General features: G+C 68.7%; 51 protein-coding genes (2 of these 51 only partly in view). 31 read left to right on the top strand and 20 right to left on the bottom strand.

The features are described from left to right. Nucleotides 1-255: the start of an ABC transporter ATP-binding protein gene (locus E0H50_RS11440; protein ID WP_131286820.1), read on the bottom strand. Its footprint begins 459 nt before the window's first position; 255 of the gene's 714 nt are visible here — the first part of the coding sequence; it begins with the start codon at nucleotides 253-255; its stop codon lies off the left edge, out of view. A gap of 62 nt (nucleotides 256-317) precedes the next feature. Then, nucleotides 318-536, bottom strand: coding sequence for a hypothetical protein (locus E0H50_RS11435; protein WP_131286818.1), 219 nt, complete (start codon nucleotides 534-536; stop codon nucleotides 318-320). Between the two features lie 103 nt (nucleotides 537-639). Between E0H50_RS11435 and E0H50_RS42855 the strand changes: the two genes are divergently transcribed. After that, a complete protein-coding gene (locus E0H50_RS42855; protein WP_165547066.1) occupies nucleotides 640-813 on the top strand; it encodes a hypothetical protein in 174 nt (57 codons plus the stop codon). 10 nt (nucleotides 814-823) lie between these two features. Here E0H50_RS42855 and E0H50_RS11430 read toward each other — a convergent pair whose 3' ends face one another. Further along, nucleotides 824-1,483: a class I SAM-dependent methyltransferase gene (locus E0H50_RS11430; protein ID WP_131286816.1), complete on the bottom strand. Its 660-nt coding sequence runs from the start codon at nucleotides 1,481-1,483 to the stop codon at nucleotides 824-826. A gap of 110 nt (nucleotides 1,484-1,593) precedes the next feature. Between E0H50_RS11430 and E0H50_RS11425 the strand changes: the two genes are divergently transcribed. Genes E0H50_RS11425 through E0H50_RS11415 form a run of 3 tightly spaced genes read left to right on the top strand, consistent with a single transcriptional unit; the run spans nucleotide 1,594 to nucleotide 3,868 of the window. Further along, nucleotides 1,594-1,695: a 30S ribosomal protein bS22 gene (locus tag E0H50_RS11425; RefSeq protein ID WP_008356322.1), complete on the top strand. Its 102-nt coding sequence runs from the start codon at nucleotides 1,594-1,596 to the stop codon at nucleotides 1,693-1,695. A 60-nt stretch (nucleotides 1,696-1,755) separates the two neighbouring features. Beyond that, complete coding sequence (locus E0H50_RS11420) at nucleotides 1,756-2,748, top strand: NAD-dependent epimerase/dehydratase family protein (RefSeq protein WP_131287056.1); 993 nt, start codon at nucleotides 1,756-1,758, stop codon at nucleotides 2,746-2,748. Further along, a complete protein-coding gene (locus tag E0H50_RS11415) occupies nucleotides 2,741-3,868 on the top strand; it encodes a lysophospholipid acyltransferase family protein (protein WP_131286814.1) in 1,128 nt (375 codons plus the stop codon). Before E0H50_RS11420 ends, E0H50_RS11415 begins: the two co-directional genes overlap by 8 nt. 71 nt (nucleotides 3,869-3,939) lie before the next feature. On the opposite strand, the gene E0H50_RS11410 is transcribed toward E0H50_RS11415, so the two are convergent. Further along, nucleotides 3,940-4,824, bottom strand: coding sequence for a DUF5667 domain-containing protein (locus E0H50_RS11410; RefSeq protein ID WP_238150897.1), 885 nt, complete (start codon nucleotides 4,822-4,824; stop codon nucleotides 3,940-3,942). 448 nt (nucleotides 4,825-5,272) lie between these two features. Next, on the bottom strand, nucleotides 5,273-5,815 hold the full coding sequence (locus E0H50_RS11405) for a sigma-70 family RNA polymerase sigma factor (protein WP_130384882.1): 543 nt from the start codon (nucleotides 5,813-5,815) through the stop codon (nucleotides 5,273-5,275). Between the two features lie 393 nt (nucleotides 5,816-6,208). On the opposite strand from E0H50_RS11405, the gene E0H50_RS11400 reads away from it, so the two are divergent. From E0H50_RS11400 to hemB, 7 genes are all read left to right on the top strand, one after another. Beyond that, nucleotides 6,209-7,648 (top strand): class I adenylate-forming enzyme family protein, encoded by a 1,440-nt coding sequence (locus tag E0H50_RS11400; RefSeq protein WP_131286810.1) that lies wholly within the window; start codon nucleotides 6,209-6,211, stop codon nucleotides 7,646-7,648. Further along, complete coding sequence (locus E0H50_RS11395) at nucleotides 7,645-7,881, top strand: glutaredoxin family protein (protein ID WP_131286808.1); 237 nt, start codon at nucleotides 7,645-7,647, stop codon at nucleotides 7,879-7,881. Before E0H50_RS11400 ends, E0H50_RS11395 begins: the two co-directional genes overlap by 4 nt. Nucleotides 7,882-7,981: 100 nt before the next feature. Then, a complete protein-coding gene (locus E0H50_RS11390) occupies nucleotides 7,982-8,737 on the top strand; it encodes a redox-sensing transcriptional repressor Rex (RefSeq protein WP_131286806.1) in 756 nt (251 codons plus the stop codon). Then, on the top strand, nucleotides 8,734-10,056 hold the full coding sequence (locus E0H50_RS11385) for a glutamyl-tRNA reductase (RefSeq protein ID WP_131286804.1): 1,323 nt from the start codon (nucleotides 8,734-8,736) through the stop codon (nucleotides 10,054-10,056). Before E0H50_RS11390 ends, E0H50_RS11385 begins: the two co-directional genes overlap by 4 nt. Further along, nucleotides 10,053-10,934, top strand: coding sequence for a hydroxymethylbilane synthase (hemC, locus tag E0H50_RS11380; RefSeq protein WP_131286802.1), 882 nt, complete (start codon nucleotides 10,053-10,055; stop codon nucleotides 10,932-10,934). The genes E0H50_RS11385 and hemC overlap by 4 nt, the downstream gene beginning before the upstream one ends. Then, nucleotides 10,931-12,670: a bifunctional uroporphyrinogen-III C-methyltransferase/uroporphyrinogen-III synthase gene (locus E0H50_RS11375; RefSeq protein ID WP_131286800.1), complete on the top strand. Its 1,740-nt coding sequence runs from the start codon at nucleotides 10,931-10,933 to the stop codon at nucleotides 12,668-12,670. Before hemC ends, E0H50_RS11375 begins: the two co-directional genes overlap by 4 nt. 11 nt (nucleotides 12,671-12,681) lie before the next feature. After that, complete coding sequence (gene hemB, locus E0H50_RS11370) at nucleotides 12,682-13,665, top strand: porphobilinogen synthase (RefSeq protein WP_131286798.1); 984 nt, start codon at nucleotides 12,682-12,684, stop codon at nucleotides 13,663-13,665. A gap of 1,129 nt (nucleotides 13,666-14,794) precedes the next feature. On the opposite strand, the gene E0H50_RS11365 is transcribed toward hemB, so the two are convergent. From E0H50_RS11365 to E0H50_RS11355, 3 genes are read right to left on the bottom strand one after another with little or no spacing between them, the layout of a single operon-like run. Further along, nucleotides 14,795-15,328, bottom strand: a complete 534-nt coding sequence (locus E0H50_RS11365; RefSeq protein WP_238150896.1) for a dihydrofolate reductase family protein — start codon at nucleotides 15,326-15,328, stop codon at nucleotides 14,795-14,797. A gap of 13 nt (nucleotides 15,329-15,341) precedes the next feature. Further along, nucleotides 15,342-16,376, bottom strand: coding sequence for a LacI family DNA-binding transcriptional regulator (locus E0H50_RS11360; protein WP_131286794.1), 1,035 nt, complete (start codon nucleotides 16,374-16,376; stop codon nucleotides 15,342-15,344). Continuing rightward, nucleotides 16,373-17,926, bottom strand: a complete 1,554-nt coding sequence (locus E0H50_RS11355; protein WP_165547065.1) for an FAD-dependent oxidoreductase — start codon at nucleotides 17,924-17,926, stop codon at nucleotides 16,373-16,375. The genes E0H50_RS11360 and E0H50_RS11355 overlap by 4 nt, the downstream gene beginning before the upstream one ends. A gap of 165 nt (nucleotides 17,927-18,091) precedes the next feature. On the opposite strand from E0H50_RS11355, the gene E0H50_RS11350 reads away from it, so the two are divergent. The 7 genes from E0H50_RS11350 (at nucleotide 18,092) to E0H50_RS11315 (ending at nucleotide 27,752) form a co-directional block, all read left to right on the top strand. Continuing rightward, nucleotides 18,092-19,741, top strand: coding sequence for an FAD-dependent oxidoreductase (locus E0H50_RS11350; protein WP_202868092.1), 1,650 nt, complete (start codon nucleotides 18,092-18,094; stop codon nucleotides 19,739-19,741). A gap of 1 nt (nucleotide 19,742) precedes the next feature. Beyond that, a complete protein-coding gene (locus E0H50_RS11345; RefSeq protein WP_131286791.1) occupies nucleotides 19,743-21,269 on the top strand; it encodes an FAD-dependent oxidoreductase in 1,527 nt (508 codons plus the stop codon). Nucleotides 21,270-21,278: 9 nt separating this feature from the next. Then, complete coding sequence (locus E0H50_RS11340; RefSeq protein ID WP_165547064.1) at nucleotides 21,279-22,874, top strand: extracellular solute-binding protein; 1,596 nt, start codon at nucleotides 21,279-21,281, stop codon at nucleotides 22,872-22,874. A gap of 56 nt (nucleotides 22,875-22,930) precedes the next feature. Next, nucleotides 22,931-23,842, top strand: coding sequence for an ABC transporter permease (locus E0H50_RS11335; protein WP_238150895.1), 912 nt, complete (start codon nucleotides 22,931-22,933; stop codon nucleotides 23,840-23,842). Further along, complete coding sequence (locus E0H50_RS11330) at nucleotides 23,836-24,717, top strand: carbohydrate ABC transporter permease (RefSeq protein ID WP_131286787.1); 882 nt, start codon at nucleotides 23,836-23,838, stop codon at nucleotides 24,715-24,717. Before E0H50_RS11335 ends, E0H50_RS11330 begins: the two co-directional genes overlap by 7 nt. A gap of 31 nt (nucleotides 24,718-24,748) precedes the next feature. Continuing rightward, nucleotides 24,749-26,818, top strand: coding sequence for a hypothetical protein (locus E0H50_RS11325; protein ID WP_131286785.1), 2,070 nt, complete (start codon nucleotides 24,749-24,751; stop codon nucleotides 26,816-26,818). A 409-nt stretch (nucleotides 26,819-27,227) separates the two neighbouring features. After that, nucleotides 27,228-27,752, top strand: coding sequence for a hypothetical protein (locus tag E0H50_RS11315; RefSeq protein WP_238150894.1), 525 nt, complete (start codon nucleotides 27,228-27,230; stop codon nucleotides 27,750-27,752). 8 nt (nucleotides 27,753-27,760) lie between these two features. Here E0H50_RS11315 and E0H50_RS11310 read toward each other — a convergent pair whose 3' ends face one another. After that, nucleotides 27,761-29,506 (bottom strand): hypothetical protein, encoded by a 1,746-nt coding sequence (locus E0H50_RS11310; protein WP_202868091.1) that lies wholly within the window; start codon nucleotides 29,504-29,506, stop codon nucleotides 27,761-27,763. Between the two features lie 216 nt (nucleotides 29,507-29,722). Between E0H50_RS11310 and E0H50_RS11305 the strand changes: the two genes are divergently transcribed. Genes E0H50_RS11305 through E0H50_RS11285 form a run of 5 tightly spaced genes read left to right on the top strand, consistent with a single transcriptional unit; the run spans nucleotide 29,723 to nucleotide 34,891 of the window. After that, complete coding sequence (locus E0H50_RS11305; RefSeq protein WP_131286783.1) at nucleotides 29,723-30,646, top strand: carbohydrate ABC transporter permease; 924 nt, start codon at nucleotides 29,723-29,725, stop codon at nucleotides 30,644-30,646. After that, nucleotides 30,636-31,520 (top strand): carbohydrate ABC transporter permease, encoded by an 885-nt coding sequence (locus E0H50_RS11300; protein ID WP_131286781.1) that lies wholly within the window; start codon nucleotides 30,636-30,638, stop codon nucleotides 31,518-31,520. Before E0H50_RS11305 ends, E0H50_RS11300 begins: the two co-directional genes overlap by 11 nt. Before the next feature lie 20 nt (nucleotides 31,521-31,540). Continuing rightward, nucleotides 31,541-32,842 (top strand): ABC transporter substrate-binding protein, encoded by a 1,302-nt coding sequence (locus E0H50_RS11295; protein WP_131286779.1) that lies wholly within the window; start codon nucleotides 31,541-31,543, stop codon nucleotides 32,840-32,842. A 25-nt stretch (nucleotides 32,843-32,867) separates the two neighbouring features. Next, on the top strand, nucleotides 32,868-33,989 hold the full coding sequence (locus E0H50_RS11290) for a Gfo/Idh/MocA family protein (RefSeq protein ID WP_131286777.1): 1,122 nt from the start codon (nucleotides 32,868-32,870) through the stop codon (nucleotides 33,987-33,989). After that, a complete protein-coding gene (locus E0H50_RS11285; protein ID WP_131286775.1) occupies nucleotides 33,986-34,891 on the top strand; it encodes a DUF6807 domain-containing protein in 906 nt (301 codons plus the stop codon). Before E0H50_RS11290 ends, E0H50_RS11285 begins: the two co-directional genes overlap by 4 nt. Before the next feature lie 168 nt (nucleotides 34,892-35,059). Here E0H50_RS11285 and E0H50_RS11280 read toward each other — a convergent pair whose 3' ends face one another. Both E0H50_RS11280 and E0H50_RS11275 read right to left on the bottom strand, forming a co-directional pair. Further along, nucleotides 35,060-36,457, bottom strand: a complete 1,398-nt coding sequence (locus E0H50_RS11280; protein ID WP_131286773.1) for a sensor histidine kinase — start codon at nucleotides 36,455-36,457, stop codon at nucleotides 35,060-35,062. A 64-nt stretch (nucleotides 36,458-36,521) separates the two neighbouring features. Further along, nucleotides 36,522-37,442 (bottom strand): phosphotransferase enzyme family protein, encoded by a 921-nt coding sequence (locus E0H50_RS11275; RefSeq protein WP_131286771.1) that lies wholly within the window; start codon nucleotides 37,440-37,442, stop codon nucleotides 36,522-36,524. A 216-nt stretch (nucleotides 37,443-37,658) separates the two neighbouring features. Between E0H50_RS11275 and E0H50_RS11270 the strand changes: the two genes are divergently transcribed. After that, complete coding sequence (locus E0H50_RS11270) at nucleotides 37,659-39,053, top strand: hypothetical protein (RefSeq protein WP_131286769.1); 1,395 nt, start codon at nucleotides 37,659-37,661, stop codon at nucleotides 39,051-39,053. 21 nt (nucleotides 39,054-39,074) lie between these two features. Here E0H50_RS11270 and E0H50_RS11265 read toward each other — a convergent pair whose 3' ends face one another. Together E0H50_RS11265 and E0H50_RS11260 are read right to left on the bottom strand one after the other, a co-directional pair. Beyond that, entirely contained in the window at nucleotides 39,075-40,277 is a 1,203-nt protein-coding gene (locus E0H50_RS11265; protein ID WP_131286767.1) for a cytochrome P450, read from the bottom strand. A gap of 55 nt (nucleotides 40,278-40,332) precedes the next feature. After that, nucleotides 40,333-40,908, bottom strand: a complete 576-nt coding sequence (locus E0H50_RS11260) for a TetR/AcrR family transcriptional regulator (RefSeq protein ID WP_131286765.1) — start codon at nucleotides 40,906-40,908, stop codon at nucleotides 40,333-40,335. A gap of 105 nt (nucleotides 40,909-41,013) precedes the next feature. Between E0H50_RS11260 and E0H50_RS11255 the strand changes: the two genes are divergently transcribed. Continuing rightward, nucleotides 41,014-41,796 (top strand): SDR family NAD(P)-dependent oxidoreductase, encoded by a 783-nt coding sequence (locus E0H50_RS11255; protein ID WP_131286763.1) that lies wholly within the window; start codon nucleotides 41,014-41,016, stop codon nucleotides 41,794-41,796. Here E0H50_RS11255 and E0H50_RS11250 read toward each other — a convergent pair. The 5 genes from E0H50_RS11250 to E0H50_RS11230 all read right to left on the bottom strand — a co-directional run bounded on the left by E0H50_RS11250 (nucleotide 41,793) and on the right by E0H50_RS11230 (nucleotide 47,172). Beyond that, the gene (locus E0H50_RS11250) at nucleotides 41,793-42,500 is read right to left on the bottom strand and encodes a hypothetical protein (RefSeq protein ID WP_131286761.1); all 708 of its coding nucleotides are present in this window, start codon (nucleotides 42,498-42,500) and stop codon (nucleotides 41,793-41,795) included. The two genes, E0H50_RS11255 and E0H50_RS11250, sit on opposite strands and share 4 nt — an antisense overlap. Continuing rightward, nucleotides 42,497-43,297: a CPBP family glutamic-type intramembrane protease gene (locus tag E0H50_RS11245; RefSeq protein WP_165547063.1), complete on the bottom strand. Its 801-nt coding sequence runs from the start codon at nucleotides 43,295-43,297 to the stop codon at nucleotides 42,497-42,499. Before E0H50_RS11245 ends, E0H50_RS11250 begins: the two co-directional genes overlap by 4 nt. Before the next feature lie 198 nt (nucleotides 43,298-43,495). Beyond that, entirely contained in the window at nucleotides 43,496-44,140 is a 645-nt protein-coding gene (locus tag E0H50_RS11240) for a response regulator transcription factor (RefSeq protein WP_131286757.1), read from the bottom strand. Then, complete coding sequence (locus tag E0H50_RS11235) at nucleotides 44,131-45,870, bottom strand: sensor histidine kinase (protein WP_131286755.1); 1,740 nt, start codon at nucleotides 45,868-45,870, stop codon at nucleotides 44,131-44,133. Before E0H50_RS11235 ends, E0H50_RS11240 begins: the two co-directional genes overlap by 10 nt. A gap of 78 nt (nucleotides 45,871-45,948) precedes the next feature. Then, nucleotides 45,949-47,172 (bottom strand): aldose epimerase family protein, encoded by a 1,224-nt coding sequence (locus E0H50_RS11230; RefSeq protein WP_131286753.1) that lies wholly within the window; start codon nucleotides 47,170-47,172, stop codon nucleotides 45,949-45,951. A gap of 178 nt (nucleotides 47,173-47,350) precedes the next feature. Here E0H50_RS11230 and E0H50_RS11225 point away from each other — a divergent pair, with 178 nt between their 5' ends. The 3 genes from E0H50_RS11225 (at nucleotide 47,351) to E0H50_RS11215 (ending at nucleotide 49,597) form a co-directional block, all read left to right on the top strand. Beyond that, nucleotides 47,351-47,950, top strand: coding sequence for an isochorismatase family protein (locus E0H50_RS11225; protein ID WP_202868090.1), 600 nt, complete (start codon nucleotides 47,351-47,353; stop codon nucleotides 47,948-47,950). Nucleotides 47,951-47,954: 4 nt separating this feature from the next. Next, nucleotides 47,955-48,872, top strand: coding sequence for a GlxA family transcriptional regulator (locus E0H50_RS11220; protein WP_131286751.1), 918 nt, complete (start codon nucleotides 47,955-47,957; stop codon nucleotides 48,870-48,872). A gap of 65 nt (nucleotides 48,873-48,937) precedes the next feature. Then, entirely contained in the window at nucleotides 48,938-49,597 is a 660-nt protein-coding gene (locus tag E0H50_RS11215; RefSeq protein WP_131286749.1) for a hypothetical protein, read from the top strand. 102 nt (nucleotides 49,598-49,699) lie between these two features. Here E0H50_RS11215 and E0H50_RS11210 read toward each other — a convergent pair whose 3' ends face one another. Next, nucleotides 49,700-52,819 (bottom strand): glycoside hydrolase family 3 N-terminal domain-containing protein, encoded by a 3,120-nt coding sequence (locus E0H50_RS11210; protein ID WP_238150893.1) that lies wholly within the window; start codon nucleotides 52,817-52,819, stop codon nucleotides 49,700-49,702. Between the two features lie 138 nt (nucleotides 52,820-52,957). Further along, nucleotides 52,958-53,665, bottom strand: coding sequence for a hypothetical protein (locus tag E0H50_RS11205; RefSeq protein WP_131286745.1), 708 nt, complete (start codon nucleotides 53,663-53,665; stop codon nucleotides 52,958-52,960). Nucleotides 53,666-53,747: 82 nt separating this feature from the next. Between E0H50_RS11205 and E0H50_RS11200 the strand changes: the two genes are divergently transcribed. The 3 genes from E0H50_RS11200 to E0H50_RS11190 all read left to right on the top strand — a co-directional run. Continuing rightward, entirely contained in the window at nucleotides 53,748-55,562 is a 1,815-nt protein-coding gene (locus tag E0H50_RS11200; RefSeq protein ID WP_131286743.1) for a S8/S53 family peptidase, read from the top strand. Between the two features lie 87 nt (nucleotides 55,563-55,649). Next, nucleotides 55,650-56,612 (top strand): LLM class F420-dependent oxidoreductase, encoded by a 963-nt coding sequence (locus E0H50_RS11195; protein WP_131286741.1) that lies wholly within the window; start codon nucleotides 55,650-55,652, stop codon nucleotides 56,610-56,612. 188 nt (nucleotides 56,613-56,800) lie between these two features. Then, nucleotides 56,801-57,048, top strand: the 5' portion of a protein-coding gene (locus tag E0H50_RS11190) for a S8 family serine peptidase (RefSeq protein WP_238150892.1). It continues 3,382 nt past the right edge of the window; only the first 248 of its 3,630 coding nucleotides appear in the window; its start codon is at nucleotides 56,801-56,803; its stop codon lies beyond the right edge, outside the window.

The following is a 57,048-nucleotide window of genomic DNA, read 5'->3' as shown; positions in this document are numbered from 1 at the left end:
GTGCGCGCCGGAGCCGTCGAGGAGCGCGCCCACCTTCGTCAGTGGATCCTTCAGGCGCGCGAACGGTACGCCGTCGATCAGCGCCGTACCCGAGGTGGCCGAATCCAGGCCGAGCAAGATGCGCAACGTCGAGGTCTTGCCGGCGCCGTTGGGGCCGAGGAACGCTGTCACCCGTCCCGGCCGGGCCTCGAAGCTGAGGCCGGACAGTATCTCCCGCGACCCGCGTCGCTTGGTGAGCTCATGAATCGAAAGCATGTCCCCAGCCAACGCGACTCCGGCCGGGACCACATCGGCCCCAGGTCCGTCGGACCCAGGGCCTACTGGAGCTCGTCGGGGGAGCCGTTCTCCGACTTCCGATCAGCCTGCCGGCGCAGCTCGTAGTGCGACTGGTGCGCCGTCGTCCGGTACGCCTCGTCGTACGCCGCGAGAGCGCCCGCCACCCCCGACCCGCGCCCGCGACGCTTCGCCCACGAGGCGAACCAGGTCAGCCCCGCGAGCACCACGGCGAGTCCCCCGAGAAACACCACGTAGGCCATTTCCCTACGCTACCTCGCGCTCCCAGCCGGCTCCCAGGAAGCTGGCAGGACCGTTGCAGGCCGGGCGATCAGGATGGGATCACCAACCTGAAGGAGGCTTCCGATGCCGATCCGAATCGTCAAGACCGTTGCCGTAGGCACCATTGCGACCCTGGGGCTCGCGGCCGTCGCCTTCACGCCCGCCGCCTACGCGAGCACCAGTACGAAAACCGCCGCCCCGCACCTGGCAGTCCTGACCAAGCCGGTCGTCCCGGTCGCCGTCCGCAAGGCCGCGTGACGCGCGGTGGCTAGGGCTTGCGGGCGCGGAAGGCGAGTGCGTGCGGGATGTCGTGTCCCGCGGGTTCGTCGAAGTGCTCGGTGACCAGGCCGCTGCCGATGATGACGTTCAGGTACTCGGCCAGGGTGACGTGATTCATGCCGATCCGCCGGCGGATCCCGTCCTCGGCCCACCACGGCTTGTCAGTGTGCCAGCCCGACTGGCGGTACGTCTGATAGTCGGTCCGGCGACCGTCGTCCTCGTAGACGACGTGCGGTCCGTTGAAGCACGGATGGACGCCGTACGCGACGAACACCCCGCCGGGCCGGAGCACCCGGGCCGCCTCGCGCAGGACCGCGCCGAAGTCGTCCACATCGGTCGAGATCCACATCGAGATCGCGGTGCCGAACGACTCGTCCGCGAACGGCAGCGCCGCGGCGTCGCCGTGCAGCAGCGGGCCGTCGGTGCGGGACCGGGCGCGGCCGAGCTGGTCGATGGAGAAGTCCAGCCCGACCGGGGTACGCCCGCTGGCGCGGATGGTCGCGAAGTTCCGCCCGGTGCCGCAGCCGATGTCCAGACACGCCCCGGATCCGCGACCGAGCAGGTCCAGCAGACCTGGCTGGTGCGTCTCCGCGTCCTCCACGAACCGCTCGTCGTACCACTCCGCCAGACCGTCGTACCGAGCTCGCATCCAGCCTCCCCAGGTGAGCTCCCAGCCTACCCAAGGAGCCTGCTTTAGGTCGGGACAGTGACCTACGGGTAAGCTTTGCCGACGTTCTCTTTGAGTTTGGATGGTCCGACGTGGGTTCCGTAATCAAGAAGCGCCGTAAGCGTATGGCGAAGAAGAAGCACCGCAAGCTGCTGAAGAAGACGCGGGTGCAGCGCCGCAAGCTCGGCAAGTAGCCGGCAGATACTGTCTGCCGCGCCCGGTCCGGCTGGGGGTTGCTCGTGGCACAGGTAGTGATGGTGACCGGCGTCTCGAGGGACGCCGGTGCTCGCTGTGCCCGCAGACTGGCTGACGACCCGTCGATCGGCACCGTGCTCGGTGTCGATGTGGTTCCGCCGCGCGCGGAACTCGGGCGGGTCAGGTTCGTCCGGGCCGATATCCGCAACCCGGTGATCGCCAAGGTGATCGCCGCCGAGGACGTGGACACGGTCGTCCACACCGGCGTGGTCGCCACCCCCGGCAGCGCCGGCGGCCGGTCGTCGATGAAAGAGATCAACGTCATCGGCACCATGCAGCTGCTCGCCGCCTGCCAGAAGGCGCCCGGCGTGGCCAAGTTGGTGGTGAAGTCGTCCACCACGGTGTACGGCGCGGGCGCGCGCGATCCGGCGATGTTCACCGAGGAGATGGCGCCGCGGGCGATCCATCACCACGGGCTGAGCAAGGACGCCGTCGAGGTCGAGGGGTACGTGCGCGGGTTCGCCCGGCGCCGCCCCGACGTCTGCGTCAGCACGCTCCGGATGGCGAACTGGATCGGCCCCAAGACCGATTCCCCGATCACGCGCTACTTCGCGATGCCCGTCGTACCGACGGTGTTCGGGTTCGACGCCCGCCTGCAGTTCCTGCACGAGGACGACGGCGTCGAGGCGATCCACCACGCGACCGTGAACGACCTTGCCGGGACCTTCAACCTGGCCGGTGACGGCGTGCTCTCGCTGTCCCAGGCGATCCGCCGGCTCGGCCGGCCGACGCTGCGCGTGCCTTCGTTCACCGCGTCCAGTACTGCGGCCGCCGTACGACGAGCCCGGCTGGCGGACTTCTCACCGGACCAGATCTCGTTCCTGACCTACGGGCGGGGCGTGGACACGACGCGGATGCGGACCGAGTTCGGGTTCGAGCCGAAGTACTCGACCGCGGAGGCGTTCGACGACTTCCGGCGATCGCTCGGGACCGGCGCGATGACCCGGGTGTCCAGTCTGCTCACCGCGGGTCTGGGGGCGCTACGTGGCTGACGCGGACGTGATCCCGATCGGCTCCGGCGGCCGGCCGGGCCGGGGGAGCGGACGGCGTACGACGCCCTCGGCCGCTGCCCGCGCCCTCGTGGGACAGAACAAGAAGAAGAGCCGCAGCGCCGGCGACGAACCCGCCGACCCGTCAGCCGGGGGGCGGGCGGGTGCGCCGCGCGGCTCCGCGAGTGCGGGGGACGACGGGCTGGGGGTCGTGCCGGATGTTGAGGGGCCGGAGTTGCCGCCGTTCGACTTCGGGGGGCTCGAGCGGGCTGTGCGGCAGCTGTTCGGAGAGGACGGGGAGCGGCGGGTCGCGGAGTGGCTGGCGTTCCTGCGCCGGCGGCTGACCGGGGAGTACGAGCTCGACGAGTTCGGGTACGACTCCGACCTGACCGACCAGGTGCTGCTGCCGATGCTGCGGCCGATGGTGGAGAAGTGGTTCCGGGTCGAGGTCCGCGGGATCGAGAACATCCCGTCCGACGGCAGCGCCCTGATCGTCGCGAACCACTCCGGCACGATGCCGCTCGACGGGCTCGTCACGCAGGTGGTGGTCGCGGACCACACCGGCCGTCCGCTGCGCACGCTCGCCGCGGACCTGGTGTTCCAGACGCCGTTCGTCGGCGAACTGTCCCGCAAGGGCGGTGCGACGCTCGCGAACAACGACGACGCCGAGCGGCTGCTCCGCCAGGGAAACCTGGTCGGTGTCTGGCCGGAGGGTTTCAAGGGGCTCGGGAAGCCGTTCGCCGAGCGGTACAAGCTGCAGCGCTTCGGGCGCGGCGGGTTCGTCAGCGCCGCGATGCGGACCGGTGTACCGATCGTTCCGTGCTCGATCGTGGGCGCCGAGGAGATCTATCCGCTGGTCGGCAACATCGCGTCGCTGGCGCGGTTGCTGGGCGTCCCGTACATCCCGATCACGCCGTTCTTCCCGCTGCTGGGGCCGCTCGGCCTGATCCCACTGCCGTCCAAGTGGCTGATCGAGTTCGGCGAACCGATCCGCACCGACGACTTCGCCGACGGCGCCGCCGACGACCCGATGCTGGTCTTCAACGTCACCGACCAGGTCCGCGAAACCATCCAGCAGACCCTCTACACCCTCCTCATGCAACGCCGCAGCGTCTTCTTCTGACGCGCCTCCAGACACGACACAGCCCCCGGCACGTGGTGCTGTGCCGGGGGCTGCGGGTTGCTCGGGGTCTGCTACTTCCAGGGTGGGAAGAGCGTCTGGATGACTCCGGGCAGGTTGATCAGTGGTGTTGTCGGGAACGGCCACGGCCAGGCCGGCGTGGTCGGGTTCAGCGTTGACGGCAGCACGGTGGGCGTCGCAATCGGCGAGTCTGACGACGACGGCACAGGTGGTGTCTTCAGGCTGGTCGGTGGCGGAGCGGTGGACTCCTCCACGATGGTCGTGTTCGGCAGCTTGGTCGGCACCGTGCTCGGTTGCACGCTGGCCGAGTCGACCGGGGTCGGGATCGTCGACGACGCCTTGGGGCTCGACGACGCCTTCACCGGATTGCTCGACTCGGAGCCGGTGCCGGGGCTGGTGCGATTCGGCTGGTTGTTGTTGTTCGTACCGGTGCTCGGCGCGCCGGCCGGCTTCGGCGCAGCACACTTCGGGCACGCGGCCGTGGTGAGTTGCGTCAGCTGCTCGATCGTGGCCAGTGCCTCGACCCCGGACTTCAACGACTCCGGCGGGAGTTTCGGCGTCGCCCCCACCAAAGCCTGGCGGGCGCTGGTGATGAAGGACGTGATCGCGGTGATCGAACTCTCGTCGCCGTTCTGCTGGTACGACGCGAGCAGCCTGGACACGCCCTTGCGGGCCTGCGCCGAGAAGTCGTCCAGCGTCGCGTTGATCGTGCCCACCGAGCCGCCGTTACCGGCCAGCTCCTGGACTTCGGACAAACGGGTCATCGCGTGCTCGAGATCGCGCCGGCCGCGGGAGTCGTCGCCGACCCCGACGTTGGTCGCCACGTTCTCGATACTGCGCTTCATTCCGTACAAGGTGTCGCCGGGCATGGCCTGCTGAGCGGCGGCGGCGGAACCGATGCCACCTCCGAGCAGCACCAGCGCGGCGGTGCTGGCCACGAGCCGGATCCTCCGGCCCTGGCGACGACGGATATCTGTCACGGACGCGCCAACGTCCTCGCTACCCGGCGGGTCGTCCGAGTCGTCTGGTGCCGTGTGCACCGTCAACGGAGTCGCAGTGGTCGCCGCCCGCGCCGCCGCCTGCTCCAACAGGCGGTGCCGCAGCTCGGCACTGAACTCCGGTCGCGGTGCAACTGCGCCGGCGGTCCTCAGCCGTCTGACGAGCTCCACAGCTTCCAGTAACTCGGGGTCATCGCCCAGTCGCGTGGAGTGACGGGGCCCGTGATCGACGGCGTGCGCGAATGCCTCCGCGCGCGCTCGAGCCCTGTGTAGGTCACTCATGAGTTCTCGTTCTCCTCAATGGCCAGTCGGGGTCACCGACAGGTCCTCACCAGGCAAACGAGGTAACTCCCTGACGGGTTACGAAAGACGTTCGTTGTCATCCGCCTCATCTCAAGTCCTTGGGGATAACCTTCGCCAAGTGCCGTACGGCCCTCAGTTGCAGTTGCTTGACGGCGCCCTCGGATTTCTCCAGCGCCTTGGCCGTTTCGGCGATCGACAGACCCGCGAAGAACCGCATCGTCAGGCAGTCGCGCTGCTCGTCGGGCAGGCCGGCGACCGCGTCCCGGAGCACCTCCGCGGTGGCCGCGGCCAGCACGTCGATCTCCGGGCCCTCGGTCTGCCGGTCGTGGGTCTCGATCTCGTCGGTGACCACCTCGAGCCGGACCCGGCCCGACTTGTAGTGGTCGGTGATCAGGTTCCGGGCGATCGTCACCAGCCAGGCTCCGAAGTCCCGGCCCTGCCAGCGGAACGAGTCCAGCGCGCGGAGCGCCCGGACGAAGGTCTCGCTGGTCAGGTCCTCGGCGAGTGCCGACGACGACACCCGGGCGTAGATGTAGCGATAGACGGTGAGCGAGTACTCGTCGTACAGCTCACCGAAGGCACCGACGTCCCCGGCCTGGGCGCGATCGACGAGCTCCGCACGTCTCATCCCGTCCGGGCTTGGCTCCGGCGTGGTCAAGTGTTCTCCCCGTTCAACTGACACGTCGTTCGACACATCCGCGAATGGCCACAGCGACTGGGACAGCACTGAACGTTACTGCTCAGATACGTGCTGTCAACAGGCTGGGGCGTGCCGCCTTCCGTCCGGTCCGAAGGTCTGTGAATGCGCCAGCGGACTGCCTCCGCCGTACGGAGCAGCCTGCTGTCGGGGGTGGTGCATTGCGCATGAAGGTCCCCGCCGCGGGCGGGTTTCTGCAGTGTGAGGTTCAGCAGAAGCACGCTCGCGAAGTCACCTGTATATCGGTGGTTACGCTCCGCTGCAACCGTTCTGTGAAAAGACGGTTGGTCCCGGAGCGAATCCCGGCCGTGACAGACTCGCCTGGTGAACGTGAATTTCGCGGACATTCTTCGTGACACAGCGCAACGGCACGGCGAGCGTCCCGCGCTGGTCGACGGGGATCGGCGGCTGACCTGGAGCGAGCTCGACCAGGCTGTGGACCGGACCGCGCAGGGACTTGCCGCGGCCGGTCTCGTGCCGGGGTACCGGGTGCTGCTCCTGGTGGCCAACAGCATCGAGTTCGTCACGTCCTACCTGGGCGTTCTCCGGGCCGGGCTGGTCGCCGTACCGCTGAACACCGGGCTCACCAAGCCCGAGCTGGCGGCCGTCACGGCGCACTCCGGAGCCCGGCTGGCGATCGCCGGGCCGGGCCTCGCAGACCGGTTCGAGGGCATCCGCACGGTGGCGCCCGACGAGCTCCAGGGTGACGCTCCGTTACCTCCGTCGAAGGATCCCGAGACGCTCGCGGTGCTGCTCTACACGTCCGGAACCAGTGGAGATCCGCGCGCCGCGATGCTCACCCATCGGGCGCTCGCGGCGAATGTGCGGAACCTCAGCGAGCTCGGCGAGGACCGGATGGGGCCCGAGGACACGGTGCTCGGGGTGCTCCCGATGTTCCACGCGTTCGGCCTGAACGCGGTCCTCGGCTGGGCGGTCGCCACCGGCGCCGCGCTGGTCGTCGAGCAGCGTTTCGATCCCGAGGGGACCCTCGACCTGGTCCGCCGGTACGGCGTGACGCGGCTGCCGCTCGCTCCGCCCGCGCTGCACGCGCTCTTGACCCGCTCCGATCTGCGGGACGCGCTGAAGACCGTCAAGGTCGTGCTGACCGGCGCGTCCACGCTGGATCGCGCGCTCGCGGACCGCTTCGAGCAGGCCGCCGGGCTGCACGTCCACCAGGGGTACGGCCTGACCGAGGCGTCCCCGGGTGTCACGACGACCCTGGGCGAGGCTGAGCCGAAGCCGGGCTCGGTCGGCCGCCCGTTGCCGAACGTCGAGGTCCGGATCGCCGACGAGCAGGGCGAGGACGTCGAGGGCGACGACCCCGGCGAGATCCTGATCCGCGGCGGCAACCTCTTCTCCGGGTACTGGCCGGACGCCGTCGACGGTCCCGACGACGAGGGCTGGTACCGGACCGGCGACGTCGGGTTCCTGGACCCGGACGGCGACCTGTTCCTGGTCGACCGGCTGCGCGAGCTGATCATCGTGTCCGGTTTCAACGTCTTCCCGAGCGAGGTCGAGGACGTGCTGGTCGCCGCTCCCGGCGTACGGGAGGCCGCGGTCATCGGCGTACCGTCCGAGGAGACCGGCGAGGCGGTCAAGGCGTTCGTGGTGCCGTTGCCGGACGCATCGGTCGACCTCGCCGCGGTCCGCGAGTACGCCGAGGGCCGGCTGGCGCGGTTCAAGTGCCCGGTCGAGATCGAGGTGGTGGACCACCTGCCGCACTCGGTCACCGGCAAGGTCGCGAAGGGCCGGCTGCGGGGATGAGCCGGGTGACGATGTACGGCAAGCCCGGCTGTCACCTGTGCGACGACGCCCGGGAGGTCATCCGGGCGGTCTGCGCCGAGGTGGGCGCGGACTGGTCCGAGGTCGACATCACACAGGACGACCAGCTGTTCACGCAGTACGGCGAACAGATCCCGGTCACGTTCGTGGACGGGAAGCAACACGACTTCTGGCGGGTCGACCCCGCCAGACTGCGAAAGGCCCTGATGAGGTAGGGGTCACTTCCGCCGATTTTGTTCTCACGTTCACAAGCTCCTAGAGTAAGAGAGCCGCCGGCCGTCAGACCGCGGTGAACCAACCGCTCCCAGGAGAATTGTGACGCGTGCCAGCAGCCGTCGCCCCGGCCCGCCGACGAGAACCGAACGCGGCATCCCCGAGGCGACTGTCGCGCGCTTGCCGGTCTACCTGCGGGCCCTGACCGCGCTCTCGGACAGTGGCATCGCGACCGCGTCGAGCGAGGACCTGGCGACCGCGGCCGGCGTCAACTCCGCCAAGCTCCGCAAGGACCTCTCGTACCTGGGCTCCTACGGCACCCGCGGTGTCGGGTACGACGTGGAGTATCTGCGCTACCAGATCGCCCGCGAGATCGGCGTCACCCAGGACTGGGCCGTGGTCATCGTCGGGATCGGAAACCTGGGCCACGCGCTGGCGAACTACTCGGGCTTCGGCACCCGCGGCTTCCGGATCGTCGCCCTGCTGGACGCCGACCCGAACCTGGTCGGCGAGCGGATCGGCGACATGGAGGTCCGCGACTTCGCCCAGCTCGAGGAGATCGTCGAGGCAGACCGGGTCTCGATCGGGGTCATCACCACCCCCGCCGGACCTGCGCAGGACGTCTGCGACCGGCTGGTCGCCGCCGGCGTGACCAGCATCCTGAACTTCGCGCCCGTGGTGCTGTCCGTGCCCGACGGCGTCGACATCCGCAAGGTGGACCTCTCGATCGAGCTGCAGATCCTGGCGTACCACGAACAACGAAAGTCCGGAGAGGCGGCGCTCCCCCAGGTGCCCGAACTACCAGCGATGAACGGTCTGCCCGATCTCCCGAGTGTCGGGGGAGGTGTCGGCGCATGAGTTACCTGGTCGTCGGCATCAGTCACCGTTCCGCTGCCATCGACGTCCTCGAGCGGGTCGCGCTCGACGCGGACGCTGCGACCAAGCTGGCCCTGGCGGTGCGGAACTCCGCGGCCGTCGCGGAGTCCGCGGTGCTTGCCACCTGCAACCGGACCGAGGTCTACGGAGTAGTCGACCGGTTCCACGCCGGGATGGACGAGGTCACCGCGATCCTGTCCGACGTCACCGGCGTACCGCTGCTGGATCTGGCCGAGCACCTGTACGTGCACTTCGAGGAAGGCGCGGTCGCGCACCTGTTCCAGGTCGCGGTCGGGCTGGACTCGATGGTCGTCGGCGAGAGCCAGATCCTCGGCCAGGTGAAGGAGTCGCTGCGCGTCGGCCAGGACCTGGAGACCATCGGCACCGACCTGAACGCCCTGTTCCAGCACGCGTTGCGGGTCGGCAAGCGGGCCCGTACCGAAACCGGGATCGACTCGGCCGGCCGCTCTGTCGTCTCGGCCGGGCTGGACGCGGTCGGCGGGTTCGGGGGTCGCCGGGCGTTGATCGTCGGCGCCGGCTCAATGGCATCCCTGGCCGCGCAGACACTGGCCGCCGGCGGCGCCCGGAGCGTGACCGTTGCCAACCGCAACTACGACCGCGCGGTCGCCCTCGCGGAGCGGATCAGCGGTACGGCGATCCGCCTGGCCGACGTACCGGTTGCGCTGCAGGACGCCGATCTGGTCGTGTCCTGCACCGGCGCGCGCGGCGTCGTACTGACCGCCGAGATGATCCGCGACGCGACGGACGGGCGCCCGCTCGGCGTCCTCGACGTGGCGCTGCCGCGGGACGTCGCTCCCGAGGCGGCCCGGATCCCCGGCGTCACGCTGATCACGCTGGCCGACCTGATCGGTACGGCGGGCGGCAGCCAGGCCGACATCGACGAGGTACGCCGGATCGTCGGCGAGGAGACCGGTTCGTTCGAGGCGACGCGCCGGGCCGCTTCGGTGGCGCCGACCGTGGTCGCGCTGCGGGCGATGGCGAGTTCGCTGGTCGACTCTGAGCTGGCCCGCCTCGAGCGCCGGCTGCCCGAGCTCGGCGAGCACGAGCGGCACGAGGTCGAGCGGACCATCCGTCGCGTCGTCGACAAGGTGCTGCACAACCCGACGGTCCGGGTGAAGGAGCTCGGCGGCGATCCGGGCGGACCGACGTACGCCGACGCGCTGCGGGAACTGTTCGCGCTCGACCAGGCGACCGTGGACGCGGTGACCGCCGCCAAGGATCCGGAAGAGACGAGCCAGACGCCGGCCGACGCCGCGCGGCAGAGCGGAGGCCCGCGATGATCCGCCTCGGCACGCGACGCTCCAAGCTGGCGACCGCGCAGTCGACCATCGTGGCCGACCAGCTGCGCGCGCTCGGGCACGAGGTCGAGCTCGTCCTGATCACGACCACCGGCGACGTGAACCGCGCACCGGTCGAGCAGATCGGCGGTACCGGCATCTTCGTCAGCGCACTGCGCGACGCGCTGCTGGCCGGCGAGATCGACATCGCCGTGCACTCGTTGAAGGACCTGCCGACGATGCCGCTCGACGGCGTGACGATCGGCGCCGTTCCGGTCCGCGAGGACCCGCGCGACGTTCTCGTCGCCCGCGACGGCCTGACGCTCGGCGAACTGCCGCACGGCGCCCTGATCGGCACCGGCGCCGCACGGCGCGTCGCGCAACTCGACGCGCTCGGCCTGGGCGTCGAGTGCACTGGGATCCGCGGCAACGTGGACACCCGGATCGGCTTGGTCACCGACGGCAAGTTGGACGCCGTGGTGCTCGCGAGGGCAGGCTTGTCCCGGCTGGGACGGCTCGACGAGGTGACCGAGACGCTGGACCCGATCCAGATGCTGCCCGCGCCGGGACAAGGTGCCCTGGGCATCGAGTGCCGCGCGGACGACATCGACGTACTCGCCGCGCTGGCCCCGCTGGAGGACCCGGCGACCCGCGCGGCGGTGACGGCGGAACGGCAACTGATGGCCACGCTGGAGGCAGGGTGCACGGCTCCGGTCGGCGCGCTGGCCGAGGTGGTCGAGGGTGAGGACGGCCCCGAGCTCTGGCTGCGGGGCGCGCTCGGCCAGGACGACGGCGTACGGCGGCTCTCCGCGAACGGGCCGGTGGACGACCCGGTGTCTCTGGGCAAGACGCTGGCGAACGAGTTGCTGGAGCGAACATGACACCGGCACAGGGCACGAGCACCACGGCCCACAAGAAGGCCCAGAGCACGGCCCACAGGACGAGCAGGAAAACGACGAGGGCGAAGGCAGACGTGAGCGCGAAGACAGCCGCTACCGCGGTACCTCAGAAGGCCGCGACCAGTACCGCCAAGCAGACCAAACCGCTCGGCCACGTGACATTCGTCGGCGTCGGCCCCGGTGACCCGGCGCTGCTGACGCTGGCGGGCCGCGACGTACTCGCGAACGCCGACGCGGTCGTCGTCGAGGGCCCCGAGCACGACGCGTTCCTGACCTACTGCAGGCCGGGCGTCGAGGTCGTGGACGGCTCCGGCGCCGAGGGCAGCCGGGCGCTCCGCGTCGCGGCCCGGGCCCGCCTGGTGGTGAAGACGGCCAAGTCCGCGGCGAACGTGGTCCGGCTACTGACCGGCGACCCGTTCACCTTCTCCAGCGGCGCCGAGGAGGCGGCCGCGTGCAAGAAGGCGGGCATCGGGTTCAACGTGGTCCCGGGCGTCAGCGAGGTGAGCGCGGTACCGACGTACGCCGGGATCCCGCTGACCATGAAGGGCGACCGCGAGGTCACCGTCGTCGACCTCGCCGAGAACAAGCTCGACCTGACCCGCCTGCAGCCGAAGCAGACGCTCGTCCTGCTGAACGCTTCCGAGGTGCTGAAGGACACTGTCGCGGCGCTGGTTGAGGCCGGCTTCGACGCGTCCACCCCGGTCGCGGCGACGGTCTGCGGTACGACGACCTCGCAGACCAGTGTGGTGGGGACGCTCGAGACGATCGTCACCGACCTGCGGGCCGCGAAGGTGACCGGCGAGGCCGTGATCGTGGTCGGCGCGGTCGTCGAGCAGCGCGAGGCGCTGTCCTGGTTCGAGACCAAGCCGCTGTTCGGCTGGCGGATCCTGGTCCCGCGGACCAAGGACCAGGCCGGGCCGCTGATGGACCGGCTGCGTCGGTACGGCGCGATGCCCGAAGAGGTCCCGACGATCTCGGTCGAGCCGCCGCGCAACCCGCAGCAGATGGACAAGGCGATCCGCGGTCTGGTCGAGGGCCGCTACGAATGGGTCGCGTTCACCTCGGTCAACGCGGTGAAGGCGGTCAGGGAGAAGTTCGACGAGTACGGGCTGGACGCGCGGGCGTTCTCCGGGCTGAAGATCGCGGCGGTCGGCGACAAGACCGCCGAGGCGATCGGTGCCTGGGGCATCCGTCCGGACCTGGTCCCGTCCGGTGAGCAGTCCGCCGCCGGTCTGGTCGAGGACTGGCCGCCGTTCGACGAGGTACTGGACCCGATCAACCGGGTGTTCCTGCCGCGCGCGGACATCGCCACCGAGACACTCGTCGCGGGCCTGACCGATCTCGGCTGGGAGGTCGACGACGTCACGGCGTACCGGACCGTCCGGGCCGCTCCGCCGCCCGCGCCGACCCGCGAGGCGATCAAGTCCGGCAAGTTCGACGCGGTCGTGTTCACCTCGTCCTCGACGGTGCGGAACCTGGTGGGCATCGCCGGCAAGCCGCACGCGTCGACGGTGATCGGCGTGATCGGCCCGGCGACGCTGAAGACCGCCGAGGAGCACGGCCTGCGGGTCGACGCGATGGCCGAGACGCCGTCCGTCGAGGAACTGGCCGACGCCCTCGCCCGGTTCGGTGCGGATCGGCGTGACACCATGGTGGAGGCCGGCGAACCGGTCACCCGTCCGTCCGAACGTCGCTCGGGTTCTCGCCGGAAGAGCTAGGAAGAGCTGAGATGCCTGGATTCCCGGAAGTGAGGCCGCGGCGGCTGAGGTCGTCCGAGGCGGTGCGCAGGCTGGTCGCGGAGACCTCGCTGGAACCGCGGCAGCTGATCCTGCCGATGTTCGTCCGGGAAGGCGCGCGCGAGCCGATCGCGATCAAGTCGATGCCGGGCGTCGTCCAGCACACCCGGGACACGGCGCGGAAGGCGATCGCCGAGGCGGCGCAGCTCGGGCTCGGCGGCGTGATGTTGTTCGGCGTACCGACGTCGAAAGATCCTGAGGGTTCCGGCGCGCTGGACCCGAACGGGATCCTGAACGTCGCGATCCGGGACGCGGTGTCCGAGGCCGGCGACGCGCTCCTGGTGATGTCGGACCTGTGCCTGGACGAGTTCACGTCGCACGGGCACTGCGGCGTTCTGGATTCCGCGGGACGCGTGGACAACGACGCGACGCTTTCGCTGTACGCCGAGATGGGCGTCGCGCAGGCCACCGCCGGCGCGCACGTCGTCGGTCCGTCCGGGATGATGGACGGGCAGGTCGGCGTCATCCGCAAGGCGCTGGACGCGGCCGGCTTCATCGACACCGTGATCCTGGCGTACGCCGTCAAGTACGCGTCGGCGTTCTTCGGCCCGTTCCGGGAGGCCGTCGACTCGTCGCTGACCGGCGACCGCAAGACCTACCAGCAGGACAACGCGAACGCGCGCGACGCGATCCGCGAGGTCGACCTCGACATCGCCGAGGGCGCCGACATCGTGATGGTCAAGCCCGCCCTGCCGTACCTCGACATCGTCCGCCAGATCCGCGACCACGTGACGGTCCCGGTCGCGGCGTACAACATCTCCGGCGAATACGCGATGGTCGAGGCCGCCGCCGCCAACGGCTGGATCGACCGCGACAAGGCCATCCTCGAAACCCTCACCTCAATCCGCCGAGCCGGCGCCGACACCATCCTCACCTACTGGGCCACCGAGGTCGCCCAGAAGCTCCGCTACCGCTGACGTCGTTGCCGAACGGCGAAGGCGCGGGCAGCGGGTGCCTGGCACCTGAACTGGTGGGCTTGCACAGGGAATAGCAGGTCTCGCCCCACCACGTTCTGTCTCCACTCACCATTTCCTGTCTCCACCCACCACAACGGTCGGCTCAATCCCATGAGGCGCACCGAATCGAGCGATGGTGTGCAATGTCGACAGGTAGAGCACCTGTGAGACACCGTACGCACGATCACGTTCACGCTCAGGTGCACTACCCTGCCGACCGACAGGTCCTGTTCAAATGCACGCCGGCCGTTCACCGCGCCGTCCCGGACACATCAACCACTCATGCCTGCGTCACAAGAGGTGGTTATGCGGCTCCTGTCCGATGTGGGTGATGATCAGCCCGATCCGGGGTCGGGCGACAGGTAGTGGTGGGTCGGGACCTGGTATTGCCTGTCGCCAGTCCCCAGTGCGTGTGTCCGGTCCCCAGTCCGTGGGTCCGGTCCCCAGTCCGTGGGTCCGGTGCCCAGTGCGTGGGTCCGGTCCCCAGTGCGTGTTCCCGGTTGCCGGCATCGGTCGGGTGCGTCGAGTCGTGGGTTTCGGCGGCGCCCGCGACGGCGTGTGGTGTCGTTGGAGCGGGTGAGCTGTCCGGGCCGCGGGGCTCCCCAAACCGGTTTGGGAAGGATCACCTGCCGTTTTCGGGGTGTAGGGCTCCCCGAACTGGTTCGGGGACGATGATGTGCCGTTCCCGGGCCGCGGGGCTCCCCAAACTGGTTTGGGGAGGATTACCTGCCGTTTTCGGGGTGTAGGGCTCCCCGAACTGGTTTGGGGAGCCCTGCGGCGATGGGGTTTGTGCGGGGTGCCGGGGGCGGCTCGACAGGTAGAGCACCGGTGGGACGTCGTACGCGCGGGCGTGATCACGCTCAGGTGCGCTACCAAGCCGCTCGACACGTCGAGAACGCACACTCAACCGCGCGGGGCCGCGCCGACCACCCAGACATCAGTCACAAGGGCCGGTACTGCCTGTCCCGAGTCACCAGCGCCTGTCCCCACCCGCACTCGCCCTGCCAGTCAGTCCCCGACTCTGCCGTCGGCGCTTTGGGGCGATGAAGGCCTTGAGCGGGTCGGCTCGGCTGTCGAGAGGACCGCTGGTTCAGCGCACGACCGAGTAGTCGGATTGGGTGAAGCCGGCCTTCAGGGTGCGGGTGGCGTTGTGGGTGAGCGGGATGTCGGATGGGACGGGGCCGAAGAGGGGGATGCCGGTGCCTAGGAGGACGGGGGCTGTGGTGATGGTGAGTTCGTTCAGGAGGCCGGCCGCCAGGAAAGTTTGGATGGTGGCCGCGCCGTCGGTGTAGATGCGTTGGGCGCCGCGGTCGTTGAGGGTTTCGATGAGGGCGTCCAGGGTGCGGTGGACGAGGATGCGGTCGTCGGTTTCGGGGTCGAGGGTGGTGCTCAGGACCTCGACCTGCTTGCCTTCGTACGGCCAGGTGTCGAACGTGCAGGCCAGCTGGTACGTGTTGCGTCCGAGTACGACGGTGTCCACCGACGCGAGGAACTCGTCGTACCCGGTCTCCCCGGCGTGCTCCGCCCGGCTGGTGAGCCAGTCGATGGACCCGTCCGAGCGCGCGATGTACCCGTCGAGGCTGGTGGCGATGAAGGCAGCAGCATGAAAGCTCACACCCACCATTTTCCACCACCGCTCAACGCGGTGAAGGCCCGACTGTCCCTTCCAGGGTGTGCTCGCACGGAAGCAGGATCTGCCGCTCGTAGTCGCCGTCCGGCTCGGTGAGCATGCTGGTGAGCAGCCGGACCGCGCGGCGCCCCATCGCGTTCCGGGGTACCCGCAGCATTGCCCATGGCAAGGAGCCGATCTCGGTCTCGTCGTCGACCAGCAGCACGACGGAAAGGTCGCCGGGCACCGACACCCCGCGGAGGTTCAGCATCGCCGCGAGGACCCGCAGCAGATTCACGGACTCGACCAGGATCGCGGTCGTCCCGGCCGCCAGCGCCCGGTCCAGCCAGCCCGTCGTCAACCCCGACGGTGGTTCGAAGACCGGCGAAGGCACCGGCAGGTCGTACCGCTCCAGCGCCCCGGCGAAACCTGTCCACCGGTCCTCCTGCGGCTCGTCGCGCGACTGCTCGCCGAGGTACGCGAACGTCCGGTGGCCGAGCGCGACCAGATCGTCGACGATCTCGCCGGTCGCGGCCCGGTAGTCGCCGCCGACGTAGCTGATCGACGCCCCGGGCACCTCGCGATGACCGACGTACACGAACGGATAGCCCTCGTACGCCAGCCGGGCCAGGTCTTCGCGGTCCGCGTGGTGACCGAGCAGCAGGCTGCCGGCCGCCTGCCGGAGCCCGTTCGTGTCGTCCGCGAAGATCCGCCGTACGCCGGACTCGTCGGGGGCGGCCGTGAACAGCACCAGGTTGCACCCCTCTGCGGCGGCCTGTTCCTCGATGCCGCGCAGGAACTCGAAGTAGTAGTCCCGGGAACTCGTCGGGAAGATCGGCTCGAACGTGTGTACGCCGAGCAGATGCGGCGTGGTGCGCGCGACCGCCCGTCGTTGCCCGGCCGGCGCGTACTGCAGCCGCCGGGCCGCGTCCAGCACGCGGCGCTGCGTACCGGCCGAGATCCGCCCGAGGTCCGCCGTACCGTTCATCACCATCGAGACGGTCGACTGCGAGACCCCGGCCGCCTTCGCCACATCCGCCTGCCGCGAAGCAGTCCGTTTCATGCCGCCTCCCCTCTGGGCCACCCCACGATGCCACCCGACCCGGTCAGGTCCCGGCGCAGGACGTCGTACTCCACATCCTGTACGGCGATCCGCGCGGACGCCGCGAGCGACGCAGCACAACCGGCAGCTTCGCCGACCGTCATGAACACAGGCTCCATCCGCACCGACGCGAACGCCACGTGCGATGCCGACACCGCCGCCGCGACTAGCAGGTTCGCACACTCGGAAATCCGCGGAACGATTGACCGGAACGAAATTCCGAACGGGCGGGCCAGCGGAACCTGCACATTTCCTTCGTTCCGCGGGTTTCCGTCGACCAGCACGCGCCGCGCGTTGTGCGAGTCCATCACGTACGACGCCACCGCGATCGGGTCCGGTGCCACGATCCGACCGGTCGCCTCGTGTTCGGTCACGACATGTTCCGCGAGCATCCGCCGGCCCTCCCGGACGTACAGTTGGTGCGGCCAGTGCGACGTTTGCCGGAACTCGCCCGGCGCGAGCCCGAACGCCTGCGTCGCTGCACGTACCTCGGCCGGCAGGTCCGCGGAAGTCGACAGGTAGTACAGCAGCCCGGCCTGGTAGCGGACGTGGTCCTGGAAGATCTCCTCCCGGCGCGCGTAGCCGGCCTCCGGCCACTCGTCGCCCGCCCCGATGTGGTCGGAGGAGAACGCGCCGTGGTTGTTCATGTCGAACACCCTGCCATGCACCCGCGTGGTCCGGCCGTACAGCTCGTAAATCCCCGCCTCGAGGTACCGGCGCAGCAACTCGTACCGCGACGCGTCGTACCCCTCCGGCCGCGGGAACGGGATCCGATCAGATCCGTTGGTGACGTGCAGCCGGAAGTTGTACGCCTGCACGTGCCGGTCGCCGGATCCGACCGCGCCGTACGGCTCCGCGGAGATACCGGGGAGCAGACCGCTCGACGGCTGCCCGGGTACGACGTACGGGTCGACCGGCCGCTCGAACTGGTGGTTGATGCTGTGCTGCACACCGGCGATCGACTCGCCGTACGTCGCCGACGACTCGCGCCCGACCGTGTACGAGACGCCGGCCGCCGCCAGGAGATCGCCTTCGTACGACGCGTCGACATACACCTGCGCGCGGTAACTCGAACCGTCGTCGGTGCGTAGCTCGGTGATCCGGTTTCCGGTCTTCGTCACGTCGAGCAGGTGCCGTCGCCGACGGAGTACGACGCCCGCGTCGGCCAGCCAGCGCAGGAAGATCTCCTCGGCCACGTGCGCCTCGACCTTCCAGTGCGGATCCGGCGCGTGGTACGCCGCCGCAACCTCGGCGTAGAACGCTCGTGCCAGGCCACCGATCGTCCTTGCGTCGCCGACGTCGGTCTCGCCGAGACCCGAAGCGGTCATCCCGCCGACGCGGTCGTCGAACGCGAGCAGGACGACGCGCAGTCCCGAGCGGGCCGCCCGGACCGCCGCGGTGACGCCGCCGGACGTGGCGCCGTACACGACGACATCGGCGTCGATCGGTCCTTCGGGCTCAGCCGCCGGTGCGCGGCGGTGGTACTGCAGACCTTCGAGTGCGAGCGTCATGCGGACCGTTGTATCAGCTTGCGTGCTAATAATCAGCAAATAGTTCACGCACTCGAAATCGGCCTGCAATAAGCTATTGACAGCGGTAGACGGTGCGAGCGTACGGTGATGCGCAACTGGGGGCGAAGACATTTTGCTGATCTATTAGCAGATATGAGGATGGTCGTGACCGATCGAGAGCTGAGCGCCGGACTGCTGGTGGTGGGCGGTGGCCTGGGTGGTGTAGCGGCGGCCATGACCGCCGCCAAGCTCGGGTGCCAGGTGCTGCTGACCGAAGAGACCGACTGGCTCGGTGGACAGCTGACCGCGCAGGCGGTGCCGTCCGACGAGCACCCGTGGATCGAGAGCCCGCACATCTCGTCCGGGTACCGCGAGCTGCGGACCCGGATCCGGGACTACTACCGCCGCAACTACCCGCTGACCGCCGAGGCGTTCGCCGAGCCCGCGCTCAACCCGGGGCTCGGCAACGTCAGCCGGCTCTGTCACGAGCCGCGCGTCGCGGTCGCCGTGATCGACGAGTTACTGGCGCCCTACATCTCCGCCGGGCGCATCACGGTTCTCTACAACCACGTCCCGACCGCTGCGACGACGGACGGCGACCGCGTCACCTCCGTCACGTTGCGGGGACCCGATGGCCGGACCACGGTGACCGCGCCGCTGGTCGTCGACGCGACGGAGCTCGGCGATCTGCTCGAGCTCGCCGGCGTCGAGCACGTTCTCGGCGCCGAGGCGCAGAGCGAGACCGGCGAGCAGTTCGCCGCCGACGTCGCGGACCCGCTGGACCAGCAGGCGATCACCTGGTGCTTCCCGCTCGAGTACCGGCCCGGCGAGGATCACACGATCGAGCGGCCGGCGTCGTACGGCCACTGGCAGACCCACGTGGATCCGTTCTGGCCCGGGCCGCAGCTGTCCTGGGTGAAGATCGACATCAAGACGATGGGCGGCCGGGAGAACCGGATCTTCGAGGTCGACCAGGATCTCCCGCACGCTGCCGACCTCTGGCACTTCCGCCGCATCCGCGCCCGCAGCCAGTTCGACCGGTCGCTGATCGACACCGACATCTCGCTGGTGAACTGGCCGAACGTCGACTACTGGGAGGCGGCGCTTGTCGGTCCTGGCACCGACAAGGACCGCGCTCTGCAGCGCTGCCGCGAGCTGTCGCTGTCGTACCTGCACTGGATGCAGACCGAGGCGCCCCGCCACGACGGCGGCACCGGCTACCCGGGTCTCAAGCTCCGCCCGGATCTCACGGGTACGGCGGACGGCCTCGCGAAGTCGGCGTACATCCGGGAGTCCCGGCGGATCCGTGCGCGGTTCACCGTTCTCGAGCAGCACGTCGCGGTCGCCGATCGTGGCGACGCGGGTGCCGCGTTCTTCGCGGACGGCGTCGGCGTCGGGCACTACAACATCGATCTGCACCCGAGTACGGCCGGAATCAACTACGTGAACCTCGAGGTATTTCCGTTCCAGATTCCGCTCGGCGCGCTGATTCCGCAGCGGATGCGGAATCTGTTGCCGGCGAACAAGAACATCGGCACCACGCACCTGACGAACGGTTGCTATCGGCTACATCCGGTCGAGTGGAGCATCGGCGAGGCCGTCGGCGCACTGGCGGCACAGTGTCTGCGCAACGCGACCGAGCCGCACGCCGTCGCCGACTCGGCGCAGCTGACCGAGGACCTGCAGCGGACCCTCACCGGAACGCTGGGTGTTCCGGTGAAATGGCCGGACGACATCGCCCGCACCCGTCCGTCGCAGGCCGCGAATCCGACGCCGCTGCATGCGGCGCCCGAGAGCCGGGTCAAGGTGAGCTGACATGTCGGACGACTACGACGTGATCATCTACGGCGCCTCGCTCGCCGGGCTGATGGCCGCGCTGCGACTGCAGTTGCGCGGCTACCGCAGTCTGGTCCTGGAGCCGACCGGCCATGTCGGCGGCATCGTCGCCGGTGGTCTGGTCAAGAGCGACACCCCGAACACGCTTTCCGCCCTGGCCGGCCTGACGCAGAGCCGCTTCTTCGGAGGCATCGCGGCCGAGTACGGCGCCGACGGTCGCGCCGACGGTCCCCGGTACCGCTTCGAGCCCAAGGTGGCCGAACGCGTCGCGCGGCAGCTTCTGGACGAAGCCAAGGCCGACGTACTGGTCAACGAACGTATCCACGGGGCTGCCGACGTCGAGGTCCGCGGCGACCGGATCCGGGCCGTCCGCACCGGCCAGGGCTGGCGGCGGGCGCGGGCGTTCGTGGACGCGTCGTACGAGGGCGACCTCTTGGCGGCAGCGGGCGTCCCGTACGCCGTCGGCCGCGAGCCGGCCGCCCGGTACGACGAACCGCTCGGTGGATTCCTGCCCGACCGGGCGTACCGGCGGCAGTCCTTCCGGCCGAACACGTTCTACCCGGTGAAGCCCGTGCCGACGGAGGCGCCGGGGGACGGTGACGCCAAGGTGCAGGCGTACAACTTCCGCGGCGTGCTGGACAAGGGCCCGGACCGGATGCCGTTCGAGAAGCCGGATGACTACGACCCGAAGCTCTACACCTATCTCGGGCAACTGCTCGAGCAGCGTGGCGTCGCCGGTCTCTCGTCGATCGTCACGCACACGGCGCTGCTGCCGAACGACAAGTACCAGACCAACCAGGCGCTGTTCATCGGGTTCGACCTCCCGGGGGCGTCGTGGGACTACCCGGACGGATCGTGGCAGCGCCGCGACGAGGTGATCGCCGAGCACGTGCGCTGGCATCGCGGAATGCTGTACTGGCTGGCGAACGATCCGTCACTTCCGGAAAGTTTCCGAAAGGACGCCGGAACGTTCGGACTCCCGCCGGACGAGTTTTCCGACAGCCCTTACGGACCAGGGTTTCCGCACGCGCTCTACATCCGCGAGGCACGCCGGATGATCGGGCAGACCGTGCTCACCCAGCACGACCTGCGGCGGCCGGGCAACACCAAGGAAACCGCTGTCTGCTGCTGGAACTACGGCATCGACTGCCACATCGTCCAGTACTACGCGGAAAGCGACGACACGATCGTCGGCGAGGGGACCGTCACCGGAACCGAGAAGAACGGTCCGGTCGACCTCTACCAGCTGCCGGCCGAGGTGCTGTTCCCGGCCCGCGGCGGGATCGGGAACCTCGTCGTACCGATCTGCTTCTCGGCGAGTCACGTCGGCTACCTGTCGGCCCGGATGGAGCCGAACTACGGGATGCTCGGCGAGGCCGCGGGGGAGCTACTGGCCCAGTCGCTGCGGACCGGGCAAGCCGTTCAGGACTACGACTATCCGGCGCTCGCCGCCGCCCTCACCGAGCACGGCAGCATCCTCTCGCTGCCCGAGCTTCACCAGAACTAGGAGATGCTCATGCAGTCCAACAGGCGGGACTTCCTCAAACTGACCGGCGGCGCTTCATTGCTCGCAGCAACCTCCGGCACGGTACTGGCGGGCTGCGGCGGGTCCGACGGCCCGGGCGCCACGGCGAAGGCGGCCGCGAAGGCGACGCCACCGGAGTACCTGCCGTACGGGTCGGTGAAGCCGGACCTGCCGGGCACCGCGGACGGCGTGATGCCGGGATTCTTCAAGTATCCACGGCAGTTGGTGGACGCGTACCAGGACAAGCCGGGCGCCGGCGCGGGCGAGGTCAAGATCCTCACCAACATGTTCAACCCGGCACCGCCGGGCGCCGGCAGCAACACGTACTGGAAGTCGCTGAACGACAGGGTCGGCGCGAACCTCGACATCACGATGACGCCCGCCGCGGACTACGTGAGCAAGCTGTCGACCGTGATCGCCGGCGGCGATCTGCCGGACATCCTGATGATCGCGTCGAAGTTCCCCAACCGCGGCGAGATGCTCACCAAGCTCTGCGCGGACCTGACCTCGCACCTGTCCGGTGCGGCGGTCAAGGACTACCAGTTCCTGGCCAACCTGCCGACCGACTCCTGGCTGCCGGCGATGTACAAGGGCGGCATCCACGCGATCCCGATCGCGCGGTCGGTGATCGGGACGATCATGTTCAGCCGCGCCGACCTGCTCGAGGCGCGGTCGCTGAACCCGGAACCGGCCAGCTACGCGGAGTTCGTCGAGACCGCGAAGGGCCTGACCGACGCGAAGGCGAACAAGTGGGCCTTCGGTGCCTCGAAGGGCGTCACCACCTTCATCGGCAACATGCTCGGCGTACCCAACGTCTGGAAGGAAGACGGCGGAAAATTCGTTTCCGAACTGGAGGTTCCGGAGCGGAAAGAAGCCGTCGCACGGACCGCCGAGCTGGTCAAGGCCGGCGTTTTCCACCCGGACGCCCTCGGCGGGAAACTCCAGTTGCGCGACCTGTTCGGCAACGGCACGATCGCGCTGAACGCCGACGGGTACGCCGCCTGGGACCTGATGGCCGACACGTACGGCGTCGACGTCGGCGGCATGCCCGTCCCGGCGTACGACGGCGGCAAGCCGGTGCAACGCGAAGGGGCGGCGATCTTCGCCCTGACCGCGTTCAAGAAGGCCGGCGACGACCGCGTCAAGCAACTCCTCCGGATCTGCGACTGGCTGGCCGCGCCGCTCGGCACCAGCGAGTACCTGTTCCGCCGGTTCGGCGTCGAGGGCATCCACTACACCTGGAAGGGCGACAAGCCCGAGCGCACGTCGGCGGGCAAGACCCAGGTGAGCCTGCCGCTCGAGTACGTCGCCGACGCGCCGCACGTCCTCGGGCCGTCGAACGAGCAGCGGGTCCGCACGCAACGCGCGTACCAGGAGAAGATCGTTCCGAACCTGCTCGCGAACCCCGGCGCCGGACTGTACTCGGCGACCTCGATCAGCAAGGCCGACGAACTCGACAAGCTGATCAACGCCGCCGAGCTGGACATCGTCTCCGGCCGGAAACCGATCAGCAGCTGGGACGACGCCGTCGCGAACTGGAAGAAGCGCGGCGGCGACAAGATCCGCGACGAGTACTCGAACCAGTGACGCTCGTGCTGCAACGGAAAACGGTTGCGCGGAGCAATCAGAGGACGCAGAAGACGTTGTCCGGCAGGCAGCGGTTCCGCCGGGACCGCTTCCTGCTGCTGATCGGGCTGCCCGGGATCCTCCTGCTGGTCCTGTTCCACTACGTTCCGCTGCTCGGGAACGTGATCGCCTTCAAGGACTACGCGCCGTACCTCGGGATCACCGAGGCGCCGTGGGCCGGCCTGGACAACTTCCGGGTGATCGTCGACGGCGACCCGGACTTCGTCAACGCGCTGGTCAACACGCTGGTGATCTCCTTTGTGCAACTGGTGCTGGTGTTCCCGGTGCCGATCGCGCTCGCGCTGCTGCTCAACTCGCTGCTCAGCGAGCGGCTGAAGCGGGTCGCCCAGTCGATCCTGTACCTGCCGCACTTCATGTCCTGGGTGATCGTCGTCGCGATCTTCCAGCACATGCTCGGCAACGCGGGTCTGTACAACACCTGGGCTCGCGCGCACGACCTGCCGCTGCTGACGATCATCGGCAACCCCGACCTGTTCATCCCGTTGATCACCTCGCAGGTGATCTGGAAGGACGCCGGCTGGAGCACGATCATCTTCCTGGCCGCGATGTCCCGCGTCGACACGCAGCTCTACGAATCGGTCGCCGTCGACGGCGGCGGCCGCTGGCGGCAGCTCTGGCACGTGACACTGCCGGCGATCCGCCCGGTGATCGTCCTGCTGCTGATCCTCCGCCTCGGCGACGTCCTGTCGGTCGGCTTCGAGCAGATCTTCCTGCAGCAGGGACCGGTCGGGCTGGACGCCTCCGAAGTACTGGACACCTACGTCTACAACCGCGGCATCGTCGGCGGCAACTGGGGCGTGGCGGCCGCGGTCGGCCTGGTCAAGGGCCTGATCGGCACGATCCTGGTGCTGGGCGCCAACAAGGTCGCGCATCTGTTCGGTGAGCGGGGGGTGTACTCGAAATGGTGAACCTGATCAGCGGTACGGCGCCACCGAGCACCCCGGTCCGCGGGCTGAAGGGCGTCGTACTGATCGTCGCCTGCGCGCTCGTGCTCGTACCTTTCCTCGCCGTTCTCTCGACCTCGCTCGCCGACCAGCAGCAGATCACCAGTTCCGGTGGGTACGTGTTGTTTCCGCACGATCCGTCCTTCGCGGCGTACGAGGCGATTTTCCGCGGCGGCGTCGTCACCCGGGCGACGATCGTTTCCGTCCTGCTCACCGTGGTCGGGTCCGGGCTGTCGATCGTGGTTGTCGTCTCGATCGCCTACTCGTTGTCCCGGCCCGGGACGTGGGGCCAGCGGCCGCTGCTGTTCATCGTCCTGTTCACGCTGCTCTTCAGCGCCGGCATCATCCCGAACTACCTACTGATCAAGGAGCTCGGGCTGATCGACTCCTACTGGGCGCTGATCCTGCCGGGGCTGACCAGTGCGTTCCAGATCATCATCGTCCGCGCGTTCTTCCTCGACGTACCGGCCGAGATCATCGACGCGGCCCGGATCGACGGGGCGAACGAGCTGCAGATCCTGACCAGGGTGATGCTGCCGCTGTCGAAGGCGGTGGTCGCGGTGGTTGGCCTGTTCAGCGCGGTCGGCTACTGGAACGCGTACTTCAACGCGATCCTCTACATCAATTCACCCGAGAAATGGCCGTTGCAACTGGTGCTGCGGACGTACGTCGTCGACAACACCCAGGTCGGCGGCGATCTTCCCGGCGAGGTGATGCCGCCGCAGCAGTCGCTGCAGATGGCGATCCTCGTCGTCTCCCTCGTTCCGATCTGCCTGGTCTACCCGTTCCTGCAGAAGCACTTCGCAAAGGGCGTCGTGCTGGGGGCGGTGAAGGGCTGAGTCCCACCTTCCGTTCGAGAAAGGTTCCGCCATGCCTTCCGACGAATCACATCCGCCTGCCCGACTGAGTCGCCGTACCCTGTCCGTCCTCGGGGTCACCGGCCTCGCAACCGCCGTCGTCGCCCAGCCGGCCCACGCTGCCGGCAAGAAGCCCGCCCTGACCGCGACGACCGGAGCCGTCGGCACCGTCGCAGATCTCCGAACCACGCCTGGTGCGACGGACGGCGAACAACTTCTCCTGCTGGGATACACAACACCCGGTCTCGGCGGAGGTCTCGTCTACTGGGACGCCACCGCGACCGACCCCGACGACGGCGGCATGGTCTTCGCTGTCACCGGTACGGCGACCGGCCGCTGGAAACGCCCACGCGGCAACGAGCTCGACCTGTCCTGGTACGGCGTCACCGGCGCCGGTACGACGGACGACTCGGTCCGGCTGCAGAACGCCGTGAACGCGTTGCCGGCCGGGGGAACGATCACGATGGGTCCGGGAACGATCCGGCTCGAGCACACGATCACCGTCAAACGCGTGCCGATCGTGTTCCAGGGCGCCGGCGCGAGTGACGAGTTCACCTCCGGCACGCAGATCCTGCTCGCCACCGGATCGGCCGACGGGTTCGTGCTGTCGGGTGTGCACGGCGGCGGTTTCCGCGACCTGCAGATGCACGGCACCGGGCTGACCGGCGGTGCGATGATCCGGACCCAGCAGGAAAACGGTGTCGGAAACTACCTGCTCTCGTTTTCCGACTGCCGTTTCATGGACGGGTACAACGGCGTCATCCTGCGCAGTGCGAACACGGTGCGTTTCCGGAACTGCGTCTGGAACGGATTCTCCGGCCAGCAGGTGATCCTGCTGAACGGGCAGAACAACGTTTCCCGGGCCGATCCGGTCGAGTTCGTCCAGTGCGCGGTCGCGGCCGGTACGGCGAACCCGGGCGTCGACAACGTGGTGATCGACGGACAGGGCGGGTCGATCAAGTTCATCGCCACCGCGATCCTGTTCGGCCGGCACGGGATCTGGATGCGGAACACCACCACCGAGGGGCTGCCGAAGTTCTTGTACTTCGAGGGCGGAGGCTTCGAGAACGGTCACGGCGTACCGGTGTTGCTGGAGGCGGGTGCTCAGGCGCAGTTCATCAACACCTACATCTCGGCCGACAACGCCGAGGACGCGGTCCGGATCGGAGCCGGGTTCACCGGGACCGCGACGTTCGCGAACTCGGTGATCCGCGGCTGCGGCCGGCACGGGATCGACATCGCGTCCACCCGGATCACGGTCACCGGTTGCCTGATCGGGAACAACGGCCGGATGGCGCATCCGTCGTTCGCCCAGCAGATCACCGGGATGTCGCAGAGCGCGGCGGGGGTCCGGATCACGACAGCGGCGCCGCACACCTGGGAGACCGACGACCGGGTTACGCTGCAGGACGTCGGCGGCGCGACCGGACTGAACGCGGCCTGGCCGATCGCGGTGGTCGACGCAACGTCGTTCGATCTCGTCGGCGCCGCGCTGAACCAGCCGTGGACCTCGGGCGGTGTCGTCTTCCGGAACGGGTCCGGGATCAACCTCCGGTCGACCGCGAGCCGGATCGTACTCACCGGGAACGCGATCGGCGGCCTCGCGGACGGGGTGAACCGCCAGGAGTACGGCATCGTCAACCGCAGTACCGACGTACTTGCCGCCAGCAACGAGCTCACCGGCAACAACGCCGGCTCCTACCTCGCCTACGCGGCTGGCCGGTTCACCGGCAACAAGGGTGTCGAGCAGACCGACGGCCGGCTCACCCTCCGCCTCTCCGGCACGGTGGCCGACGGCCTGTACGACTTCACCGATCTCCTGTACGTCGACGGCCGTCCGATCCGGGTCACCCGAGTAGCCCGCGCGGTGAGCGCAGGCTCCTGCCAGATCCGCCTCGAAACCAACGGAACCCCACTCGGCGGGGCAGCCGTCGACGTCACGACGACCGCTCAAACCACCAAGCTGGCCACGCCGATCCCCATCGACGGCACTGCGGCACCGGTCCGCCTACAGGTCCGCGTCACCAACTCGACGGCCGCCTCCGGTCTGGCAGTCCAGTTCGGCTACCAGGTCCAAGCCTGACTCGGTGACCTTCGGCGGGAGGAGGAGTGGGGTCGTATGGGGAGTTCTACCCTCCCGATTCGGGCAGTAGCACTCCCCAGTCCTGGTCGAAAGCCTCCCCAAACCGGTTTGGGGAGGCTCTGTGGGGGTGAACTGGGGAGCCGTACTGCCTGATTCGGGAGGGCACGACTCCCCAAACTGGTTTGGGGAGGCTAGCCCTTCAAACCGGTCTGGGCGAGGCCTTCGACGAATTGGCGTTGGGCCAGGACGAAGATGATGAGGACGGGGAGTGCGGAGAGGGTGCGGCCGCGAGTTGGGTGTTCCACATGGGTCCGCGGTACGCGTCGACGTACTGGGTGAGGGCCTGCGGGACGGTGAACTTCTGTTTCGAGGAGAGGAACACGATCGACTCGAGGTAGAGGTTCCAGCTGTGCAGGAAGTCAAAGCCGGGACCGGGTTCCTCTGGCACCCGGCGGCCGGCACGGTGATCTACGCGCAGCAGACCGCGACCGGCTGCTGGGGCACGGTCCGTGCCGGCAAGGCCGATGCCGAGAGCAACCTGATCGCGGAGTACCCGTCGAAGGATCGCGTCCGCTACCGCACGCCCGACGGCTCGGTGTCGACCGAACTCGTGATCGGCCCGCACTCGGTCAGCCGTCGGGTGACCGCGTCCGGCGCCGCGACCGAACAGGTCCCGCTGGTACTGCAGGCGGGCGACGAGGTGGTCTTCTCGGACGGGACCGTCGTGCCGTACGGCGAGACGCGGACGGCCACCGCCGACGGGATCGTGATCCGTCGCGGACGGGCCACGATCACGATCACCTGGTCGGGGCGACGGGCGGCGACGCTCAGCACCTCGTCGCGCACCTATCTGCGCGACCAGCGCCGCCGCGTCCACGTTCTCCGGATTCCACACGACGGCTCACTCGAAACCGTCGTGCGGACGGCCGGCTAGGTCCTGTCCTAGTAACGCAGCTTCAGCAGCTGGCGGCCCGGCGTGCGTCCGGTCAGGTACACGCGGAGTCCGTCCGGGGTGAGGCTGCCGCCCAGGTAGGTGTAGCGCTCGCCCGGGTCCATCGCGACCCGGGCGGCGCCGTTCCCCGGGCCGAACTCGATCCGGTCCGTGCCGACCGTGTAGCTCCCGGTCCCGGCCGTCAGCTGATAGTTGCCCGCAGCATCCAGTGCGTCGACGCCGGAAAGTGTTCCGCCGGCGCGGAAACACAGCTCGATCGCGTACGCCGTCTCGTCGCCGGCGAACTCGAACGCCAGGTCGTACCCGCCGCCGACCTCGGTCACGGTCACCTCGGTCCGCAACGTCCGGTACTGCTTCGGCCGGTGCCCGAAATCCATCGACGCGTAGAAGCGGCCGTCCGGGGTGAGGGCGTACAGGCCGTCCGAGCGCCGGTACCGCTTGGGAAGCGGCAGGTGGTACGGAACCTTGACCTCCTGGGACAGCCTGAAGGAGTTCGCACCGAGCCGGCGGAGCCCGTCGCTGCGGAAATGCCCGGTGCTGAAGAACTGCGGCGACAACCGGACCGAGTCGAGGATCGCCGCGCCGTTGCGGAGCTTGAAGAACGTCGGGTTCGTCGAGAGGCCCGACGAGATCACCGGGAGGTCGTGGAAGTCGGTGCCGCCGAAAACGGTTGCCGTCCGGGTGTCCCGCCGGATCCGGACGGACGCCTGCGACGGGTAGTGCTGCACGAAGTTTGTCGGAGCCGGTGCTGCGGCTGGGAGGACGGCGGACAGCTCCGGCCGCTCCAGCACCTCCGCGAGGAAATCGCCGAGCTCGCCCGTCCCACGCGCTTCGATGCTCTTGGCAATGGTCGTGAATCGTCCGTCGCGGGTGTGCAGCGCCAGCTCGCGGAACTGCGTCAGGTACCACCAGACCTCGCGGACGCCCTTCTGGTCCTGGCGACGCGACGCGGTCGTGTCCACCTCGCCGTTCGGCTCGAGCAGGTACAGCGTCACGTCGAGATTCCGCCGTACATAGTCCAGCAGCGCCGGCTTGTTGCGCAGCCACGCGATCGTCAGCAGGCACGGGTTCGTGACCTCGGCGGCGTACGTCGAACTCCGCTCGCTGTAGATCCCGTCCGGGGTCGCGTCGATCCCCTCGTCGAGCCAGTCGTCGATCCGGGCCGCATACCGCCGGTCGGGGAACAGGTGATGAGCGCGAGCCAGCGCTGCCGACACCTCCCAGCGGTGGTTCGGCGTATGCACACCACCCGAAGCCAACGCCGGGCCGGCCTTCTTGATCACCGAGGCCAGCGTCGCGCGCATCGACGCGGTCTCCGCCTGGCCGTCCGCGTCGAGCAGCGCGTACAGCAGGCAGACGTCCTGGATCGCGAATGCGCTGTCGGGCGGCGAGTGCAGGTTGCCGACGTCGTACAACCCGTCCTCGTGCTGCCGCGCGGCGAGCTGGTCGACCAGCCAGCCGATCGGCTCGAGCAGGGTCGCGTCGTGGTGGTACGACGACCTTCCCCAAACGTAGCCGGAAACCAGCCGGCGGGCCTTGCGGGCCACGGTCCGGACACTGTCGGAAACGTTCTGAAAGTTGCCGAGCACGATCGGAATCTGTTTCCGGTTCGCCTCGGTCACCAGGGTCAGGAAGTCCTCGTCCACGGCTGCCACCTCAGCACGAGCGGCGGCCGGATGCAGGGCGCCGAGCGCAACCGTGGTCAGCGAACCGGTGAGAAAAGTACGTCGCAGCATCGGGATCTCCGTCGGTAAGCGGTTGCCAAATGCCCAGAACTGTCGCGCCGCCAACTTTGTCCTGTCAATAGCTCGCGACCGGTCCGGATCCGGTCGTTTCCTACACCGATGAACTCTTGCGGGAACCGGTTTCTTGTATTAGCTTGACCGGCCAAGGCAAGCGCTTTCCTCGCCCGCCGCGTGCCGGAGGACGGCGGGAACGGAAGAGAGGTGACCATGAGTGCGCTAGGCGAGCTGGGCAGTCTGAGGGGTAAGAAACCGGCAGGTCAGAAGAAGGACAACCTGGCCGGGTACCTGTTCCTGGCGCCGTGGTTGCTCGGGCTGTTCCTGATCACGATCGGGCCGATGGTGGCCTCGTTGTACCTGTCCTTCACGGACTACAACCTGATCCAGGCGCCGCAGTGGATCGGCCTGGAGAACTTCACCCGCATGCTGTCCGACGAGCGGCTGCACAACTCGCTCCGGGTGACCTTCACCTACGTGTTCGTCTCGGTCCCGCTGCAGCTGGCGATCGCATTGCTGCTGGCCGTCGTTCTCGACCGCGGTGTCCGCGGCATGGCGTTCTACCGTTCGGTGTTCTACCTCCCGTCGCTGCTCGGCTCGAGTGTCGCGATCGCCATCCTCTGGCGGCAGGTGTTCGGCACCACCGGCCTGCTCAACCAGGTGCTGGACGTGTTCGGCATCGAGGGCAAGGGCTGGATCTCCGACCCCAGTACGGCGCTCGGCACCCTCGTCGTACTGAACGTCTGGACGTTCGGATCGCCGATGGTGATCTTCCTGGCCGGCCTGCGGCAGATCCCGACGATGTACTACGAGGCGGCCTCCGTCGACGGCGCCGGCGTCCTGCGGCGGTTCTTCAGCATCACGCTGCCGCTGCTGACGCCGATCCTGTTCTTCAACCTGGTGCTGCAGATCATCCACGCGTTCCAGTCGTTCACCCAGGCGTTCGTCGTCTCCGGGGGCAGCGGCGGACCGTCGGACTCGACGATGTTCTTCACGCTGTACCTCTACGACCGGGGCTTCGGGAACTTCGACATGGGCTACGCCTCCGCGATGGCGTGGTTCCTGCTCGTGATCATCGGGGTCTTCACCGCCGCGAACTTCTTCGCCTCGAAGTACTGGGTGTTCTATGACGACTGAGACCCTGCAGCGTTCCGTCACCGCCCGCCGGACCGCTCCCGTGACCTGGTCCCGGATCCGGCCGCTGGTCATCCACGTGCTGCTGGCCGGCTCCGCGCTGGTGATGCTGTACCCGGTGATCTGGATGGTGGTCAGCTCACTGCGACCGGGCAACGAGATCTTCCGCGACCCCGGGATCCTGATCAAGGACCTGCGGATCGAGAACTACCGGGTCGGCTGGCACGCGCTGACCGAGCCGTTCACCCGTTACCTGCTGAACTCCGCGGTGGTGGTGCTCGGTTCGATCCTCGGCAACCTGGTGTCCTGCTCGATGGCGGCGTACGCCTTCGCCCGGCTGGAGTTCGCGGGCAAGAAGTTCTGGTTCGCGATCATGCTGCTGAGCATCATGCTGCCGATCCACGTGGTGATCGTGCCGCAGTACATCCTGTTCTCGAACCTGGGCTGGATCAACACGGTGCTGCCGCTGATCGTGCCGAAGCTGCTCGCCACGGACGCGTTCTTCGTGTTCCTGATGGTGCAGTTCATCCGCGGGATCCCGCGGGAGCTGGACGAGGCCGCCCGGATCGACGGCTGCGGCAAGGCCTCGATCTTCGGTCGGATCATCCTGCCGCTGATGGTCCCGGCACTCGCCACCACGACGATCTTCACGTTCATCTGGACCTGGAACGACTTCTTCAGCCAGCTGATCTACCTGACCGACCCGCACATGTACACCGTCCCGGTCGCGCTGCGGTCGTTCGTCGACTCGACCTCGAGTTCGTCCTGGGGCTCGATGTTCGCGATGTCGGTCGTCTCCCTCGTTCCGGTCTTCCTCGCCTTCCTGCTCGGCCAGCGGTTCCTGATCAAGGGCATCGCGACCACCGGCATCAAGTAACCCCCTGAAAGGTGCACCTCATGAGGCACATTCCACGCGCCCTGACCGCCCTGGCGCTGGCCACCACGTTGCTCGCGGCCAGCGCCTGCGGTGGCGACTCCGGTGGTGGATCGTCGTCCGCGGACGGCGGCAAGGTCACGCTCCGATTCACCTGGTGGGGATCGGACACCAGGACGAAGCTCACCCAGCAGGTGATCGACGCGTACCAGAAGGACCATCCGAACGTCACGATCAAGGGTGAGTTCGGCGAGTGGTCCGGCTACTGGGACAAGCTGGCCACCACGGTCGCGGCCAACGACGCGCCGGACATCATCCAGATGGACGAGAAGTACCTGCGCGAGTACGCCGACCGCGGCGCGCTGCAGGACCTGAAGAAGGCCGAGGGCCTGGACACCGGCAAGTTCGAGCCGGACACGCTCGGCGCCGGCGAGTTCGACGGCGGCCTGTACGGGCTGAACGCAGGTATCAACTCGTTCGCGGTCGTCGTGAACCCGGCCGCCTTCAAGACCGCCGGTGTTGCGGTTCCGGACGACACCACGTGGACCTGGGACGACTTCTCCCGGATCGCCGCGGAGATCACCACGAAGACCGGCGGCAAGATCACCGGAGCCGGCGCCTTGGGCACCAACGAGGCCGGCCTGAACCTGTGGGCCCGGCAGAACGGCGAGTCGCTCTGGACGAAGGACGGCAAGGTCGGGGTGTCGCCGGAGAAGACCACCGACTTCTTCAAGTACATCCTGAAGCTCCGCGACGCGAAGGCGATCCCGTCGGCCGAGGCGATTTCGCAGGACATGAACGCGTCGCTGGACCAGTCGGCGTTCGCGACCGGCAAGCTGGCGATGAGCTTCATCTGGAGCAACCAGTTGGTGGCCTTCAGCAAGGCGACCGGCCAGCAGTTGAAGCTGCTGCGGATCCCGAGTGCCGACGGCAAGGCCGCCGACAACGGCTCGTACTACAAGGGCTCGATGTTCTGGTCGATCTCTGCGCGGTCGAAGCACCAGAAGGAGGCCGCGGAGTTCGTCAACTACCTGGCCAACAGCACGGCGGCCGGTGACGTGCTGCTCGCCGAGCGGGGCGTTCCGCCGAACACCGAGGTCCGCGCCGCGGTGACGCCGAAGCTGCAGCCGGCCGACGCCGCGTCCGCGAAGTTCATCCAGGACATCAGCAAGGACCTCGGCGATCCCTCGCCGGCCCCGCCGGTCGGCGGCGGCCAGGTGGAGAAGATCATCCAGCGGTACACGACCGAGGTGCTGTTCGGGCGGCAGGCGCCGGACGCGGCCGCCAAGGCGTTCCTGGACGAGGTCAACGGGGAGCTCAAATAGTGTTGCTGACGGCAACTGATTGCCGATGACGGGGGCCCGCGTGGCCGTGGTGGGAATCCACGGCCACGGAGCCTCCCATATCCGTAACGTCGCCCGGCTGGCGGAGGCCGGCCGGGCCGAGCTGGTCGCCGTCGCCGATCCCCAGGGCGCCGACGACCTGCCCGCGAGTGTCCAGGTCTTCAGCGGCCTGGACGAGTTGCTCGCGGCAACCGAAGTCGACGTCGTGGTGATCTGTACGCCGATCCAGACCCACGTCCCGCTGGCGGAGCTGGCGATGCGCGCGGGCGCCGACGTACTGCTGGAGAAGCCGCCGACGGCGTCGATGGCCGAGTTCGAGCAGCTGTCCGCGGTGGTGGCCGAGACCGGTCGTGCGTGCCAGGTGGGCTTCCAGGCGCAGGCGTCGGAGGCCACGCTGAAGCTGGCGTCGATGGTCGCCGAGGGCCAGCTGGGCGAGATCCGGGGGATCAGCGCGGTCGGAAAATGGGTCCGCAAGGCCCGGTACTTCCAGCGCGCGCGGTGGTCCGGCAGACGGCGGCTCGACGGTGTCGATGTCGTCGACGGCGCGGTGACGAATCCGCTCGCGCACGCGGCCGCGGCGGCCCTGCTGCTGGACGGTTCGACCGGCGTGGACGACGTACGGTCGATCGAGGCCGAGTTGTACCGCGCGAACCCGATCGAGTCCGACGATACCTCGACGGTGCGGATCACGACCAGCCGCGGTACGCCGATCCTGATCGCGGTGACGTTGTGCGCGATCGATCATCTCGAGGCGTCGGTGATCGTGCACGGGTCGGAGGGGCGCGCGGTCCTGACGTACCAGTCGGACCTGATCGGCGACACGAAGTACGGCCGGGCCGATCTCTTGGAGAACCTGCTCGCGCATCGCGCGGATCCGAGCGTCCCGCTGTACGTGCCGCTGGCCGCGACGGGTGGTTTCACCCGGGTGGTCGAGGCGGTGCGGACGGCGCCGGATCCGCTGGCGATCGCGCCCGAACTGGTGCGGTGGGAAGGCGAAGGACTGGAGCGCCGGCCGATCGTTCTCGACGTCGAGAACTGGATCGACCGGGCCTCGGACGACCTGGCGCTGTTCAGCGAGATCGGGGCGCCATGGACAACATGGACAACGCAACCACGGGAGATGTCATGAATCTCGGCTGCAACCACGCGGTCGGCCGATCGATCCAGGTCACGGCGGGCAGCGGCGAGCTGTTCACCTACGTGTACCAGGCGGACGACCCGCAGTACGAGTCGCCGCGACCGTACTTCCATCCGATCCGGACGCTGACCGGCGACCTGGTCAGCGTGTACCGCCCCTGGGACCACCTGTGGCACAAGGGCCTGTCGTGGTCGTTGCCGCACTTCGGGCACGACAACTTCTGGGGCGGCCCGACGTACACCAAGGAGAACGGGTACAAGCCGCTCGGCAACAACGGCTCGCAGGATCACGACCGGGTCGACGCGCTGGACGTGTCCGACGACGAGGTGCGGTTCGCGCACCACCTGTCGTGGCACACCGAGGGCGGCAAGCACGTCGTCGACGAGACCCGCACGATCACCGTGCGGCTCGCTGACGACGGATGGGTGCTGGTCTACGAGACCGCGATGACGAACGTGTCCGGCGAGAACATCCAGATCGGCAGCCCGACCACGGCCGGACGGCCGAACGCGGGGTACGGCGGGTTGTTCTGGCGCGGGCCGCGGTCCTTCACCAACGGCACGATCCTCGCGCCGCAGGGCAAGGGCGGTGATGAGCTGCGCGGGCAGCGCGCGCCGTGGATGGGCTTCACCGCCCGCCAGGACGAGACCGACACCGCGTCGACCATCGTCGTCGCCGACGCCGCCGACAACGTCCGCCACCCACCCGAGTGGTTCGTCCGTTCAGAGGACTTCGCCGCGGTCTGCCCCGCCCCGTTCTTCACCGAGGAACTCCCGTTCCCCTCCGACGACACGCTCCGCCTCCGGTACGCCGTACTCGTCGCCGAAGGCCTCTCCGACGACGACCGCGCCAAGTCCCTCGCAGCCCAAGCCCAGAAGGCCCTGGCCACCTAACCCGCCCCACCCCACCCACGGGCCCCACCTCAAGCCCCACACCGCCGGACCCCCATTTGCCTGGCTCACCCACCAAGTCGGGGGTTCCACACCCGCAACCAGGGTGGCGAACCCCCAACCTGGTGGGTGAGCCAGGCAAATTGGTGGGTGGGCCAGGCAAATGAGGGCTCAGCGGGGTAGGGCGAGGGTGAAGTTGGTGTTGCCGGGGGTTGAGGTGAGGGTGAGCGTGCCGTGGTGGGCCTGGGCTATGGATTGGGCCAGGGAGAGGCCCAGGCCGGCGCCTCCGGTGGCTCGGTTGCGGGCGGTGTCGGCGCGGGTGAAGCGCTGGAAGACGTTCGGGAGCAGGTCGGCGGGGATGCCGGGGCCGTCGTCGTGGATCGTGAGCAGGGCGGAGCGGTCGCTGCTGGTGGCGGCGACGGTGACCGTGGTGCCGGGCGGGGTGTGCCGGCGGGCGTTGGTGAGCAGGTTGGCGACGACCTGATGCAGGCGTAGCTCGTCGCCGATCACGACGATCGGCTCGGCCGGCAGGTCGAGTTCCCAATGGTGGCTGGGGGCAACGATGCGCGCGTCGGTGACCGCGTCGAGGGCGAGCCGGGACAGGTCGACCGGGCGGCTGTCGAGCGGCCGGCCGGCGTCCAGGCGGGCGAGCAGCAAGAGATCCTCGACCAACGACGCCATGCGAGTGGTCTCGATCATGACCTTTCCCATGGCGTGCCCGTAGAGCTCGGGATCGCGTTGGCGGAGGCTCAGCTGTGCGTAGCCGTGGATCGTGGTGAGCGGCGTCCGCAGCTCGTGGGAGGCGTCCGCGACGAACTGCCGGACCTGCTGCTCGCTGCGGTGCCGTGCGTCGAGGGCGTTCTCCATGTGCCCGAGCAGCGTGTTCAGCGCGACCGCGACCTGGCCGACCTCGGTGCGTTCGTCGGTGAGCTGATCCGGCACGCGGGCGGTGACCCCGATCTCGCCGGTGTCGAGCGGTAGACCGGCCACCTCGCGGGCGGTCTGCGCGACCCGGCGCAGCGGCCGCAGTTGACGCCGTACGACGAACACCGCGACGCCGCCCGCGGTGAGTACGCCGATCCCGCCGAAGAGCGCCTCCCACCCGATCAGGCTGTTGATCGTGTTCTGGATGTCCTTGGTCGGGAGCCCGGTGATCACGGTGATGTCGCCGATTCTCGTCGCGTGCACGCGGTACTCGCCGAGGTCGGGGAGGTCGACCGTACTGTTCTGGCCGTCGGTCAGATCGTCGAGTACGTCGACCGCCTGGTCGGACAACTGGGTGAGCTTGCCGTCGGAGGTGATCACGTTGCCGACGGCTGTGGACGCTTGCGTGTAGACCGTGACCGTGCCCGCGTCCTGCCCGTGCGGGGCGTCCGGCGGCGGTCCGCCGTTCTTGAGCGAGCCGATCGCGCGGGCCTGCGTGGCGGCGACCTTACCGTCCAGTTGCTTGGTCAGGTACGAACCGATCGCGGCGGTCGTCAGCGCGCCGATCACGAGACTCACCACCGCGACCAGCGCCACCATCGCCGCCGCGACCCGCACACTCAACGAACGCGCCGCGACCTTCATACCCTCAGCATGTGCCTCCACCCCTGAGGGTTCCTTCGCATTCCCTGTGACCTTCCTGTGAAGGTCAGAGCAGTACGTCGGCCGCCGCGCGCAGCCCGTCGAGCTCGGCCGCGGCCCAACCCTCGTCCCGCGACTCGCCGCCGCGCCAGCGTGGCTTGTCGACGAGGTGGAAGTACAGGTTGAAGATGCTGCCGGCGACCTGCAGGTAGGGGATCGCAGCCTCGTCCTCGGAGGTGATCGGGCGGTGGGCGGCGTACGCGGACTTGAACGCGTTCCAGTGCGGGGTCGTCGCGACGCCGCCGAAATCGGCTGCCGGCGGGCCGACCGCGGCGAGGTCGAAATCGAGGAGGAGCAGTCCCTGATTGGTCAGCAAAACATTGTCCAGGGTGACATCGCCGTGGCAGGTTCCTGCCTTTGAGTACTGCGCGAGGTTGTTCCGTACTGCACCCGCCAGGGACCGGAGCAGGTTTTCCTCCGCGTCGTCCACGGCGAGGATTTCCTCGAGCGGCCGTTCGAGCCGATGAACGAGATCGGCCGGCGGCCGATAGTACGGCGACGTGTAGTTGTCGGCGGCATCGTGAAATGCGGCGAGTTGCCGGCCGAAGTCGGCGTACAACGCGTCGGTGAAGGGCGGTCGCGGCTTGCTGCCCTCGACGTACCCGAGCAGGGTGAACGGCCGGGGTCCTTCGGGTGTCTCGAGGACCCCGACGGTGTCCCCGCTGGGAAGCGGGAGGACCGGTGGAGCGAGTACGCCGGCCGCGCGCAGATGCTCCGAAAGCCCTGTCTCCCAACGGATTTCGTCCGGCCCGCGGCCGCCGTACCGATAGAGCTTGAGGATGTAGCGGGCGTCGTCGGTCGCCACCTCGTAGACGTCGTTGACCAGCGAACGGAGCAGGACGCAGCTGGTGAAACCGAGGCCGTAGCGCCTACCGAGCTCCGCGGCCAGCGCCTCGGGATCCGGCAGCGAGCGGAGCGTCGGGATCATGGAGCCGACCCTACGAATCACGGAGCCGCCCCTGCAACGCGTTTGAATTGCCAGGTTAGAAGCGTGGTAAGAGTGGGGAGGTTCGAGACGTTTCCGGATTCGCCTCCCCGTTCGGGGCCGGAAACCGGTAGCCTCTTGCAGCGCGCTATCTGGGGGCCGCCGTACCACCCACCCGACGAACTGCCGGAGAGCCCAAACCGGTCAGGAGTGCACGTCTTGCAGGAGAACACCAGCACAACCAGTACTGGCGAACTGGCCAACGTACCCCTCACCGGTGCGGACAAAGTCGCCTACGCTTTCTACGCGACCGCGGCTGCCGCGGCGCTGGTCGGCCAGGTCTGGGCCGGCGTGACCCATATCCCCTGGCCCGACAGCGGCTTCTCGCAGCTGCTCAAGATCGTCCTCGTGACCCCCGCGGTCGCGGTGCTGGAGCTCGGTGGTGTCGCGACCGCGGCGCTGGCCGACCTGCGCCGCCGCAAGGGCGAGCAGGCCTATGCGTACCGTGCGATGTCGTTCTTCGCGGCGCTCGTCGCGGTCGTCTTCAACGTGGTCGGCCACTGGCGGCCGGAGGAGCGGTTCCTCGCCTTCGGCTTCGGCGGTCTGTCCGCGTTCGCGTACGTGCTCTGGCTGATCCACAGCTCGGCCCGTCGTCGCGACGCGCTCCGTCGTGCGGGGCAGATGCGCGAGACCGGCCCGGTGTACGGCGTCGTCCAGTGGATCCGTGAGCCGCGGGTCACCTGGCTGGCGCGCTCGCTCGCGATCGAGCACGGCTACGGCCTGTACGAGAGCCTCCGCGCGGCCCAGCACCAGATCCGGAACAAGAGCCGCCGGGACGCGATCGCCGGCACCGTCGCGGAGTACATCCGTTCCGAGCACCAGGACGAACGGCTGGCGAAGATCGCCGAGACGACGTACGACCCGGACCGGCTGGCCGGAATGCTCGAGGAGCGGATCAACTACGAGGTCATCACCAGCAAGTTGACCAAGGCGATCTCACCGCCGCCGGAGGAGCCCGAGGAGCGTCCCGCCGTACCCGCCGCCGTGTGGGTGCTCGAGGGTGGGCAGCCGCGCCGTGCGGACTCCACCGGGGTCGGACTGCGCGACGACGACGCCTGGACCGGTGAGTTGATGGCGATTGTCGACCAGCCCGATCCGACCGACAGCGGCAACGTGTCCGAAGCGGTCGTCGTCGAGGACGAGAGCGAGCCGCAGCACGTCGTGAACGGTACGGCGAGCAGCCTGAAGCCGTTCGCCCCGCAGCCGAAGGCGGAGCCGGTGGTGCAGAAGCCGCAGCCGCCGTCGCCGTTCGCGGGGCCCGCGGACCCGCTGCCGCCGGCGTTGATCACCACCCCGAAGGTCGAGCCGGTGCTGCCGGACCCGGCGCCGGTCGTGGTGGCGAAGCCGGAAGCGGAGCCCGAACCCGAGCCAGAGCCCACCGACCTGGAGAAGAAGCGCATGCGGGCGTGGAACATGCTCGCCGACTGGCCGGAGGGGCATGAGCGAACCGCTGCGAACCTCGCGCGGGCCGTCAGCTGCAGCGAACCGATGGCGAAGCGTTTCATCCAGCAGTACGAGACCGAGCACGGTCTCGTGTTCAGCTCGCAGAACTGACGCACCGACTGCCGGTGGACCTCAGAGGTTGAGGTTCACCGGCAGTTCTGCCAGACCGCTGACCAGTACGCGGCGCCATTCGAGCTCTTCGGCGGGCTTCGCGAGGCTCATCCGCGGGAACCGCCTGACCAGCGCCGCCAGCGACTCCTGCAGCTCGATCCGGGCGAGTTGTGCGCCGAGGCAGAAGTGCGGACCGAAGCCGAACGACAGGTGTTTGTTGTCGCGACGATCCAGCCGCAGCTCGTCCGGGGTGTCGTACGCCCGCGGGTCCCGATTCGCCGAGTTGAGCGCGGCCATCACCCCTTCACCGGCCTTGATCTGTACGCCGTGCAGCTCGACGTCCTCGATCGCGACCCGGAGCTGGCCGACCTCGCTGAACCTGTTGAACCGCAGCAGCTCCTCGATCGCCGACGGAACCAGCTCCGGCTCCGCGACCAGCCGCGCCCAGTTCTCCGGCCAGCGCAGCAACGTGGCGACGCAGCTGGAGATCTGGTTGGCCGACGTCTCGTGGCCGGCGACCAGGAGGTTCACGCCGAACGCGATCAGCTCCTCCTGACTCAGCCGGTCGCCCTCCTCGCGGGCGCGCACCAGTTCGTCCAGAAGATCGTCCGCGGGACCCGAGGTGTTCGCGAGCTTCTTCGTGACCAGGTCCTCGATGTACGCCGTGAGTTTGGTCATCGCGTCCTCGACGAGGTCCTTCTCGGCCATCTTCATGCTGTACCCGAGCTCGGTCCACTCCCGGAACTGCGTACGGTCCGCGTACGGGACGCCGAGCAGCTGGCAGATCACCTGGATCGGCAACGGCAATGCGACCAGCTGCCGGATGTCGGCGCCGTCGCCCGCCCGCGCGACGTCCTCGGCGAGCTGCGCGGACAGGTCCGCAACCCATGGCCGGGTCTGCTCGATCTTCCGGTGCGCGAACGTTGGCACTACCAACCGTCGGAGCCGGCTGTGCTCCGGCGGGTCGGTGGTGGTCAGGCTGTTCGGCATCGGTTTGGCCAGCGCGACCCGCGGCGCGCCCTGCTTCACCACGGCGGCGCGCGAGAACCGCGGGTCGGCCAGTACGAGTTTCACGTCGTCGTACCGCGTCACCAGCCAGACCTCCGCGCCGGCCAGCGTCCGCACCCGCGCCACCGGCCGGTTCTCCCGCAACTCGGCGAAGGTCGGCGACGGATCGAACCGAAACGCATAGTCGAACGGAATCTGCAGAACCGGTTCAGTCATGCCCCAACCCTATGCAGGTTAGGTAACCCTTGCTTCTGCGCTCAGCGCGTCGGGTTCACAGCTGCGCGTTCGGTGAGCCGACCCCACGGAGGAGCGTGTCGACGACCTGGGTCGCCAGCGTGTCGGTGTCGGTCTCGTCCGCATCGCCGCTCTGGGCGACCTCGTGGAGCAGGGCGTAGTAGACGCGGCGGACCCAGATCAGGTCGACGTCGGCCCGCAGTACGCCGGCCCGTTGCAGGCGCGCGAACAGACGATCGCACGAGGCGACGACGCCGGCCATGATCTCGTCGCTCTCACTGGCGGCCGGTGCGCTGTTCATCGCGAAGCCCCACGACACCTTGACCTCGAGTGCGTTCGCGGTCGCCTGGTAGAGCGCGACCAGGGGCGGCGCGGTCTCGAAGCGGGCCTCGTCGACGGCGCGCGCGAGTTGCGTCGACGCCCAGGTCCGCATCGTGGTGACCAGCGCCTCGCGGGTCGCGAACCGGCGGTGCACCGTCGTCCGGGCCACGCCGGCCGCCGCGGCGATCTCCTCCATCGAGGCGGACGGGTTGCGGGCCAGGACTCGCTCGGCCGCCTCCAGGATCGTCCGCACGGTCCGCTCGGCGTCGGCGCGCAGGGGTCGGACGGTCATGTGAAAAGACTACCCGGAAGTCACGTCTACCACGCTACTTGCAACAGCTATGTAGCAAGTAGTACGTTTTCAGGGTCAGTCACGATGCGATTTAAGGATGATGAGATGGACCTGCAGCTGAAGGACAAGACCGCGCTCGTCACCGGGGCGAGTCGAGGGATCGGGCTGGCTGTCGTCGAGCAGTTGGTCGCCGAGGGCGTGCGCGTGGTCGCGATCGCGCGGACCGGTACGCCGGAGCTGCGTGCCACCGGTGCGTACGTCGTACCCGCGGATCTCGCGACGCCCGATGGGCCAGAGCGGGCCGTCGCCGCCGCGCTGGCGGAGGTGGGCGAGCTGGATCTGCTGGTGAACAACGTCGGCGGCGGCGACGGTGAGCTGGCGAACGGGTTCCTGGACATCGACGACGACGCCTGGCGGCAGCTGTTCGACGTGAACTACTTCGCCACCGTGCGCACGACGCGGGCCGCGTTACCGAGCCTGATCCGGCAGAGCGGCGCGATCGTCAACGTATCCTCGAACGGAGCCCGGATGCCGTCGAGCGGCCCTACGCCGTACACGACCGCCAAGGCCGCGCTGACCGCCCTGAGCAAGGCGCTGGCCGAGGAGTTCGGTCCGCAGGGCGTGCGAGTAAACACCGTCTCGCCCGGCCCGGTGCGGACAGCGCTGTGGACGGATCCCAGCAAGTACGGCGGCCAACTCGCGCGGACTCTCGGCGTACCCCACGAGGACCTGCTGGCCGCGCTACCCCAGCAGACCGGCATGCTCACCGGCCGCTTGATCGAGCCGTCCGAGGTAGCCGCGCTGGTAGTACAACTGTGCTCACCACTGACCGCCAGCATCATCGGCGCCGACTACCTCATCGACGGCGGAATCGTAAAGACCGCCTAGCCACGAGTCGTCGAGACGACGACGGCGGACCCGATCAGCAGGAGGAGGACGGCGCCGATCAGTGCGCCGATCGTGACGCCTTCGACGGCGGGCAGTGTGCCCCCGACGCTCAGTCGGGCGTCGACCTTCGGTGATCCGTCGGCGTTCATGATCACGACCGACCAGTCGCCGCTGCGGGCGGTCCAGTTCAGGCTTTCGGTGCCGGAGGCGACCCAGAACGACTGGTCCGCGGGCAAGGTCGCCGGCTTGTCGCCGGCCCGGGCGGTGGTCGTCAGCCGGAAGGGATCGACAGCGAAGTCGGCGACCTCGTCGTGGCCGACTCCCTCGAGGTACGCCGCGACGTCAGCGGCCGGGCCGATGCCGACGAAGACCGGCGTACCGGACGTCGTCGACTCGATGCCGATCCGGATCTTGCCGAGGAAATCGTCGGTGTAGAAGGCGTCCGGACCGGCCCCGCCGATGTCCAACGCCGGCGCGGTCAACGCATAGGTGCTGGTGCTGACCCGCTCTGGTCCAGCAGTGAAGTATCCGTCGCTGTCGCGTTGCTGCTGCGCCCACAGCCCGACCCCGCCGAGAGCGAGCAGCGTGACGCCGCTCAGGGCGAAGAAGGCACCTACGACCACCAGCAGGGTGCGCCAGCCGCTCCACGAGCGTTGGACGGTAGGTGCGGGAGTAGGGACTGGTGCTGTCGGTGTGGTGGTCATGAGACTGTCTCCTTGGCTTCGGCCGGACGGCCTGGATGGATTGCTTCGGCTGGTGCGGGACTGGTCCAGAAGCGGCGACTGCCGATCAGCAGGACAACGGCGACCGCGCACCAGACGGCGACGTACAGCCAGGCTTCCCGCGTCGCGTCCGCGCCGGCGGGCCAGAGTTCCTCGGTGTTGATGCTGCCCTCGGTGGCGTGCGCGATCAGGGTGATCAGTGCGCTGCCGGCGGCGTGATTGAACAGCCACGCGTACCAGATGGTGACCGCGACCGTGGTCAGCGCTTCGAAGGGGTGCAGGCCGAACGAGGAGATGAAGAACAGCGGCAGGTGCCAGCCGGTGATGGCCACGGCCATGACGGCCGTCGCGGCGAGTGGTGTCCGGCTCGACTGGAGCCGTGGCTGCGCGAATCCACGGAAGCTCGGCTCCTCACTGAACGGGCCGCCGGTCGGATTGACGATGTTCATCCCGATGACGAGCGCGATGCCGTACCAGGGCGTGAACTGGCCGGTGTCCGGTGCGGACGCGCCGAGCGCCTGGTTGAGCGAGATGGTCACGAAGTGCACGACGAGCGGTACGGCGATCGCGACGACGTACCAGATCCAGCGGACCCGCCAGCGGATCAACCGGGCGCCCATGGACCGCAGGCCGGCGAGGCCTTCGGTCAGGTAGACGACGACGAGTGCGGCGACCAGGGCGCCGGGTGCGTAGAAGCCTCCGAACGGGATGCCGATCCAGGCCAGGGCATAGGCCAGGACGAAGAAGCTGACGACTGGATGATTGCGGATGAAGGTCATGACGGATCTCCTGGGAATCGCGGGTGGTCGGGGACTCGGTGCACGGTCCGGCCGGCGCGGCGGGTCGGGTTCGTTCTGCATCACGCGGGATTTGTGCACTGTTTCCTCCGGGGACGGGGTCTGCGTCGAGACTCGCGTTTCCGGGCGCGTTCGGGAGACCGGGCGGCCGGTGGAGGAGGGGTTCGGGTTTCTGGTGTGTCAGGCGCGCAGATAGAGCAGTACGGCGAGCACCCGGCGGGATTCGCTGCGGGTGGACGGGATGCCGAGCTTGGTGAAAATGCCGGAGACGTACTTCTCCGCGGCCCGCAGCGTGATCGTCAGCGCGTCGGCGATGCCCTGGTTCGACGCACCGGTCGCCATCAGTTCGAGTGCTTCTCGCTCGCGGGGAGTCAGCACCGCGAGCGGATCGTCACCACGCCGCCGCCTGAGCAGCGTGGAGACGATCTTCGGATCGACCGCCGAACCGCCGCCGGCCACTCGCCGTACCGCGCCGACGAAGTCGTCCACGTCGCTGATCCGGTCCTTCAGCAGGTAGCCGACACCTTCGGCGGAGTCCGACAGCAGTTGCATCGCCAGGCCGAGTTCGAGGTACTGCGACAGCACCAGTACGCCGACGTCCGGATGCTGCGCTCGGATCCGCAGGGCGGCGCGCATGCCCTCGTCGTTGTGCGTAGGAGGCAGCCTGATGTCGAGGATCGCGACCTGCGGCGGGAAACTGCGGACGTACCGCAGCAGGTCGTCGGCGTTGTCGTACGCCGCGGCGACGTCCAGGCCGGCGCCCGCGAGGATCCGGGTGAGTCCCTCGCGCAGCAGGACGCTGTCCTCGGCGATCGCTACTCGCATGGGAACTCCGCCTCCAGCCGGGTCCCGCGGCCTGGCGGACTCCAGATCCGCAACTGGCCGCCGGTGGCCTCGACGCGGTCGGCGAGACCGCGCAGTCCGGTACCGCGCTCGGTGTCCGCGCCGCCGATACCGTTGTCGACGACCGCGACGACGATCGCGTCGGCGGACCGGCTGACGCGGACCGACGCGGTGGTCGCTTCCGCGTGCTTGCCGATGTTCGTCAGGCTCTCGCTGACGACGTAGTACGCGGCGACCTCTACGCGTTCGGGCAGCCGTCGGTCGATCGCGACATCGAGTTCTACCGGTACGGCGGCTTGTACGGCCAGAGACTCGAGCGCGACCGCCAGGCCGTGCCCGGTGAGCACCGCGGGGTGGATACCGCGCGCCACGTCCCGCAACTCGTCGAGGGAGACGGCCACCTCGCGCTTGGCCTTCAGCAGCCGCGCCGCGGTCTCGCTGCTGTCCGTGGAGCTGTTGGCGAGCAGCCCGAGTTCGAGTGCCAAGGCCACCAGGCGCTGCTGGGCGCCGTCGTGCAGGTTCCGTTCGAGCCGCTGTCGTTCCCTCTGTGCGGCGTCGATGACCCGGGCCCGTGAACCCTGCAGCTCCTCCAGACGGGCACGGAGCTCGACCTGCAGCCGGTTGTTCTCCAAGGCGATTCCGGCCGCGGCCGCGACGGCGTCGAGCAGTTCACGTTCGTCCTCGAGCGATCGGTCGAACTCCAACGCGATGATCGGTTCGTTGTCGCGGTGAATGACCCGGGTCGCACGTCCCTCGTCGGGGCCGCGCAGGGTCACGGCATGACCGTCCGGATCGGCCCAGGTGCCGTATTGCGGCAGCCAGTAGGCCAGGCTGAGGGACGGGTCGTGCAGTGCGCGCGCCAGGGGCTCGCGCAAATCGCTCGTGGGGTGCGCGCGCAGCTCCATCAGCAGCGCGCCGACGTCGGTGCGCGCCAGCCGGGCGTCCAGCAGTCCCAGCAGGAAGGCGACCGGCGAGAGGCCGAGGGCGGCGAACGTGATGTGCCGAACCGTTTCGATGTGCGGCCAGCCGCGCAGCCCTGCGACGTACAGGAGAGCGAGCATGACCAGTGCCAGTCCGAAGGTGTCCACCAGCAGTGTCACCGGACGCCTCCGCACGAGGTCCGGGCGTGGCCGACGGACCAGGAGCAGGGCGGCGCCGATCAGCAGGAGAACGCTCATCGCCATCAGCTGGAACTGCTCGATACGGCTCGCGAGCGCCGGTTGGGCGGTGACCGCAAGCAGGCTGTCCGGGTTGCTGCCGAGCAGGATCTTCGCCCCTTGGAGAACCACGGCGTTCAGGTAGCCGGCGATGATCACCAGGCGGCGCGGGCGGGTCTCCAGCTGTCCGGTCGGATAGGCGAGGAAGACGTGCAGGAACATGGCGGACGGCACCATGTCGAGGACGTTGCCGAGCGAGTGCAACGCGGGTTGCGAGGACCACTGCAGAGCGGTCAGGGCCATCACGAACCCGGTGGCGATCATCAGAGGGCCGAGGCGGCTGTCCGGCCGGCGCCACCACGCGAGTGTTCCGCTGATCAGGTACGGGATGGTGATCCAGTTGAACAGGAACGCCTGCAGGCCCGGTCGAACCAGCTCGTCGCCCGCCATCGCGAGCGCGATCGAGGCCAGCAGCGTGCCGAGACCCGCCACGACAGTCGCCCACAGAGCCCACGGCCCGGGGCCGCGGGCGCGTGCGATCGCCGGTGCTGCCACCTGTCACCCCCACCCTTGCTCAGCGTGCGCCCGTTGCACAGGCCACACAAGGGCAGGGAACGACAGGAGGTCCTTCGGTTACTTGGTGCCGAAGGAGTAGATGGTGGTGGATTTGTAGGTCTCGCCGGGGCGGAGGACCGTGGACGGGAAGTTGGCGTGGTTCGGGGAGTCCGGGAAGTGCTGGGTCTCGAAGGCGAAGGCGTCGCCCTGGCGGTAGGCCTTGTTGCCGATGCCGAGGAACGTGCCGTCGAGGAAGTTGCCGCTGTAGAACTGGACGCCGGGCTGGTCGGTGAGGACCTCGATCGTCCGGCCGTGCTCGGGCTCCCAGAAGCGTCCCGCGAGCCGCAGCCCGTTGCTGTCCGGCTGCCCGCCGAGCACGAAGTTGTGGTCGTACCCGCGGCCGAAGATCAGCTGCTGGTGGTCGCCGCGGAGCCGCTTGCCGATCGCGGTCGGCCTGCTGAAGTCGAACGGCGTCCCGGCGACCGGGGCGATCTCGCCGGTCGGGATCAGGGTCGCGTCGACCGGCGTGTACTTCGGCGCGTTCAGCTCCAGCACGTGGTCGTAGATGGTGCCGTTGCCCTCGCCGAGCAGGTTGAAGTACACGTGGTTGGTCAGGTTCACGATCGTCGCCTTGCCGGCCACCGTCGCGTGGTAGTCGATCCGCAGGTCGTCGCGCTTGTCCAGCGTGTACGTGACGGTGCTGGTGAGCTCACCGGGGAAGCCCATCTCGCCGTCGGGGCTGACGTAGGTGAACGCGACGCCGACGGCCTTGTCGCTCTGCACGACCTTGGCCTTCCAGACCTTCTTGTCGAAGCCGAGGGTGCCGCCGTGCAGCGCGTTCTCGCCGTTGTTGACCGGGATCTGGTACGTCGTCCCGTCCAGGGTGAACCTGCCCTTCGCGATCCGGTTCCCGTACCGCCCGATGGTGGCGCCGAAGTACGGGCTGAGCGCGGCGTAGTCCGGCAGGTTGTCGAAGCCGAGGCTGATGTTCGTGGTCCTGCCGCGGCGGTCCGGCGTCTCGACCCGCTGGATGGTCGCGCCCCAGGTGAGCATCGAGATCGTCACCCGGCCGTTGGCGAACGTGTAGACGTCCACCTGCTGGCCGTCCGGGGTGGTGCCGAACGGGTCCTTGCGGATCTCTGGCTTGCCGTGGTGTGCGCCCATGGTCGTCAACTTATCCGGCGTACCGGCGGCCTGGGTACTCGCGTTCGCGGTGCTGCTGAGAGCGCCCGCGGCGGCGGCACCGAGGCCCAGGGCGCCGGCGGTCCGGAGGACCTGGCGGCGGGGCAGGTGATCGGGCATCGCAATCCCTCAATCGTTGTAGAAGCAGGACCTTCGCACGATAAGCGCGCCAGACCGGTGTTTGGAACAGTTCGGAAGGGTGTGAATTCGTCCGATCTCTGCGTGCTGACCGGATCGGTCCGGTTCGGGGCCCGATCGAGCCTTCGGTGGTACGTCGTCCGCGGGCCAGAATGAGGTCATGAGCCGAACCGCACTGATCGTGATCGACGTCCAGGAATCGTTCCGGGTCCGCCCGAACTGGCAGTTGGTGAACCACTTCGACATCGCCGAGCGGGTGGACCGCCTGGTGCGCGCGGCCCGCGACCGGGGCGACCTCGTCGTCTGGGTGCTGCACACCGAGCCGGGGACCGGCGGAGCGTTCGACCCGGCCAACGGGCACGTCCGGCTGATGGACGGTCTCGAACCGTTGCCGGGTGAGCCGACGCTGACCAAGACGTCGCACAACGCCTTCACCACAACGAATCTGCAGCAGCTGCTGACCCAGCGCGGCGTCGGCGAGATCGTTGTCTCCGGCATCCGTACCGAGCAGTGCTGCGAGACCACCGCGCGCGTCGGGTCCGACCTCGGGTACGACGTCGTGTTCGTCACCGAGGCGACCGCGACGATGGCGCTGGCGCACCCGTCGATCCGTGACGAGGCGAGTGTCGAGGAGATCCTCGCCGATCCGCGGACCCTGACCGCGGAGCAGGTCGCCGAGCGGACGGAGTACGTGCTGGCCGGCCGGTTCGCCACCATCCGGACGCTCGACGAGCTCACCGGCGTCCCCGTGTCATCCTGACCGGATGCGCCCTACTCGCGTCGTCTTCGTCCTGGTGCCGAGGCTCCATTTGCTGGATCTCGCCGGGCCGGCGCAGGTCTTCACGACGGCGAACGACTTCGGGTACGGGTACGAGGTCTCGTACGTCGCCGAATCCGAGGAGATCGCGACCGCTCAGGGCGTGCCGTTGCGGGCCCAGTTGGAGTGGCCGGAGCTCGGTACGGCGGACCTGGTCGTCGTCCCGGGATGGCGATCGCCGCGGTTGTCGCCGGAGCCGCCGATCGGGCCGGAGTTCCGGAAGCGACTGTTCGCGCACCACGCGGCCGGCGGGTCGGTCGCGAGTGTCTGCTCGGGGGCCGACGCGCTCGGGTGGGCGGGTCTGCTCGACGGGCGGCGGTTCACGACCCACCACGACCTCACCGACGAACTGGCCGCCCGGTATCCGCGGGCGATCATCGTCCGGGACGTGCTGTACGTCGAGGACGATCGCGTCATCACGTCCGCCGGGATCGCGAGCGGAATCGATCTCGCGCTGCACCTGGTCGCGGTCGGCCGCGGCGCCGAGGCAGCGGCTCGGGTGGCGCGCGAGATGGTCGTCTACGCCCGCCGCAACGGCGACGAACGGCAGGAGTCCGCGATGCTCCGCCATCGGGATCACCTCAGCGACCTCGCGCACCGCGTCCAGGACGTCATCGACGCCCGGTACGCCGACCGGCTCCCGCTGACCGATCTGGCCGGGCAGGTCGGAGTCAGCGAGCGCACCTTGACCCGCATCTTCACCGCCGCCACCGGCCTCACCCCGCTCCGGTACCAGCAGCTCCTCCGCCTGGAGCGGGCCGAACACCTCATCGGCCACGGCACCACGGTCGAGTCCGCCGCGCGCACGGTCGGCTTCGAGGACGCCCGGATGCTCCGCCGGCTTCGTGGCCGAGCTTCCGTCTAGACCGGAACAACTTTTTCCGGGAGTCGCACGTCTACTCGTACAACCAACCGACGAGGGGACGGATCATGAGGTTTGCTGGGGGCATGCGCCGAGGTGTGGTTGCGACCGGTGTAGCGACAGGAGTGCTGGCCGTGGGGCTGACCGCGCTGGCGACGCAGGGGGCGGACGCCGGTACGACGTCGGCGACCGCGCTGAGCCGGTCGCAGATGCTGACGGTCGGCGAGGTGAAGAAGGCCGATGCGCGGGCGGCGTGGGTCCGGCAGGTTGACAGGGGAATCCTGCCGCGGACGTACTGCGGGCCGGCCTCGACCGAGGGGAAGCGGGTCGCGGCGCGGATGGCGCGTGGGTTCAGCAACGACATGGACTCGTACGGCGCGCAGTACGTCAGCCAGTACGCGAACGCGGCGAGCGCGCGGGCGGCGTACAACTCGATCATCGCGACGCTGAAGAGCTGCACGTACAGCAAGCCGGCGCCGACGCACGCACGGAAGATCACCGAGAACCGCGTGGTGAAGGGCGCCTCGGGTGATCTCACGCAGGTGATCCGCTGGTACGACTACCCGAAGCCGAACGACCCCGGCAGCGAGGCAGGCGGCTTCCCGTACGCCGTCACCCTGAAGGGCCGCAACGTCTCGGTCCTCGCCTTCAGCGAGATGGGCCCGGGGATGCCCGCCCCGAACTTCGACAAACTCGCCCGCCAGGCGGCCGCGAAGATCAGCCGCTGAACTTCGCGCATCGAGCACGGGGACGGCGCGCGGGGGGAACAGCGCGCCTGGGGTGTGTTGGCCGGGACGGATGAGGGGTCACCGTCCCGGCCAACGCTTGTCCTACCGGGAAGCCGCCGTCAGCTTCGTGACCGCGGTGCTCAGCTGACCGCTGAGTAGGGCGTGGTCGGCGTCGGAGATGAGCTTCGATGCCGGCTCGGTCAGGTTCTGGCCGACGTGGTTCTGCGCGATCCACCGCGCCACGCCGACGACCGCATCGTCCTCGGCGAAGGTGTCCATCTTGGTGCGCTCGAGGAACTTGGCGGACTGGGCGGCAGCGGCCACCGCAATGGTTGCCTGCGGCCCCGACCAGTCGCGGACCCGCAGCGCGACGCCAGCCGCGACTCCAGCCGCCACCGCATACGGATCGTGCTGCCGCAGCAGCCTGTCGCGAGCCTCGCTCAACGCGGTACGCGCCGCGGCCTGGGTCGTGAGGCCCCACCCGAACGGGTACTGCGGGTCGTACGACGCATCCCCGACGTTCAACGGCTGCTGGCCCTCCGAACGCGGCCAGCTGACCGGCAGCCGACCACTGAACGGAACCTTCCCGAACAGCACATCCGCGACGCCGGCCCCCTCGGTCCCCGGCAACCACGAAGCAACCAGCGCGTTGACCTTCCCGAGCTGATCCGCGATCACCTGCGGCCGACCGGACACGATCAGCACCACACACTTCATCGCACCGCAGACCTTGTCCACGGCCGCCTTGTCGGTGTCCGGCAGCAGCAGATCATGTCCGTTGCCGACATCCCCGATCCCTTCGGCGTACGGGCGTTCCCCGACCACGACCACGCCGACGTCGTGACCCGCGAGCGGCGCCGACGCGTCCGCGCTGAACGTCGCATCCGGTACCACCTGCTTGATCCCGTCGAGGATCGTCGTACCGGTGGTCGTCGCCCCGGATCCGCCCTGCCAGCTGATGCTCCACCCGCCCATCTGGTTGCCGAGATCGTTCGCGTTACTGCCCGCGACGTACACCTTGGCAGTCGATGCCAGCGGCAACAGATTGCCGTCGTTCTTCAGCAACACCTGAGATTTCGCCGCAGCCTCGCGCCCAACCGCCCGGTGTGCGGCCGATCCGACGGATGCGGCGTTGGCCGTGTCGGCGTACGGGTGCTCGAACAGCCCGAGCTTGAACTTCTCGGTCAGGATCCGGCGGACCGCGTCGTCGATCCGCGTCATCGGGATCCGGCCGGCGCCGATCTCCGCGGTCAGGCCCTGGGTGAAGCCCTGGTAGTTCGTCGGCACCATGATCATGTCCAGGCCGGCGTTGATCGAGGTCCGGATGTCGCTCGCGTAGTCGCCCGGCAGTTGGTCGATCGCCTGCCAGTCGCTGATCACGAACCCGTCGAAGCCCATCCGCTGCTTCAGTACGCCGTTGATCAGCTCACCGTCGCCGTGCATCTTGACCGGTGCGGCGCCGTCGACCGACATGCTCGAGTACGACGGCATCACGGTGCCGATGCCGAGGTCGACCGCGGTCTGGAACGGCGCGAGGTGGATCGTCTCGAGCTGCTGCCAGGTCACCTGCGTGACGCCCTGATCGATCGTGTACGAGCCGGTCGTCGAACTGCCGTACGTCGTCCCGCCGTCGCCGACGAAGTGCTTCGCGGTGGCGAGGACACGGTTGTTGCGGGCGAGCTGACTGCCGTCGGCCTTGCCCTGCAGCCCGGTGATCACGGTCGCCATCGACCGCACGAGCGCCGGATCCTCGCCGTACCCCTCGTACGCGCGGCCCCAGCGGTCGTCGCGGACCACGCACACGCACGGCGCGAAGTCCCACGGGATGCCGGTGGCGCGGACCTCGGTCGCGGTCACCTCGCCGGTCCGCCGGGCCAGGTCCGGATCGCGGGTGGCGCCGATCGCGATGTTGTGCGGCAGGATCGTCGCGCCGATCACGTTGTTGTGTCCGTGTACCGCGTCGACGCCGTAGATCAGCGGGATCTGCAGCCGGGTCGCCTGCGCGTTGCGCTGGAAGGTGTCGATCATCGCGGCCCAGGCGGCCGGGGTGTTCGGGGTCGGGACGGACCCGCCGCCGGACAGCAGCGAGCCGAGCGCGTAGGACGCGATGTCCGAGCGGGAGCGGAGCGCGTTCCGCTCGGCCTGGGTCATCTGTCCGACCTTTTCCGAAACAGTCATCCGGGACAGCAGATCGGCGACGCGTGTCTTGATCGGGAGTTTCCGGTTCAGGTACGGCAGGTCGTGCGCGTCGATCACCACGACCGGCTGGGTCTGCGGGGCCTTCGCGCCGCTCACCGTGAGCTCCAGGGGAACGGTTTCCGCAACCTCGGCGGAACGGTCTTTCCGGGTCGCCACGGAAACGTTCTGCGATGTTCCGGAAAGTGTTCCGGCCGGGAACGTGATCGTTCCGGAAACCGGCGTGTAGTCGTCCGCGCCGGCCGTTCCGGTTCCGGTCCGGTAGTCGACGGTGACCGGCTCGTCGAGCGGCGGACCGCCCGTGGTCGCGACCGAGACCTTCACCTGAGCGGTCCCGCCCTCCTTGACCGGGTACACGTCGGCGTCGGTGACGACACTGTTCTTCAGCGCCGGATCGGCCTTGCCGTAGACCTCGACCTGGTCGATCGCGAACTCACCTGGAGCGCCGGCCGGCATCGTGAACGCGTAGCCCCACATCTGGGTCAGGTTCAGGATGTGGTCGATACCGCCGACGGGCTGGTAGTCACCGCGGTACGCGAGGTCGCTGAACGGGATCTCGACGAGATGCCAGCCCTGCCAGTCGTCGGTGAAGCTGGTGTTCCACAGCTCGGACGCCTCGGCGTTCGCGCCGCCGTCCTTGATCTCGAAGAAGATCCGCTTCCCGGAGCCGGGTGGCAGCGGGGCGGTGTTCTGCCCGTACCACCAGAACCGGATCCCCTTGTACGGCGACCAGTCGCCGGGATTCACGTCGTACGTGACGTCGTGGCTGAACCCGCCCCAGCCGCTGATGTTGTAGGTCCCGTGCAGCACCTTCTCGCCGGCCGGCGCGTCCGCGCGAGCCTGCAGTTCGAGCGTCGGCGGGTCGTCGGCGTCGCTGCCCCAGGTGAAGATCCCGGCGTTCGGCGGTGCGGCGAACGGCTCCGCGCCCTCGAACGCCGCCAACGTCACCGGCGCCGGATCGTCGGCCGCTGCGGGCGTCGTCACCAGCAGACCGCCGACCAGAGCAGCTGCCGCGACCACGGCCACCCGCCCCCTCCGGCGATCCACGGATCGAGAACCAGACCACCAGAGCATGGCGACTCCTCACAGGGCACACACAGGGGACTCTCGGGCCCGACTCTCAGGCCTCCCCGAACCCGGGTCAAGAGCTCACCGGTTCCGGAACTAGAGCGCTCTCACGGTGTCGCCGAGGACGATCGGGCCCATGTGCGGACGCGGACCCGGGCGGTACTCGGACCGGACGAGTTCCGGAGCGTCGACCTGCACCAAGCCGAGCGGGGTCGCTCGGCGGTCGCCGACCCACTCGATCAGGACGTCCGGGGCCGCGATGTCGCCTGTGAAGTGCAGCAGGTTGAGGTACCAGATGTCCCGGCGTTCGGTCTCGTACCAGGCGTCCGGCCCGAGCTCGTGGGTGACGTGGTCGCTGAAGGTGTCAGCGGCCGCGTCGACCGGCTCGGCACAGGCCATGACCGTGCCCGCGGTGAGGGTGAGGCCTGTGACCTCGAAGCCGATCGGCCACTGGATCCGCCCGGCCGCGCGGTGCAGTGCCGAGTGGTACCGGGCGACGACCGGATCGTCCGCGGCGAGTTGCTCCCGTCGGGGCTCCAGAGCGCGGACGGTCAGGTGAGCGGAGCCGAGCTGCCCAGTCTGCCAGTGCCCTGGGCCCGCGAGGTCCGCCGCCTCCTGAGTGACGGCGTCCAGCGTGTGGGCGACCCGGCTGTCCAACGCGGGGCGCAGTACGACGCTGACCGGCCAGCGACCGCCTTCGCGGGGGAGTTCGTCGCGCTGGTGCGTGCCGGCCGCGATCCGCGGCGTCGCGGTGGTGAACAAGTGATCGAACTTCGTGGTCTCGATGATGAACCTCCTTCGCATCGTTACGACGCAAGGACTGGACAGTCGGTTGGTGGGTAGATGACTGTGGTCGCGACCGCGCTGTAGGGGGAGAGGACACCAAATGAAGCTTCGCCATGTGCTGGGCAGCGTCATGCTGATCGTTCCGATGGCCGTGGTTGCCGTGGTCTCACCGGCGACCGCGGCGGCACCACCGGACCCAGCGGCTGCGCCCAGCAAGATCCCGTCCATGCTGCGGGATGCGGCGAAGAAACAGTCGGGCGTGCAGGCCCGCTCACTCGGTGTCGAAGGCAACCGCCTCGGCGTCCAGGTGTACGCCGCCGCGCCGGTCACCGCGCAGCAGCAGGCCGACCTCACCGCCCTCGGCGTCTCGGTGCAGAAGAACTCCGCGGACTTCACGAAGGTCCCTGGCGTCGACCTGCCGAGTACCGGTCTGGTCGCCGCCCAGATCCCGGCCGACAAGCTCGACGCGGTCGCCGCGCTCAGCTGGGTGACCGCTCTGCGCCCGGCGATCCGTCCGGCCGTCGACGTCGGCCCCATCACGGCCGAGGGCGTCCAGTTGCACCAGGCCGACAAGGCCCAGGCGCGCGGTCTCACCGGCCGCGGTCAGAAGATCGGCGCCATCTCGGGCGACGTGGACCACATCGCCGACGCGATCGCCGCCGGCGAGCTCCCGTCGGACGTCCAGGTGCTGCAGCAAGCGGCGTCGTACGAGGACGACGAAGGCACCGCGATGCTGGAGATCATCCACGACCTCGCGCCCGGCGCGAAGCTCGCGTACGCCAGCACGCAGGACACCACCGCGCAGTACGTCGAGGCCTTCCACACCCTCGCCGCGGCCGGCGTCACGATGATCGCCGAGGACATCGCCTTCGACGACGAGCCGGCCTTCCAGCAGGGCATCGGCGCCGCGACCGCCGAGAGTCTCGCCAAGCACGGCATCTGGGTCAGCTCCTCGGCCGGCAACCTCGGCAACCGGCACGCGCCCCGCGTGACCGCCACCGGGACCGGCGCGGGTCCGGACGGTGTCGTGGGCCCGTTCAACGGCTGCCCGAACACTCCCGACAACGTGGTGAAGCTCCGCGGCGCGGACACGACGTACGACCTGAACCTGCTGCCCGGTGCGACGGTCATGCCGACCCTGCAGTGGAGCGAGCCGCGCGCGGTCTACCCGACCGCAGGCCAGGGCGGTTTCACCGACCTCAACCTGTACCTGATGGACGAGTCCGGTACGACGTGCCTCGCGGCCAGCAACGCCGTTCAGGCGAACGGTGTCGGCGACACCATCGAGCAGTTCATCTACGAGAACACGACCGGGGTCGCGCAGCGCGCCAAGCTCGTCGTCGACGTCCAGGGCACCTCGACGGCCGTCAAGTCGCCGATCCTCGACCTGCGCTGGCGGGCGCTGTCGGCGGGCGTCCAGACCCTCGACCCGACCGAGCGCGCCGGATCGCTGAACCCGGACGCGAACTACACGTTCTTCGCGACCAGCGCGGGTGCCGTGAACGCGAGTGTGTCGACCGATCCGGCGACCACTCCGGTCGAGGCGTACAGCGGCGCGGGTCCGGTGCAGCTCGTCAGCACGACCCGCTGCCCCGGCGGCAAGCCCGGTCCGTGCCGCGGGATCCCGGGTGCGGGTGCACTGAACTTCCCGGCGCCGAACTGGCTCGCGGCCGACGGCGAGTCGGTCAGCGGTGCGGGCGGCTTCGGTTCGGGAACCTGCCCGACCGCGGTGCAGGGCAGCTGCCGCTTCTTCGGTACGTCGGCCTCGGCGCCGACCGCGGCGGGTGTCGCGGCGCTGACCAGGCAGCAGTTCGGCGGCCGCCTGGCGCCGATCGCGCTGAACGCCCTGCTGTCCGCGCGAGCCGTCGATCGCAGCGAACCCGGCAGCGGAGCGGGAGTGCTGAACGCCCGCTGAATTAAGAAGCTGTAGTGGTCCGATTGAGTGCAAATTCAGTACTGGAATTCATGGACCGATGCTGCCATCCCCGGAAAGGATGGCAGCATGACTACACGTTTCGGGGTCTTCGTACCGCAGGGCTGGAAGATGGACCTGGCCGGCATCGCCGATCCGATCGAGCAGTGGGAGGCGATGACCGACGTCGCCAAGCGGGCCGACGAGCAGTCGTGGGACTCGATCTGGCTGTTCGACCACTTCCACACGGTGCCGGAGCCGAGTGACAACACCACCTTCGAGTGCTGGAGCGCGACGGCGGCGCTGGCCCGCGACACCAAGCGGGTCAACATCGGCCAGATGGTCGGCTGCAACGGGTACCGCAACCCGTCGCTGTACGCGAAGATCGCGTCCACCGTCGACGTCGCCAGCCACGGCCGCCTGTACGCCGGGATCGGCGCGGGCTGGTACGAGCACGAGTGGAAGGCGTACGGCTACGAGTGGACCGACATCCCGCAGCGGATGGCGGCGTTCCGCGAGGCGACCGAGATCATCTACAAGATGTGGACCGAGGACAAGCCGGTCTACAACGGCCAGTACTACTCGATCGATGCCCCGATCAACGAACCGAAGGGCGTCCGGAAGCCGCACCCGAGCTTCTGGATCGGCGGCGGCGGCCCGAAGGTCACGCTGAAGCTGGTCGCGCAGTACGCGGACGCCGCGAACATCGGCGGCGGCAACCCGCAGCTGTTCAAGGAGAAGGCCGACATCCTCCGCGGCCACTGCGAGAAGCTCGGCCGCAACTACGACGACATCATCAAGTCGACGAACTTCAACGTGTTCCCGATCGACAAGGGCGACGACCCGCAGAAGGCGACCGAGAAGGCGCTCGGCCCGATGAACCGGGACAAGTTCGACCGGGACAACTTCATCGCCACCGAGGACGAGATCGCCGACAAGGTCGAGGCGGTCCTGGAAGCCGGCGCGAACTACGTGATCTTCTACGTCCCCGGCGTCGCCTACGACCTCGACCTCCTCGAGCGGGTCGAGAACGTCGCGAAGCGTTTCGCCTGACTTTGAGCACCCACCAACCGTTTTTCGGCGCGGTGTTTGGTTGGTGGGTGCTCAAGGTGGCCGGTATCGGTCATGGCGGATGTAGGTCAGGGGGATCGGTAGACCGGGGCTGACGGCAACTGCGAGGGTCCTTCTGACGGCCTCGCGTGGGTCGGGGCGTCGGGAGGTTTCCCCCTGTGATGTCTCGAATGTCCCGGTCCGCGGCCGGCCTGCTCGCCGCGGTGGTCGCCGGTTCCCTGCTGCTGACGACCACCACGGCGAATGCCGGCCCGCCCGACATGCCGGCCGTCCCCACGGCAACCAACCCGACGCCCGGGGCAAGCAGCAAGCGGATCACACTGGTCACCGGCGACGTCGCCGAGCTGACCACGAGCTCCAACGGCCAAACCTCGGCCCGCCTGCTCGACGACGAGCCGTACTACTTCGGCACCTTCGA

Origin of the sequence: Kribbella sindirgiensis (assembly GCF_004331435.1) — a bacterium.
GTDB lineage: Bacteria > Actinomycetota > Actinomycetes > Propionibacteriales > Kribbellaceae > Kribbella > Kribbella sindirgiensis.
This window is presented reverse-complemented; position numbering and strand designations above follow the sequence as displayed.

Coding starts and splice junctions, on each gene's coding strand:
- E0H50_RS11250 (WP_131286761.1), bottom strand. CDS start 42,500: ATGACCACCACACCGACAGCACCAGTCCCTACTCCCGCACCTACCGTC.
- E0H50_RS11395 (WP_131286808.1), top strand. CDS start 7,645: ATGAGCCGGGTGACGATGTACGGCAAGCCCGGCTGTCACCTGTGCGAC.
- E0H50_RS11225 (WP_202868090.1), top strand. CDS start 47,351: ATGAGCCGAACCGCACTGATCGTGATCGACGTCCAGGAATCGTTCCGG.
- E0H50_RS11435 (WP_131286818.1), bottom strand. CDS start 536: ATGGCCTACGTGGTGTTTCTCGGGGGACTCGCCGTGGTGCTCGCGGGG.
- E0H50_RS11310 (WP_202868091.1), bottom strand. CDS start 29,506: ATGCTGCGACGTACTTTTCTCACCGGTTCGCTGACCACGGTTGCGCTC.
- E0H50_RS11260 (WP_131286765.1), bottom strand. CDS start 40,908: ATGACCGTCCGACCCCTGCGCGCCGACGCCGAGCGGACCGTGCGGACG.
- E0H50_RS11365 (WP_238150896.1), bottom strand. CDS start 15,328: ATGGTGGGTGTGAGCTTTCATGCTGCTGCCTTCATCGCCACCAGCCTC.
- E0H50_RS11200 (WP_131286743.1), top strand. CDS start 53,748: ATGAAGCTTCGCCATGTGCTGGGCAGCGTCATGCTGATCGTTCCGATG.
- E0H50_RS11205 (WP_131286745.1), bottom strand. CDS start 53,665: ATGCGAAGGAGGTTCATCATCGAGACCACGAAGTTCGATCACTTGTTC.
- hemC (WP_131286802.1), top strand. CDS start 10,053: ATGATCCGCCTCGGCACGCGACGCTCCAAGCTGGCGACCGCGCAGTCG.
- E0H50_RS11265 (WP_131286767.1), bottom strand. CDS start 40,277: ATGACTGAACCGGTTCTGCAGATTCCGTTCGACTATGCGTTTCGGTTC.
- hemB (WP_131286798.1), top strand. CDS start 12,682: ATGCCTGGATTCCCGGAAGTGAGGCCGCGGCGGCTGAGGTCGTCCGAG.
- E0H50_RS11430 (WP_131286816.1), bottom strand. CDS start 1,483: ATGCGAGCTCGGTACGACGGTCTGGCGGAGTGGTACGACGAGCGGTTC.
- E0H50_RS11345 (WP_131286791.1), top strand. CDS start 19,743: ATGTCGGACGACTACGACGTGATCATCTACGGCGCCTCGCTCGCCGGG.
- E0H50_RS11275 (WP_131286771.1), bottom strand. CDS start 37,442: ATGATCCCGACGCTCCGCTCGCTGCCGGATCCCGAGGCGCTGGCCGCG.
- E0H50_RS11385 (WP_131286804.1), top strand. CDS start 8,734: ATGAGTTACCTGGTCGTCGGCATCAGTCACCGTTCCGCTGCCATCGAC.
- E0H50_RS11295 (WP_131286779.1), top strand. CDS start 31,541: ATGAGGCACATTCCACGCGCCCTGACCGCCCTGGCGCTGGCCACCACG.
- E0H50_RS11285 (WP_131286775.1), top strand. CDS start 33,986: ATGAATCTCGGCTGCAACCACGCGGTCGGCCGATCGATCCAGGTCACG.
- E0H50_RS11215 (WP_131286749.1), top strand. CDS start 48,938: ATGAGGTTTGCTGGGGGCATGCGCCGAGGTGTGGTTGCGACCGGTGTA.
- E0H50_RS11255 (WP_131286763.1), top strand. CDS start 41,014: ATGGACCTGCAGCTGAAGGACAAGACCGCGCTCGTCACCGGGGCGAGT.
- E0H50_RS11405 (WP_130384882.1), bottom strand. CDS start 5,815: ATGAGACGTGCGGAGCTCGTCGATCGCGCCCAGGCCGGGGACGTCGGT.
- E0H50_RS11355 (WP_165547065.1), bottom strand. CDS start 17,926: ATGACGCTCGCACTCGAAGGTCTGCAGTACCACCGCCGCGCACCGGCG.
- E0H50_RS11230 (WP_131286753.1), bottom strand. CDS start 47,172: ATGCCCGATCACCTGCCCCGCCGCCAGGTCCTCCGGACCGCCGGCGCC.
- E0H50_RS11240 (WP_131286757.1), bottom strand. CDS start 44,140: ATGCGAGTAGCGATCGCCGAGGACAGCGTCCTGCTGCGCGAGGGACTC.
- E0H50_RS11280 (WP_131286773.1), bottom strand. CDS start 36,457: ATGAAGGTCGCGGCGCGTTCGTTGAGTGTGCGGGTCGCGGCGGCGATG.
- E0H50_RS11195 (WP_131286741.1), top strand. CDS start 55,650: ATGACTACACGTTTCGGGGTCTTCGTACCGCAGGGCTGGAAGATGGAC.
- E0H50_RS11330 (WP_131286787.1), top strand. CDS start 23,836: ATGGTGAACCTGATCAGCGGTACGGCGCCACCGAGCACCCCGGTCCGC.
- E0H50_RS11300 (WP_131286781.1), top strand. CDS start 30,636: ATGACGACTGAGACCCTGCAGCGTTCCGTCACCGCCCGCCGGACCGCT.
- E0H50_RS11360 (WP_131286794.1), bottom strand. CDS start 16,376: ATGAAACGGACTGCTTCGCGGCAGGCGGATGTGGCGAAGGCGGCCGGG.
- E0H50_RS11375 (WP_131286800.1), top strand. CDS start 10,931: ATGACACCGGCACAGGGCACGAGCACCACGGCCCACAAGAAGGCCCAG.
- E0H50_RS11420 (WP_131287056.1), top strand. CDS start 1,756: ATGGTGACCGGCGTCTCGAGGGACGCCGGTGCTCGCTGTGCCCGCAGA.
- E0H50_RS11340 (WP_165547064.1), top strand. CDS start 21,279: ATGCAGTCCAACAGGCGGGACTTCCTCAAACTGACCGGCGGCGCTTCA.
- E0H50_RS42855 (WP_165547066.1), top strand. CDS start 640: ATGCCGATCCGAATCGTCAAGACCGTTGCCGTAGGCACCATTGCGACC.
- E0H50_RS11305 (WP_131286783.1), top strand. CDS start 29,723: ATGAGTGCGCTAGGCGAGCTGGGCAGTCTGAGGGGTAAGAAACCGGCA.
- E0H50_RS11245 (WP_165547063.1), bottom strand. CDS start 43,297: ATGACCTTCATCCGCAATCATCCAGTCGTCAGCTTCTTCGTCCTGGCC.
- E0H50_RS11325 (WP_131286785.1), top strand. CDS start 24,749: ATGCCTTCCGACGAATCACATCCGCCTGCCCGACTGAGTCGCCGTACC.
- E0H50_RS11290 (WP_131286777.1), top strand. CDS start 32,868: ATGACGGGGGCCCGCGTGGCCGTGGTGGGAATCCACGGCCACGGAGCC.
- E0H50_RS11220 (WP_131286751.1), top strand. CDS start 47,955: ATGCGCCCTACTCGCGTCGTCTTCGTCCTGGTGCCGAGGCTCCATTTG.